Source organism: Caldithrix sp. (genome assembly GCF_056497305.1).
Genome location: NZ_JBSMDE010000078.1, coordinates 1 through 54,392, shown reverse-complemented (window position 1 = coordinate 54,392; position 54,392 = coordinate 1). Strand labels below are relative to the sequence as shown.

39 protein-coding genes are annotated in these 54,392 nt (G+C 45.2%); 24 read left to right on the top strand and 15 right to left on the bottom strand.

Annotated elements, in window-relative coordinates:
- Nucleotides 1-206 precede the first annotated feature (206 nt).
- A complete protein-coding gene (locus ACWB0I_RS06870) occupies nucleotides 207-1,187 on the top strand; it encodes an AgmX/PglI C-terminal domain-containing protein (protein ID WP_479387310.1) in 981 nt (326 codons plus the stop codon).
- On the opposite strand, the gene coaE is transcribed toward ACWB0I_RS06870, so the two are convergent.
- The 6 genes from coaE to ACWB0I_RS06840 form a co-directional block, all read right to left on the bottom strand.
- A complete protein-coding gene (coaE, locus tag ACWB0I_RS06865) occupies nucleotides 1,180-1,836 on the bottom strand; it encodes a dephospho-CoA kinase (RefSeq protein ID WP_479387309.1) in 657 nt (218 codons plus the stop codon). The genes ACWB0I_RS06870 and coaE overlap by 8 nt on opposite strands.
- Nucleotides 1,837-1,838: 2 nt before the next feature.
- The gene (locus ACWB0I_RS06860; RefSeq protein WP_479387308.1) at nucleotides 1,839-5,876 is read right to left on the bottom strand and encodes a S8 family serine peptidase; all 4,038 of its coding nucleotides are present in this window, start codon (nucleotides 5,874-5,876) and stop codon (nucleotides 1,839-1,841) included.
- Nucleotides 5,876-7,321 carry a tetratricopeptide repeat protein gene (locus ACWB0I_RS06855; RefSeq protein ID WP_479387307.1) on the bottom strand — a complete coding sequence of 482 codons (1,446 nt, stop codon included), beginning with the start codon at nucleotides 7,319-7,321 and terminating at the stop codon, nucleotides 5,876-5,878. Before ACWB0I_RS06855 ends, ACWB0I_RS06860 begins: the two co-directional genes overlap by 1 nt.
- 18 nt (nucleotides 7,322-7,339) lie before the next feature.
- A complete protein-coding gene (locus ACWB0I_RS06850; protein ID WP_479387306.1) occupies nucleotides 7,340-7,843 on the bottom strand; it encodes an LptE family protein in 504 nt (167 codons plus the stop codon).
- Nucleotides 7,844-7,845: 2 nt separating this feature from the next.
- The gene (locus tag ACWB0I_RS06845) at nucleotides 7,846-9,009 is read right to left on the bottom strand and encodes a sigma-54 interaction domain-containing protein (protein ID WP_479387305.1); all 1,164 of its coding nucleotides are present in this window, start codon (nucleotides 9,007-9,009) and stop codon (nucleotides 7,846-7,848) included.
- A 341-nt stretch (nucleotides 9,010-9,350) separates the two neighbouring features.
- Complete coding sequence (locus tag ACWB0I_RS06840; RefSeq protein ID WP_479387304.1) at nucleotides 9,351-10,499, bottom strand: acyltransferase family protein; 1,149 nt, start codon at nucleotides 10,497-10,499, stop codon at nucleotides 9,351-9,353.
- 571 nt (nucleotides 10,500-11,070) lie between these two features.
- Here ACWB0I_RS06840 and hslV point away from each other — a divergent pair.
- The 5 genes from hslV to ACWB0I_RS06815 all read left to right on the top strand — a co-directional run bounded on the left by hslV (nucleotide 11,071) and on the right by ACWB0I_RS06815 (nucleotide 16,578).
- Nucleotides 11,071-11,619, top strand: coding sequence for an ATP-dependent protease subunit HslV (gene hslV / locus ACWB0I_RS06835; protein ID WP_479387303.1), 549 nt, complete (start codon nucleotides 11,071-11,073; stop codon nucleotides 11,617-11,619).
- Entirely contained in the window at nucleotides 11,619-13,025 is a 1,407-nt protein-coding gene (gene hslU / locus ACWB0I_RS06830) for an ATP-dependent protease ATPase subunit HslU (protein ID WP_479387302.1), read from the top strand. The genes hslV and hslU overlap by 1 nt, the downstream gene beginning before the upstream one ends.
- A gap of 140 nt (nucleotides 13,026-13,165) precedes the next feature.
- Complete coding sequence (locus tag ACWB0I_RS06825; protein WP_479387301.1) at nucleotides 13,166-13,912, top strand: class I SAM-dependent methyltransferase; 747 nt, start codon at nucleotides 13,166-13,168, stop codon at nucleotides 13,910-13,912.
- An 89-nt stretch (nucleotides 13,913-14,001) separates the two neighbouring features.
- Nucleotides 14,002-14,643 (top strand): class I SAM-dependent methyltransferase, encoded by a 642-nt coding sequence (locus ACWB0I_RS06820; RefSeq protein WP_479387300.1) that lies wholly within the window; start codon nucleotides 14,002-14,004, stop codon nucleotides 14,641-14,643.
- A 90-nt stretch (nucleotides 14,644-14,733) separates the two neighbouring features.
- Nucleotides 14,734-16,578, top strand: a complete 1,845-nt coding sequence (locus ACWB0I_RS06815) for a YgiQ family radical SAM protein (RefSeq protein ID WP_479387299.1) — start codon at nucleotides 14,734-14,736, stop codon at nucleotides 16,576-16,578.
- A 643-nt stretch (nucleotides 16,579-17,221) separates the two neighbouring features.
- Here the strand turns inward: ACWB0I_RS06815 and ACWB0I_RS06810 are convergent.
- Nucleotides 17,222-17,827, bottom strand: coding sequence for a hypothetical protein (locus ACWB0I_RS06810; protein WP_479387298.1), 606 nt, complete (start codon nucleotides 17,825-17,827; stop codon nucleotides 17,222-17,224).
- A 344-nt stretch (nucleotides 17,828-18,171) separates the two neighbouring features.
- The gene (locus ACWB0I_RS06805) at nucleotides 18,172-18,708 is read right to left on the bottom strand and encodes a phosphodiester glycosidase family protein (RefSeq protein ID WP_479387297.1); all 537 of its coding nucleotides are present in this window, start codon (nucleotides 18,706-18,708) and stop codon (nucleotides 18,172-18,174) included.
- Between the two features lie 117 nt (nucleotides 18,709-18,825).
- On the opposite strand from ACWB0I_RS06805, the gene ACWB0I_RS06800 reads away from it, so the two are divergent.
- From ACWB0I_RS06800 to ACWB0I_RS06745, 12 genes are all read left to right on the top strand, one after another.
- On the top strand, nucleotides 18,826-20,514 hold the full coding sequence (locus tag ACWB0I_RS06800; RefSeq protein WP_479387296.1) for a beta-N-acetylhexosaminidase: 1,689 nt from the start codon (nucleotides 18,826-18,828) through the stop codon (nucleotides 20,512-20,514).
- Between the two features lie 332 nt (nucleotides 20,515-20,846).
- Nucleotides 20,847-22,007, top strand: coding sequence for a transglutaminase-like domain-containing protein (locus ACWB0I_RS06795; protein ID WP_479387295.1), 1,161 nt, complete (start codon nucleotides 20,847-20,849; stop codon nucleotides 22,005-22,007).
- A gap of 32 nt (nucleotides 22,008-22,039) precedes the next feature.
- Nucleotides 22,040-23,653 carry a glycoside hydrolase family 10-like protein gene (locus ACWB0I_RS06790; protein WP_479387294.1) on the top strand — a complete coding sequence of 538 codons (1,614 nt, stop codon included), beginning with the start codon at nucleotides 22,040-22,042 and terminating at the stop codon, nucleotides 23,651-23,653.
- Nucleotides 23,654-23,715: 62 nt separating this feature from the next.
- Entirely contained in the window at nucleotides 23,716-25,140 is a 1,425-nt protein-coding gene (locus ACWB0I_RS06785) for a pyridoxal phosphate-dependent decarboxylase family protein (protein ID WP_479387293.1), read from the top strand.
- Nucleotides 25,141-25,158: 18 nt separating this feature from the next.
- Nucleotides 25,159-26,484, top strand: a complete 1,326-nt coding sequence (locus ACWB0I_RS06780) for a 4Fe-4S dicluster domain-containing protein (protein ID WP_479387311.1) — start codon at nucleotides 25,159-25,161, stop codon at nucleotides 26,482-26,484.
- A gap of 98 nt (nucleotides 26,485-26,582) precedes the next feature.
- Entirely contained in the window at nucleotides 26,583-26,894 is a 312-nt protein-coding gene (locus tag ACWB0I_RS06775) for a EutN/CcmL family microcompartment protein (RefSeq protein WP_479387292.1), read from the top strand.
- A gap of 5 nt (nucleotides 26,895-26,899) precedes the next feature.
- Nucleotides 26,900-27,175: a EutN/CcmL family microcompartment protein gene (locus tag ACWB0I_RS06770; RefSeq protein WP_479387291.1), complete on the top strand. Its 276-nt coding sequence runs from the start codon at nucleotides 26,900-26,902 to the stop codon at nucleotides 27,173-27,175.
- On the top strand, nucleotides 27,172-27,450 hold the full coding sequence (locus tag ACWB0I_RS06765) for a EutN/CcmL family microcompartment protein (RefSeq protein ID WP_479387290.1): 279 nt from the start codon (nucleotides 27,172-27,174) through the stop codon (nucleotides 27,448-27,450). Before ACWB0I_RS06770 ends, ACWB0I_RS06765 begins: the two co-directional genes overlap by 4 nt.
- Before the next feature lie 32 nt (nucleotides 27,451-27,482).
- Nucleotides 27,483-28,271 carry a creatininase family protein gene (locus tag ACWB0I_RS06760; RefSeq protein WP_479387289.1) on the top strand — a complete coding sequence of 263 codons (789 nt, stop codon included), beginning with the start codon at nucleotides 27,483-27,485 and terminating at the stop codon, nucleotides 28,269-28,271.
- Nucleotides 28,272-28,307: 36 nt separating this feature from the next.
- Nucleotides 28,308-29,165, top strand: coding sequence for an endonuclease/exonuclease/phosphatase family protein (locus ACWB0I_RS06755; RefSeq protein WP_479387288.1), 858 nt, complete (start codon nucleotides 28,308-28,310; stop codon nucleotides 29,163-29,165).
- A 280-nt stretch (nucleotides 29,166-29,445) separates the two neighbouring features.
- Nucleotides 29,446-30,459 carry a uroporphyrinogen decarboxylase family protein gene (locus ACWB0I_RS06750; RefSeq protein ID WP_479387287.1) on the top strand — a complete coding sequence of 338 codons (1,014 nt, stop codon included), beginning with the start codon at nucleotides 29,446-29,448 and terminating at the stop codon, nucleotides 30,457-30,459.
- Nucleotides 30,460-30,590: 131 nt separating this feature from the next.
- Nucleotides 30,591-31,970 (top strand): uroporphyrinogen decarboxylase family protein, encoded by a 1,380-nt coding sequence (locus ACWB0I_RS06745; protein ID WP_479387286.1) that lies wholly within the window; start codon nucleotides 30,591-30,593, stop codon nucleotides 31,968-31,970.
- 5 nt (nucleotides 31,971-31,975) lie between these two features.
- Here the strand turns inward: ACWB0I_RS06745 and ACWB0I_RS06740 are convergent, their stop codons facing one another.
- Nucleotides 31,976-32,962, bottom strand: coding sequence for a radical SAM protein (locus tag ACWB0I_RS06740; protein ID WP_479387285.1), 987 nt, complete (start codon nucleotides 32,960-32,962; stop codon nucleotides 31,976-31,978).
- Between the two features lie 258 nt (nucleotides 32,963-33,220).
- Between ACWB0I_RS06740 and ACWB0I_RS06735 the strand changes: the two genes are divergently transcribed.
- From ACWB0I_RS06735 to aroF, 3 genes are all read left to right on the top strand, one after another.
- Nucleotides 33,221-35,110: a hypothetical protein gene (locus ACWB0I_RS06735; RefSeq protein ID WP_479387284.1), complete on the top strand. Its 1,890-nt coding sequence runs from the start codon at nucleotides 33,221-33,223 to the stop codon at nucleotides 35,108-35,110.
- Between the two features lie 428 nt (nucleotides 35,111-35,538).
- Complete coding sequence (locus ACWB0I_RS06730; protein WP_479387283.1) at nucleotides 35,539-36,831, top strand: KamA family radical SAM protein; 1,293 nt, start codon at nucleotides 35,539-35,541, stop codon at nucleotides 36,829-36,831.
- Nucleotides 36,832-36,980: 149 nt separating this feature from the next.
- Complete coding sequence (aroF, locus tag ACWB0I_RS06725; RefSeq protein ID WP_479387282.1) at nucleotides 36,981-38,669, top strand: 3-deoxy-7-phosphoheptulonate synthase; 1,689 nt, start codon at nucleotides 36,981-36,983, stop codon at nucleotides 38,667-38,669.
- A gap of 485 nt (nucleotides 38,670-39,154) precedes the next feature.
- Here the strand turns inward: aroF and ACWB0I_RS06720 are convergent, their stop codons facing one another.
- Together ACWB0I_RS06720 and ACWB0I_RS06715 are read right to left on the bottom strand one after the other, a co-directional pair.
- Nucleotides 39,155-40,537 (bottom strand): sigma-54-dependent transcriptional regulator, encoded by a 1,383-nt coding sequence (locus ACWB0I_RS06720; RefSeq protein WP_479387281.1) that lies wholly within the window; start codon nucleotides 40,535-40,537, stop codon nucleotides 39,155-39,157.
- Nucleotides 40,538-40,550: 13 nt separating this feature from the next.
- The gene (locus ACWB0I_RS06715) at nucleotides 40,551-41,732 is read right to left on the bottom strand and encodes a hypothetical protein (RefSeq protein ID WP_479387280.1); all 1,182 of its coding nucleotides are present in this window, start codon (nucleotides 41,730-41,732) and stop codon (nucleotides 40,551-40,553) included.
- A 233-nt stretch (nucleotides 41,733-41,965) separates the two neighbouring features.
- Here ACWB0I_RS06715 and ACWB0I_RS06710 point away from each other — a divergent pair, with 233 nt between their 5' ends.
- Nucleotides 41,966-43,468: a cytochrome c3 family protein gene (locus ACWB0I_RS06710; RefSeq protein WP_479387279.1), complete on the top strand. Its 1,503-nt coding sequence runs from the start codon at nucleotides 41,966-41,968 to the stop codon at nucleotides 43,466-43,468.
- Between the two features lie 450 nt (nucleotides 43,469-43,918).
- On the opposite strand, the gene ACWB0I_RS06705 is transcribed toward ACWB0I_RS06710, so the two are convergent.
- Entirely contained in the window at nucleotides 43,919-44,344 is a 426-nt protein-coding gene (locus ACWB0I_RS06705) for a response regulator (RefSeq protein ID WP_479387278.1), read from the bottom strand.
- A gap of 960 nt (nucleotides 44,345-45,304) precedes the next feature.
- Here ACWB0I_RS06705 and ACWB0I_RS06700 point away from each other — a divergent pair.
- Nucleotides 45,305-46,474 carry a response regulator gene (locus ACWB0I_RS06700; protein WP_479387277.1) on the top strand — a complete coding sequence of 390 codons (1,170 nt, stop codon included), beginning with the start codon at nucleotides 45,305-45,307 and terminating at the stop codon, nucleotides 46,472-46,474.
- A 38-nt stretch (nucleotides 46,475-46,512) separates the two neighbouring features.
- Here ACWB0I_RS06700 and ACWB0I_RS06695 read toward each other — a convergent pair whose 3' ends face one another.
- The 3 genes from ACWB0I_RS06695 to ACWB0I_RS06685 all read right to left on the bottom strand — a co-directional run bounded on the left by ACWB0I_RS06695 (nucleotide 46,513) and on the right by ACWB0I_RS06685 (nucleotide 51,088).
- A complete protein-coding gene (locus tag ACWB0I_RS06695; protein WP_479387276.1) occupies nucleotides 46,513-48,123 on the bottom strand; it encodes a DUF2249 domain-containing protein in 1,611 nt (536 codons plus the stop codon).
- A gap of 99 nt (nucleotides 48,124-48,222) precedes the next feature.
- Nucleotides 48,223-50,436 (bottom strand): nitric-oxide reductase large subunit, encoded by a 2,214-nt coding sequence (locus tag ACWB0I_RS06690; RefSeq protein ID WP_479387275.1) that lies wholly within the window; start codon nucleotides 50,434-50,436, stop codon nucleotides 48,223-48,225.
- A 175-nt stretch (nucleotides 50,437-50,611) separates the two neighbouring features.
- On the bottom strand, nucleotides 50,612-51,088 hold the full coding sequence (locus ACWB0I_RS06685) for a hemerythrin domain-containing protein (protein WP_479387274.1): 477 nt from the start codon (nucleotides 51,086-51,088) through the stop codon (nucleotides 50,612-50,614).
- 190 nt (nucleotides 51,089-51,278) lie between these two features.
- Here ACWB0I_RS06685 and ACWB0I_RS06680 point away from each other — a divergent pair, with 190 nt between their 5' ends.
- Entirely contained in the window at nucleotides 51,279-53,903 is a 2,625-nt protein-coding gene (locus tag ACWB0I_RS06680) for a M14 family metallopeptidase (protein WP_479387273.1), read from the top strand.
- Nucleotides 53,904-54,392: the final 489 nt, after the last annotated feature.

Below are 54,392 nucleotides of genomic sequence, written 5' to 3'. Positions count from 1 at the left end.
GAAGATATTTGATGTAATTTAAATAAAAACAATAGGCAAATTTAAATAAAATTCGATAATAATACCTTTTTAGAGTGGACTCTTATATTAAATTATATTAATATGAACAGTAAAAATTAATTCAGTTAATTCACCGGTGATACCAATCACAATAAATTTTGGGTTTTTCTCCAATATTAAAATAAAAAAAATGGACTGAGGTAAAAGTGGCAAAGAAATTCAAATTCAATAAGGTCTTTGGGCTCCATTATTATGAGCGCTGGGATGAAACCTTCTTTTTTATTTTAATCTTTACGCTTTTGCTATTTGGAACTTTGATCTTCGTAAATATGCAGATTGATTATTCCGATTTTAATGAAAAGGCGGAACAAATTATCCGTTATAGGTACAAGAACTTTGTGACTCAGCTATTAATGGAAGAGATTAAACAAATTGAGCCCGAAGCTAAGGATGTGAAGGCTGTGGTTATTACCTCTCCCATAGAAATCACCAGTAAACAAAGGGTAGCCAGGGTCCAGCTTGCTCCGGAGCAGGCCGCCGTGCAGCGAAAAGAAGAACGAAAAAGAGTGGCTCAAAAAATTGCCAGTCAACCGCAGGTTAAAGGCATCCTTAAGGCGCCGGTCAACGCCCAGGTTGCGGAAGATGAGCTGCCCGAAGTGGACGATTATTTTAATGACATTCCGATTATTGAAGAGCAGGAAATAGCGGAAAAGGTAGCGCAAAGTAAAAACAAAATACCGACAAGCGTAAAATCTCAGGTTACCAATTTTGATGCGGGCGACGTTGACGGTCCCCCGGATAACCTGTTTAACTATGTGGTGCGGCGGCAGGGAACAGCCTATTTAGACGTACCCGATCAATTGACCAGAGAGCCTGTGGCCGACATCGGTTATCGCGATCCGGAAGAGATTGAGCGCGTGGTGCATCAATATTCGCCCATGATTGAATATTGTTTTCGTAAGCACACTAAATTTTCTGCAAATAGTCGGGGATTTATTAAAGTGGCTTTTAAAGTTTCCTACGAAGGGTTTGTCATCCCGGAGAGTGTGCGCGTTATTCATTCGACCATCCGGAATCGTGCGCTTGAACAATGCATCAAAAACTACATTCGTCACTGGCGTAACTTTAAGCCTCTGGATGAATCCATGGGCATTGCCCAGGTTGTGCAAAAATTTGTTTTTAACTAACCTTTGCGAATTGTCTTTCTTTTTTTACCTGCATGCTGAGTAGTTTTTCAAAAACGATCCGGCTATGTTTTTCTAAATCCGGCAAAGAGCCGCGGTTATCGATCACAAAATCGGCCCACTGTCTTTTTTCTTCCAGCGGAATTTGCTTATCCACCCTGGCTAAAAATTCGGCGCGCGTCATGCCATCGCGTTGTTTGACGCGTTTAAAACGCACTTCCAGAGGTGCGTACACCACAACGACGGCATCAAACATCTGTTCAATGCTGATCTCGTAAACCAGAGCGGCATCCACGGCCACAATGGGGTAGCGCTGTGAAAATCGGGCGCGTTCCAGTTCTTCCACCAGATAGGCCACCATGCGGGGATGGACGATCTGATTGAGTTTTTGCGTGCTCAGTTCATCTTTAAAGGCCAGGGCCGCCAGTTTTGAAGTGATTAGCTTACCAGAACGATCAAATATCTGGGAACCAAAGGTCTGACGCAGGGCATTTTTTACGCTCCGATCTCTCTGAATGACCTCTTTCGCTTTCTGATCGGCATTGATGACCCAGGCGCCCCATTTGCGAAAAAAACCGGCTACAGTAGATTGTCCGCTGCCAATTCCGCCCGTGATGGCCACCACTAAAGGAACTTTAAATTGCTTTTTCATCTTCACCTCACAATAACCAGTTTTCCTGTCTTTTCTTGTTTTCCATTTGAAATGTGATACAGATAAATGCCGCTGGCTACGCGCTTTCCCCACTGATCTGTCAGGTCCCAACGCAGCCCGCCGTAATCATTGACCCGTTTCAATGTTCTTACAAACAAACCATTAATATTAAAAATGTGAATTTCTGCTTTTTGGGGCAATTTTGCAAATATTAATTCCTGATCCTGTGCCGTGAGCGGCTGAGGATAAATGATAACCTGCGACAGATCTTCTACCGGACGAAACAGGCTAAATTTTTGGGATTCCGCCATGGCAACCTGCCAGCGGTTTTTGAGACCGGACACCTGTAAATAGACCGGCTGGCCAAAGCCGCCTGCCGGAGCATCAAGAGAAAGAGAGAGTGTGGCGCGCATGAATAATGAATCTGAAAAGGCAATATGTTGCACCGAGCCCCAGGGCCAGAGCTGGTAGTGATCGACCTGTACGGCCTGCGCGGAATCCATGGGCTGAGAAAAGGTCAATTGCACCTGGTTTCGGTTTTTGACCTCGATTTCCACAATGCGGGGCGCTTCGATTTCGGCCTTTAAGTCAACGACCATTCTGTCAAATTGGGGATGGATGGGCATTTGACAGGCATTGACCACCTGAGCAACGATGAGCGTATCGGGCGTGATGACCTGTTCGGGCAGGTCGAAGATGGCCAGTAAGGCGTTGTTGGCAACCAGTGGCGTAACGGAGCGCGCAAACAGACGATTCTCTTTAAGAAACACCCGGGCAGCCGGCTGTTTTTGGATTTGAACGGGCTGGTCAAAACAGAGCATGAAAACATGGGAAGCGATTTTTTGGAGGGCCTGTAAGCGGGGGGCCGGGCAAATTTCAACAGAATCCACATTGGAGCGGGGGCTCTCCAGCGAATCATCCAGCGCTGTAACCGCGTAATAATACCTGCTCTGCTGTCCAGAAAGTTGATTGTCAATGTACGATTTTTCCGTGGTTTCCTGTAATGGGGTAAGATCATCCGGCCGAGGACCGCGGTAAATTCTGAAAGTGTTGTAAAGCACGCCCTGCCAGGAAAGCTGAATACGCGTACTGTCCAGAGGACGGGCTTTTAAATTGAAAGGCGCGCTTAAAATCGTTTCAGGATTTTGAGAGAACAAACTCAGCTGCTCTCCATTATTGAACAGCACATCCAGATTTCCATTCTGATCCAGATCCTGAGCAATAATCGCATTGGAACGGCATGAGCTAATTTGCCAGATCACCTGCCATTGCTGTTGGATTTTTTCCAGAATGTAAAAGTTTGGGTAAAGCGAAAGAAAGAGAAAGGAACGGCCATGGTCTGTTTTAAATGTCAGACCGGCGTCAAATTTCTTTTTTGAGTAATAGGGGAAAAAATGCAAACGCTGCGTCAAACGCAATTCGCGCCATTGTTCGTCATATTTAAAGATGTCCAGGGTCCAATAGAGATGCGCCAAATCCGATTCAAATTGTCTCGCTTCCGAAGTATGGCTGAGTACAAATAAGGATTGATCGCCAACCTCCAGGAGGTTAGTGGCATCGCTCTGGTACGATTTTAGGGTTTGCCACAGATGAAAGTGAAAGGCCTTGTCGCAGGAAAAGATCAGCACATCGCCGTCATAATCGCCAAAGGCCAGCTCATTCTGACCGTCTCCGTTAAAATCATGAACCACTACTCTTGGCGATCCCAGGCGATTTTCACCCGCGCTGTAATTTTGAAGAATAGCCACGGGCGAGAAATTGAAATTTCCCAGATTGTTTAAGACCAGATAATTTGCGTCGCGGTAACCTACAATTTCGAATTGCCCGTCAGCGTTGCAATCGGTCAGGTTGCCGGCCCACAAGTTGGAATCCTGCCAGACCGTTTGAAAGGTGTTTGTCTGCGGCAGATATTGCAGTAAGCGGGCATGGTTCCCATAAGTCACCAGCAGTTCTGCCCGGCCGTCGCCATTCACATCCTGCGCATCGCGGGCAAACCCGCGCGAGTCCAGGCTCGTCAAAGGCTGAAAAACATGGTCGGTAAATTCGAAGACATTTAAGGAGCCAATGCCCCCGCCTTCCATGTATTCGCTGACCACAATTTCTGGCCTGCCGTTTAAGTTAAGGTCGATGGACTTGCCCAGCAACCATCCGGAAAGCGGAGCCTGGTCCACAGACTGTTCCTGCCAGGGACGCCAGAGTTTAGCGCTAAAAAATAACTCCGGGATGTTAACGGTTGTGGAAGCAGCCAGCCCCGCTTGATTGGTGGCGATCAGTTTCAAGTAGCTGGCCTGGCCGATCTCCTGTTCATTCAGGGTGACAAAGTGTTCAGCAAATTCGTTTTCTCCCTTTAGGCTGTCGAGAGCCGGCCCATTCTTTGCCTGCAAAAACAGCAGTTTTAATTTTACCGGATCATCCGTCACGGTGTGCAGTAGGCCAACAAGCTGTTGCCCGTCAAAAGCAGGATCAAAAATCAATTTTTGAAAGCGGGGCGGTGTGCGGTCGATCAGCGCCTGGGCCTGATCATTAATGGTGGTCCGGTTCAGCAGCTCCATCTGCAATTGAAAGGTAAGCAGCGTGTCTGGCAGGTCGTTGACCGGCATCAAAAGCAGAGTATCATCGTAAAAGTAATGAAAGGACCATTGCTTTAGCGCTTTCCAGTTTTCGGGATGGGGCCCCAGGCCGTAACGTAACGTAAGCGATTGTAAATCGGGATGGTAGGCGCTGCCCGTAAGCAGGACAGAAAATGTATTGTTCCTGGTATGGATGGTGCGCGCTTGCAATTGCAGATTTCCCCCGTTCTGGATTTGTAAGGCCTTGCCGGCATTGAGACGACCGGCACCTACCTGCCAGGAGGGATTGCTCAAATTCTGGTCTGCTGTGTTGCGCAGAATAGCGCGTATGTTTTCATTGCTGAGCGCAGGATTGGCGGAAAGCAGCAGAGCGCAAACCGCGCCGACCATGGGGGCGCTAAAAGAGGTACCGCTAACCGTTCGGTAGCTATTGTTGGGCGCCGTACTGACAATTTCTGTCCCAGGAGCGATTAAATCGATCCCATAACCAAAATTGGAGAAAGAACTCAGACGGTCGGTGGAATCGCTGCTGCCCACGGCAATGGTCTCTTTGAGAGCAGCCGGAAAATAGACCTGTGGCAGGCCTTCATTACCGGCGGCAGCTACAAAGGTCAGGCCCTTTTGCCACAAAAAGTGCAGCACGTCTCGAAAAAGCGTGGAAATTTTGACATCCCCGAAACTCATGTTGATAATTCGGGCGCCCATGGCATAGGCGTAGAGCATGGCCTGAATGACATCGTCTTCTTCCAGGTAACCGGAAGCCGTGCCGGCCCTGATGTTCAAAATTTTAATGTGTGGAGCCAGACCGGCAATGCCGCGCAAATTGTTAGCAGTGGCTCCGATAATGCCGGCGATCTCCGTGCCGTGTCCTCCCAAAAATTCATCCATGGGATCGGGGTCGGGATCTAAGTAATCTCCTCCGTCGGCAAAGCGCGGCGCATCGGTAAAATCCCAGCCTCGTACATCGTCAATCAGACCGTTGTGGTCATCATCCAGACCGGGCGTGCCGTTGAGCTCCGCGCTGTTGATCCACAGGCTGGTTTGCAGGTCAGGATGGGTGTAATCGATGCCCGTGTCGATGATGGCCAGCAGCACATCGGGCGTTCCCTGGCTAATTTGCCAGGCGCGGGTAATGTCGATTATCTTTAGGTACCACTGTTCGCCGACCAGACTATCGTTGGTTAAGGGGAAAACTTTAAAGCGCCCGACCGGTTGAAACGATTCGATCCACTGTCGATTTTGAAATTCAGATAATTGCTGAGAATCGGCCGTTAGAACGATCCAGTTTTTTAATACCGGAATCTCTTGCTTAAAGGTCTGAAAGGTCTGAAGGCCTATTTGAGCGGTTTTCAGAAATTGCGGATTGTTCAATGGTTGCAGACCGGTGGGTGTGGTTTTAACAAAGAACGTTCCGCACCAGGCCAGAACATGCATTCCCAGAATGAGAAGGATTAAAAATGTTAATTTCATTATTTTTTAGCCACGACCAGCTTTTTCAAAAATTCAATTTTTTTTCGGATGCGTTCATTGTCCGGGTCCTTTTTGGCCAGGGCGCTAAAGACCTTCAGGGCGTCTTCAAATTTGTGCTGGGCAATCAAAATTTCGCCAAATGTAGGGGTAAGCAAACTGGGATTGGACAAAATATCTTCAATATTTACGTTTTCGTTTTCGGCCTGCGATTCCATCTGGTCGATCTGTACGCGACGCACGGAAGATTCGTCGCGGCGCTGTTCGCTCTCCTTGAGGCGTTTCAGCACTTCATCCACATCGGAAGAAGATTCGTCTTTCTCCTCTTCTGCGGAAGGAGGCTCTTCCGTGGGAATTGCCGATTCCTGCATATCTGATTCCGGTTCTACCATGTGTTTTTCGATTTCATTGTATTCTGTAGATCTGATGCGTTCCAGGTCTTCTTCCAGGTTGTTGAAATCGCCTAACGGACGTTCTTCTTCTTCCGATTCATCCGAAAGAGAATCCAGTTCATTTTTACGGTGATCGGAGAAAATCAAGATCGTGTCCAGATCGCTGACAATGGGTTCCTCTTCTGCTTCTTCCTCTGGTGCTGCATTTGGTTCTTCTTCTGCTTCTTCCGGTTTAAAAAGATCCGACATCCACTGCGTAAATTCTTCGCGCTCGTCAGTTTGTTGCTTGTCTTGAGGCTTTTCCTGTTCTTCAGGCGCTGGCGCTTCGGAAAGCGGAGCAGGTTCTTCTTCCTGTTCGGCGCCCAGCCCGGGTGAAACCGCAGAAAGTTCTTCCGGAAACGAATCTTCCTCTTCATCATTCAGGCCGGAGTCTACCTCGAAGAACGATTCATCGATTTTTTCAATTTCTTCCTGCGCGTTTTCCGGAACATCGAACAGTTCGTTCTCGTTAACGCTGGAATGTTCATCAATCTCTTCCAGAATCTGATTGCGTTCATCTTCATCGGTCGGTCTGGAATCATCCAGGATCTCTTCCAGGTCGAGCATGGCGCCATTGCTTTGTGTGGCTTCTTCTTCCTCCTCAAACACCGGCGGAGTGTAAAGTCTGGAGAGTAAACCTTCGCTTTCCAGGAACTCATGCAGCTCATCGTCGTAGGGATTGAACAGATAGGCATTGAGCAATGTTTTTTCGCCCAATTCCTTATTGCGGATTTTGTAATACAGATAGGCCAGACCTTTTAAGGCTTTTACATGACCGGGCAGCAAATTCAGAGCCTGTTGATAGGCTTTGATGGCCTCGTCATTCATATTTTTTAACTGATAACAGCGAGCCAATTGTACAAATCCTTCGGCATAGAAGGGAAAGCGTTTGACCCCTTCTTCGCATAGTTCCAGAGCGTCATCGAGTTCATCTTCTTCGAGTAAAAAATCGACTTTGTGGGCAAACAGAACCGATTCGCTACCGACGTTTAGAATGTAATCTTTTGGACTGATCATTACATCCCTCTCTTTCTCTTACCAGGCCCCCAGAGTGGCGTTTAAGATGTCTTCGGCGATTAATTCCAGAGCCTCATTGATGGCCTGTTCCCGTTCTTCCAGACCGGCCGAAGCATCCAGGGGGCTGTATTGTTGAAATGTTTTTTCAAACAAAACTTTAGACGTTTTTACGTCCTCGCATTTGACTTTTACGCTAACGACCAATTTGTCTTCGGCCACTTCTTCACCCTGACGCACTACGGCTGGTTGCAGGCGGATGGGTAAAATGGTGCCGCTTAAAAGCAAATCGGCCTTAGATTCATCTACGACTTTTAACGTGTTATCTTTAATAAATTCAGTTGTTAATAGCTGATTTAAGGTCTCCGGCACTCCAGGGTCCGGTGTCTGATTGTCAAATAAAGGTACGGCAATGGTTTTAATGTAAGAGGGTAAAGAGCCCTTAAATGAGTAGTAACCACAGGCCGTTAACAATAGCAGTCCGGCCAGTAGCATTCCTTTTGCTTTAAATGAATTACCAGACATGGTTACGACAATCCATATTCGTGCAACTTACGGTACAGTGTACGTTCGCTAATTTGCAGGGCTTTGGCTGTTTTGCGTCGGTTCCCGTTAAATCGCTTCAGGGTTTCCTTGATCAATTCCCTTTCCATGGCGCTGATCGAAGTGGGCTTGATTTCCTGAGAATTGTTCTGGCCGATCTCCTGTTCTTCCTGGGCCACAGGCATCTGATTTTTCATCCAGTTCATCTGGGTTTGAATGAATTGGCCCAGCATCTGTTTGAGTTCAGTAATATCGAGTTTTAAAGAAATTAAAGTGCGGTAAATGAGTTCGCGTTCCGCCTGATCCGGGGTTTTGTTTAGAGGAACGGGTAAATTTTCGGCAGCGGAGTAGCGGTTGTCCAGATTGAGCGCAGAACGCACGTAGGAAGAATGGATAATCTCGCCACGATTCAGCGTAATAGCGGTTTCCACAAAGTTTTTGAGTTCGCGCACGTTGCCCGGCCAATCGTATTCCTTTAACACTTCAATGGCTTCCGGGGCAAATCCTTTAAAGTAGATCTGATTTTTTCGCACATATTCATCGGCAAATTTTTTGACCAGCACTGGAATATCTTCTTTGCGCTTGCGTAGTGGCGGAATAACAATGGTGATGGCTTTTAAACGAAAGTACAGGTCCCGTCTGAATTCGTTGTTCTCCACAGCCTGTTCCAGATTTTTATTGGTGGCGGCAATGACGCGCACATCGATTTTAATGGGCGAGGTTCCTCCCACGCGAATGATTTCAGAAGTTTCCAGAACACGTAATAGTTTGACCTGAGTATTTAAGGGCATTTCACCGATTTCATCCAAAAAAATGGTGCCTCTGTTCGCTGCTTCAAAATAGCCTTTGCGCTGGGCTATTGCTCCGGTAAACGAGCCTTTTTCATGCCCAAATAATTCAGACTCCAATATGCCTTCGGGGATGGCTCCGCAGTTCACCGAGATGAGGGGGTTGTCCCTGCGCTTACTCAGGCGATGAATGGCATTGGCCACCACTTCTTTACCTGTCCCACTCTCGCCCTGGATGAGGACGGACAAATCGGTTGGCGCAATCATCTGAATGGTTTGTAAAATTTCCTGCACCGGCTGGCTAACGCCATAAAAACCCAATTTCTCTTTTAATTCTTCCAAAAACTGATTACTTTCCATGCTGATCTACCGTCCTTATTAACAAACTAAAACTCAGTCATTCATAATGGGCAAAGCTGCATTTGGACAATGAATTGAAGTTCATGATTACAATTCAACCCGTTTGCTGTATTTTCCCATTTTATGTCCTTCCGTTCGTACTCCTTTAGCAATCGGCTTAGAAGAAGGAGAACGGTTTTGTAATATCCTAAAACTCGAAAGCAAATCTTCACCATTAGCTCTATTTAAATTTAGAACGTGCCCAAATTGATTAAATTTATGAAATTAGATTATTCATAGCAATTCCCCGTCAACTGGCCAATTTTACCCATTTTTGTTTAAAAAGTTTCCGATGCCTGAACTCAAATTTTAATAAAGATTTTTTTAACATATAGGCCCCACATGGCGGCCAGCAAGATGAGCACCAGGGTTAGGGCAAATGCTAAGGATGCATTGAGCGGATTTAACCAGGAAGCAAAAAAGGTGTTGTAAATCCACTCGTGCAAAGTCACTATGCGCCCGTCAACAAACCAACGGATGACGTACAATAGGTCCGCAATGATGCCGGACAAGACATACACGGTAATGGCATTGCTGCCGTAAACCACAAAAGGCTTTGCCCAATGCTGATTGTTTTTGTAATCGATGAAATAATAGAAAAAGGCCAGGACAATTAAGGCCAGACCGGCCATGAACACGGCGTAGGAACTGGTCCACAAATTTTTATTGATCGGTAAAAACTGATTCCAGATTAAACTGATCCAGATCGCGAAATTACCCCACAAAAACATCTGCACAATTTTTTCCAGATGCGATTTTGAAGAACGAATCAGATGGCCGGTTAACACACCAAAAAGGGTAGTGGAAATGGCCGGCAGTGTACTGACCAACCCTTCAGGATCCCAGGTTCTGTTTTGGGACCACATGTGTCCTTTTAATAGCAGACTATCGATGTAAGCGGCAAAATTGTGGCCTTTAGCCAGGCTGCCGGCGCCGATTCCGGGTACGGGAATCCAGGACATCTTTGCCCAATAAACAAATAATAAACCGATGGCCCAGGCCCATTGACCTTTAGGCGAGGTGTGCAAAAAGATCATGGATGCGACAAAGTAACAGAGGGCAATCCGTTGTAAAACGCCCATGAAGCGCAGGGTGGAAAAATCAAAATGGGGAAAGGCATTTAGAAACAGGCCCAGGAAAAATAAAATCAATGTACGACGCGCTATTTTTTTGAGCAGCGCTTCCTTGGGTCCGTTTTGCTGTAGGCGCCGTGAAAGGGCCAGCACAATGGCCACACCGACAATGAACAGGAAAAATGGGAAGATCAGATCGGTAAAGGTCCAGCCGTGCCATTCGGCGTGCCTTAGCGGCCCATAAACGTGGCTCCAGCTGCCCGGATTATTGACCGTGATCATGGCTGCGATGGTAGCCCCGCGAAAGGTGTCTAAAGAGATGAGTCGTTGGCCTGGTTGCACGGCTAACTCCCTTTTGCTTAAAATAGCAATCTGCAAAATGTAAAATTCCTGCCCATTCCCAAGCTGATGCAATGGAATGGGCGCTTGTTGGCCGGCACAAAAAGAGCCAGTGTCTGGCTGTTAGTGCCGTTTTCAAAATAAATTAAACAATCCGCTAACAAATTAGCAAATGAATATTTTAGAATACTTCCTTCAGAAGATGTAATGCAATAGCGGGCGAAAATTTTTGTGCTGTATGAGGAAGTAAAGTCGTTGAATTGTTGATTTGTTGATTTGTTGAATGGTTTGATGTTCCGTCCCAGTGAATCGCAATTTCCACTGCTTTTCAACCGGCTTGAAAGCCGTCTAGACGTGCGCTTTTTGCGGTTTTTAAAGGTGGCGGCTTTGCTGCCTTAGAGAGTAAGCTCACATCTCACTTTTTGTTGGATATGAAGCAGAAGAGTAAATTTTCACCTTTCTGATTGACCAGATTCAGGCGTCTAACGCTCCACCAGCTGCCGGGCAAATTTCTGGCCTGCGATCGAACTTTATTTAACTTTTTAGAACAAATTCCGTAAATTTGAGTTACACGATTTTCACAGTACAGTAAAGTAGAAGGATTTAAAGAATGAATGAACATCACACTGAAAAGATTTACGCCACAACCATATTAGGTATTCGACACAAGGGTCAGGTGGCCCTTGCCGGCGACGGGCAGGTAACCATGGGGAGTACCGTAATGAAGCATTCGGCTACTAAAATTCGCCGTTTGTACAATGATAAGATTTTGGCGGGTTTTGCCGGGGCCGCAGCCGATGCCTTTACCCTGTTCGAACGGTTTGAACAAAAATTGGAGCAATATTCCGGCAATTTGCCTAAGGCAGCGGTCGAACTGGCCAAGGATTGGCGGTCGGACAAATATTTGCGTCGTCTGGAAGCTTTACTGGCCGTGCTGAATGCAAAGCACACCTTTATCATTTCCGGCACAGGCGATATTATTGAGCCCGATGACGGCATTGCGGCCATTGGTTCCGGCGGACCGTATGCTCTGGCCGCTGCCCGCAGTCTGGTCCGACATTCAGACCTGAATGCAGAGCAAATCGTTAAAGAGGCCCTGCAAATTGCCAGTGAAATTTGCATTTACACCAATGATCATATACGCGTGGAGGTGTTGTAATGGATGCCCACAAAAAACAGAAACTCTATGATGAAACGATTGCCCGAATGGCTGAATTGACCCCCAAAGCGATTGTCAAAGAATTAGATAAATACATTATTGGCCAGGACAAGGCCAAAAAAATGGTGGCTATTGCTTTACGTAATCGCTGGCGGCGTCAGCAGGTGCGTCCCGAATTACGCGAAGAGATCATGCCCAATAACATTATTCTCATCGGGCCTACGGGTGTGGGCAAAACCGAGATCAGTCGCAGGCTGGCCAAGCTGTCCAATGCGCCTTTCCTGAAAGTGGAAGCCTCCAAGTTTACCGAAGTGGGTTACGTAGGCCGGGATGTGGAATCGATGATTCGTGATCTGGTGGAAATTGGCGTGCAGATGGTGCGCGAAGAAAAGACCAAAGAGGTGGAAACCAAAGCCCGGCAAAACGCCATTGAACGCATTTTAGATTTGCTCCTTCCGCCAATCAGCCACCATCCAAAACCGGTTGGAGAAATTCAGGAAGGCGATGAGCTGGAATTGCGTCATCAACGGACGCGGGAAAAACTGCGTGAGCAGTTGCTGGCTGGTCAATTGAACGATCGGATCGTAGAAATTGATACACCCGCTGACAACATGCCCATGATGCAGATTTTTTCGCCCATGGGCATCGAGGAAATGGGTTTAAATATTCAGGAACTGTTTGGCGGATTAATGCCCAAAAAGATGAAAAAACGAAAAACATCCGTAGCCGAAGCGATGAAGATTTTAACACAGCAGGAAGCTCAAAAACTCATCGATATGGAAGAAGTCATACGTATTGCTCTACATCGTGTTGAAAATTCGGGCATCATCTTTCTGGATGAAATTGACAAAATCGCCGGCCCGTCCAGCGGCAAACACGGTCCGGATGTTTCGCGCGAAGGGGTTCAGCGCGATTTGCTGCCGGTGGTAGAAGGCACCTCCGTTCTCACCAAATACGGCATGGTTAAAACCGATCATATTCTGTTCATCGCAGCCGGCGCCTTTCATGTGAGCAAGCCATCGGATTTAATACCTGAACTGCAGGGCCGTTTTCCCATCCGCGTTGAGCTGAACAGCCTTACCGAAGATGATTTTGTGCGCATTTTAACCGAACCCAAAAACGCTCTTATCACCCAATATCAGGCCATGTTAGAAACCGAAGGCGTAAAGCTGACCTTTACGGATGAGGCCATTCGTGAGATAGCCCGCATCGCCACGGTAGTAAATTCACGCGCCGAAAACATCGGCGCCCGTCGTTTACACACCATCATGTCCACCTTGCTGGAAGAAATATTGTTCGAAGTTCCGGAGAAAAAACAGGAAGAGCTGGTCATTGACAAAGAGATGGTGAGCCAAACACTGGAATCCATTGTGGAAGACGAAGACCTGAGCCGGTACATTCTTTAAAGGTTAAATAATCCATGTAACTCAAGCTTCAGCTTAAGCTTGAGCATCAGCATTTCGAACTAAAGTTCGAGTTACGGTTGTGTAACTCAAGCTTCTACTCGGAAAATTGAGAAATTTAAAAAACCAGGTCCTTTTGTCCAATGTCCAAAGATTACGCAGATGTTGACTACGCTAAACTGACCACTGGCGACCGCAATCTCATTAAACGCTATTTGCAAAAACAGCGCTTACAGCACAGTTTGCTGGCCTTACAATCCATCGATCAAAATTTTAGCGGCGCCATCCTGGATTTTGGCGCGGGAAATGGAGAGCTTTCCAAACAGATCAGCCTCCGTTTTCCACAAAGTAAAATTGTGTGCTACGAACCCTCTGCTAAGCTGCGACGGCAGGCTATCCAGAATACGCAAGACATGCAGAACATCATGGTTATCGGTAGTCTTGAGCACAGTCCGCTCGATGCCTTTGATTTTATTTTTTGCCTGGAAGTATTTGAGCACTTACCGGAAGAGCCCATGTCAAGCGCTTTGACAACTCTGCGTTCGCTTTTAAAAAATGAGGGCCAGGTAGTAATCGGCGTTCCAAACGAACTCTATTTTCCGGCCCTGCTCAAGGGCAGTTTACGATTAATGCGCCGTTACGGAGAAGTGGACGCCAGGCCCGGCAATATTCGAAAGGCCTTTGTAGGCCAGCCGACCAAAACGCGGGAAATTGTCTCATTTGATGGGCTGCCTGATATTCTGCGCCACATGGGTTTTGATTACCGCGAATTCAGAAAGAAAATGCTAACCTATTTCCGCATTAAAAAGTCTTACGGAAGCCCTTGCCCCTTTTTACCCCTAAGCTTAAATTTTGAAGTTTATTTTATTGGTCAACATAAAACGGAGTAAAATTCAAGGTGGCCTTGAAATATCAGAATCATGTCGAGCACTACCAGACGGATGCCCAATATTTCGATTAGTTTTCATTAAACAAATTCATGGAAGACGAAATCAACCGGCGCTATCAGGAGATCATTCACCTGTTAAAACTGGCTGAGGGACAAAAAATTCTGGAAATAGGCAGTGGCGGCGGGCAACTGTTAAATTTGTTAAATCCTGAAAAAATCATTTACGTGCCATTAGACCTGGCCTGGAGCAATCTACAAAAGATCAAACAAAAATATGGGCCGGCCATTTTCCCTGTAACGGGCGATGTTTTTGCCCTTCCCTTTGCTGACGAGTCTTTTGACCACATTATTCTATCTGAAGTGCTGGAACATCTGGATCAGCCGCAGCAGGCTTTAGAGGAATGTTTTCGCGTGTTAAAACCTGCAGGCCAACTGATTGTCTCTGTGCCGTACAAGGAGGTCATTCCTTACTACATCTGCATCCATTGCAATCAACCGACGCCTAAAAATGGTCACCTTCATTCGTTCGATTTGCCCAAATTAGTGCAATGGGTAGAAAGCGCCGGATTTGTTGTTCTTAAATCGTCGAAATTTCTGAATAAGGCCTTTAATCGCTTGCACTTAAGTCTGGCTTTAAAACCTATTCCTTTTCCCTTCTGGAAACTGGTTGACCGATTTTTTAATTTTCTGATTGATAAACCCACATCGCTTATTGTTCTTTGCACTAAATGAACGAATTGCAAAAAAAAACATTAAAAACTGGAATAGAATTTATCCATAGTTTGTTGAAATTCATTAATAGCACGTACAAACGTAAAAGGAATGCGGCATATTCAAAAGAAATTCCAAATAACGGACTGGCTGCCGACCACCGTTAAAGAGGCCCGCCAGCGCGGCTGGGATGAACTGGACGTGATCCTTTTTTCGGGCGATGCCTATGTAGATCATCCTGCCTTTGGCACGGCAGTCATCGGGCGCATTATTGAAGCCGAAGGATTGCGCGTGGCCATTGTGCCCCAGCCCAATTGGCGCGACGACCTGCGCGATTTTAAAAAGTTCGGCCGCCCGCGCCTCTTTTTTGCCGTTACAGCCGGCGTAATGGATTCCATGGTCAACCATTACACGGCGCGCAAACGTCGCCGCTCAAACGATGCCTACACCCCCGGCGGCGCGCGCGGTTTTCGGCCCGATTACCCCACCATTGTGTACACCAACATTTTAAAAGACCTTTTCCCTGACGTTCCGGTGGTGATTGGCGGCGTGGAGGCCTCGCTCAGACGCCTGGCCCATTACGATTACTGGGCCGATCGTCTCAGGCCTTCCATTTTAATCGATTCCGGCGCCGATTTACTGATCTATGGCATGGGGGAAACGCCGCTCCGCGAATTGCTGCGTTTACTAAAAAAGGGCGTACCGTTCCACTCCCTAAAAACCATTTACCAAACGGCCATTTTGTTAGATGCAAACCAGCCACTGCCAAAGGTAAAAAAATGGACAACTCTGGAATTGGCTTCCTTCGAAACCTGTTTAAAGGACAAAAAGGCATTTGCACGCAATTTTAAATTCATTGAAAAAGAATCCAATATGCTTCAGCCGCAGACAGTTCTGGTGCAAAAAAGTGGTCCTAAAAAGGTGGTGGTTAACCCCTCCTTTCCGGTAATGAGTCAGAAAGAGATGGATGCGATTTACGATCTGCCGTACACGCGTTTGCCACATCCCAGATATAAAAAACGCGGCCCCATTCCCGCTTACGAAATGATTCGCCATTCCATTAACATGCATCGCGGTTGTTTTGGCGGCTGCAGTTTTTGCACTATTTCCGCCCATCAGGGCAAGTTCATTGCCAGTCGCTCTAAAGAATCCATTTTAAAAGAGGCCAGGGCCATTACTCAAATGCCCGATTTTAAGGGCTACATCAGCGACATAGGGGGGCCTTCTGCCAATATGTACAAAATGCAAGGCGTTGACCTGGAACTCTGCAAAAAATGCAAACGAGCTTCCTGCATTTACCCGACCATCTGCTTTAATCTAAATATTGATCATCGCCCGATGATTGACATCTACCAACAGGTTTCAAATCTACCGGGAGTAAAAAAAGCCTTTGTCAGTAGCGGCATTCGCTACGATCTTTTAGTTACGGAGCAGAAAGAGAAAGATAAAAAATTCGCCTTAACCGCCTACATTGAACAGGTAGTTAAACACCATGTCTCCGGCAGACTCAAAGTCGCCCCAGAACACACATCCGAACCCGTGCTGCGCATCATGCGTAAACCTTCGTTTAAATTGTTTTATCAATTCAAAAAGAAGTTTGACGAAATCAATCAAATAAACAGGTTAAAACAACAGCTCATTCCCTACTTTATTTCCAGTCATCCGGCCAGTACCCTGGAAGACATGGCGGAACTGGCCGCGATTACCAAAGAATTGGGATTCCATTTAGAACAGGTGCAGGATTTTACGCCCACACCGATGACGGTGGCTACCGTGATTTATTACAGTGGTTACCATCCTTACACCTTGCAAAAAGTTTACACAGCGCATACCATAGAAGAGAAAACAGCACAGAATCGCTTTTTTTTCTGGTACAAAAAAGAAAACAGAGGATGGATCAGAAAACAATTAGAACGTCTGCGACGGAAGGACCTTTTGGAGAAATTATTGGGCTAAGCCAGCGTAGCCGCAACCTTTTAAAAACTGCAAAGGGCGCAAAGAAATTATTTGCCCTCACCCCCTAAATCCCCTTCTCCCAGAATAAAAGTCTGGGAGAGGGGGAAGGCATGTGTGGGGAATTTTCTCACCTGTGTTGGAAACACCATTCACGATCAATGGGAATTGGGAATGTCAGCCTGATGTTAATTCGACCATTCAACAAATCAACAATTCAACGGTTTTACTTCCTCATACAGCACAAAAATTTTCGCACGCTAATGTGCAATTTCTTACGGAGGCAGCATTCTATTTACTGGTTTTAAGTCCATATTGATTGTCATTTTGACCGATGCGCCGACTGCATAGGTCCAGAGCAGAGAAAGTCTCGAGCTGAAGCTCGAGTTACGCTGCGCTGACGACTGACATGTGATCTGTGTAGAAGTGGAAGGGATTCCTCGTTTTAGCCCTCATCTGCTGGCCCTCTATCTCCGAAAATCTGGCCGCGGGGGACAGTGGTGCTAATGGTAAGTTATAGCCAATACCGGTAAGACCTGGTTCAATGTTTAACATTAAACTCGTACAATTTTTACTTAGAGAGTAAGGGATTCCTTACACCGAAAAATGGGGATTGGGTATGAAGGGCGCACCGAAACTTTTCGTTTTAATTGTTTGTATTGGGCTGCTTTAGTTTTAAGACACGGGTGTTGTTCATAATTAGTTTGGTCACGCGTTTGGTCAGAGGGATTTTTTGCGTACCAGATTCGCTGAGCAAGTCATTGCGAATTTCCAGGCAGAGGCGGGCCAGTTCGTCAGAAATTTTATTGATGTCCATTTCAGAAAAGTGCTCATCTTCGGAACTTTTAATAAAAACGTTCAAAAACTCACGATAGCGTTCTAAAAAGCTTTCACTGGATACCAGTGATAATTTGTGGGTCAAGGCGCGCAAACGCATGAAGTCTTTTTGTGTGATTGTTGGCTTGGCGAGCATTTCCTCAACATAATCCAGAAACTGGACGTAAAAATTGGTTTTAAGTTCAATGTATTTGATGTTTTCTTCTTTTTTAAGCTCCACTTCGGTTTGTTTGTTTAGCAACAAAGCGGTAATGACAATAGTCGCAATTGTACCCAGAAAAATCAGAATGATTTCCTGTGTAAAAGGGAATTCATTACTCACCAGGTAAGCGGTACGTAAAAACAGATAGCCGGCAACAAAGGTAAAGGCTACCAATAACAAATAGAGCCATTGGGTTTTTGAATGTTCGTTCATGGTTTACCTCAATTCATTGTTGTCAAAATTAATCTAAATCTTGAGAAAGCAGTCTGTCTTTTTAAGAGACCATTTATTTAAACGACCTGATGTTCGTTTCAGTTTGGTGTTTTAGAGCATCCCTGTCTCACGGATACCGCGCAGTTAGCTCATTTTGTCGATCTCGAAAATCCTATTTGGAACAAGTCTGTCTCAGATCTCAAGTTTAAAAATAAAAAGTAAGATTGAATAACATTCGAGGCAAACACAAATAAAAAGCTTAGGGGGTTTTTTAACACGACCGGCAGGATTCTTCCATTTTACCGCAAGGCCGGTCAATGCAAGTTTTAATTTGCCTGAACCTATTAGGGGAACGATGTTTTGTGGTAAGAATCTTTTAAAGGGCTCCTTTTGGCAATGCCCAGAACATTGGGCAGAGGCCAGAATTTATGGTTTTCGTCATTTTCATTAAATTGCGTTTCATAGCTGCCCATTAATCGTATTTCTCGGTTGCCTGATTTGATGAACAGCGACGCTTCCGGACCACCTTCCAGATGTTGGGCGCACTGCACAGCGATGGGCAGTTTTAGTAAGATTTGATTGAACTGATGCATTGAAAAAGGGGCACGGCAGAAGATCAGCAGGACATTTCCCTGCGCATCCTGGGCCAGGGCCATTTCGGACCAACGTCTGGTCTGAGGCGGCCAGCGATTTTCACCGGGTCTTTTAATCAAACGTAAATTCTGGATCAGGGAGTGATACTTCTTCAAAATGTAGTCAAAGTCAATACGATCCAGGTCAAAAATTATGAATGGGAATTGAGTTGAATCTGAGGGATTAAAGGCGGCCACAGACTGATAGTGATTGAGTCGCGTATTGTTGTAATGATCAAAATTTTTCATAAATCCTACATGAGTTTTAAAATTGGTGGCAAACATACCGCAAAAAAATTTTCACTTTTTTGAATTTTTAATTAGTTTGTTTTTAAATCGAAAGAACGTAAATCAAAGGAGATTTTCATGGCATTTCCATTTTCGATTCGGCGCTTATTTATTTACCTAAGTTTGTTATTTATTTTCATTCATTGTGGTGGGCCTTCGCATTTAAAAATTGAGTCGGCCAGATATTCCATTATTCCACGTCCCCAAAAATTGATTGAAAAGAGTGGAGTGTTTCAATTTCAGCCTGAAACAAAACTGGTAATTGACGGGCAGGGTAAACAACTGAGGCTTGTGGCAGATTATGTACATGAGCAATTTGGTGTGCCCACCGGTTTTGCATTTTCAGAGGAAACAGATGGTGATATTGATCATGCGCTGATTTTGCGTTTAGATGAACAGTTTTCAGGCGCTGATGGCAGTTACAAATTGAGCATTGAACCGGACAGAGTCGAGATTGTGTCGGGGAATGCCCGGGGACTCTTTTATGGATTACAAACGCTTCGACAATTATTACCTTATGCCATTGAGAGCCGTGATCTGGTTGAAGGTGTAGAATGGAAAGTGCCTTGTGTGGAGATAGAAGATGGTCCGCGTTTTCCATATCGGGGCATGCATCTGGATGTGGGGCGCCATTTCTTTCCTGTTTCGTTTATTAAAAAATACATCGATCTTATTGCCTTACAGAAGATGAACTATTTTCATTGGCATCTGACTGAGGATCAGGGTTGGCGGATCGAGATTAAAAAATATCCCAGATTAACCGAGGTGGGCGCGTTTCGCAAACAGACTCTAACCACGCATGGCGCAGAAAAGCCATACATTTATGATGGTCAGCCTTATGGTGGGTATTACACACAGGAGCAAATACGTGAAATAGTGGAATATGCTCAGAAACGATTTGTCACAATTGTGCCAGAGATTGAGATGCCCGGGCACTCTTCGGCGGCATTGGCGGCCTACCCGGAATTGGGTTGTACCGGAGGGCCCTACAAGGTCGAGGATCGTTGGGGGATTTTTAAAGATGTTTATTGCGCCGGTAATGAGAAGACTTTTCAATTTTTAGAAGATGTTTTAAGTGAAGTCGTGGAGCTGTTTCCAGGAAAGTACATCCATATTGGTGGGGATGAAGTTCCGAAAGATCGCTGGAAAGCCTGCCCTAAGTGTCAGGCGCGCATTAAAGCTGAGGGATTAAAAGATGAACATGAGTTGCAAAGCTATTTTGTCCAGCGGATTGAAAAATTTCTGTTGACAAAAAACCGTTACATCATTGGTTGGGATGAAATTTTAGAAGGAGGGCTGGCTCCGCAGGCCACTGTCATGAGCTGGCGAGGCATTAAAGGTGGCATTGCAGCGGCCAAGCAACATCATGATGTGATCATGACGCCGACCAGCCATTGCTATCTCAATTTTTATCAAGCTGATCCGGCGACGGAGCCTCTGGCCATTGGTGGCTTTGTGACCTTGCAGAAAGTTTACTTTTACGAGCCGGTTCCAGAAGAACTGAACGCCGACGAAGCCAAATTCATTTTAGGAGCTCAGGGCAACGTATGGACGGAGTACATTGAAACAGGAGACGAAGTTGAATACATGGCCTTTCCCAGAGCGTGCGCCCTGGCTGAAGTAGTCTGGACGGCTAAAAAGCAGAAAAATTGGTTTGATTTTTTAAGCCGTCTTCAAGGCTTTTACAAGCACCTTTATGCGCTTGGAGTGAATTATTTTCGTGGTAATGTAGGGGAGTTGATCAGGCTTGACAAAAAGTGGCAATGAGAGTTGATTATGTCCACTTATGTGATTGTGAAGGAGTTAAAGGGTTAACTTAATTTGAAACGAGAGTGGAAAGCGGGGAGGGCACAGACCGATAAATCGGTAACCTCTGGCAGGCAGTGCGTAGCAGCAAAACTATCTTCAATGATTCATCGGGCTCTTAAGTCAAAAGGCGTGCCATTCCTCGACCAATAAATTGGTCGAGGAATACGCAACGCGTTAGAGGCCAGTCATCCTCCAGCCCCGGCAGCGCCCCCAGATGCCCAGCCTTTAAGACCGATAAATCGGTCTCCTCCCCCTCCCCTTTCCCCTCACCTTAAACACAGGAGTCCAAAATGACCCATTCCTCACCATGGCTTCTCATCATTCTGTTCTTCTTTTTCCACGCCTGTTCCCAGGGGCCATTGCAGCGCGTTCCTGCGGCTTATCGGCCGGCTGTGCAGCGTGCTTTGCAAAAAGCGGGTTCAAATCAGCAAGCTTTGTTGCAATGTCTTAAAGCCTGCGATGATCAGGAAATCGAAGGAGCCACCTTTTTGCTGGCCTACATGCCGGAGCGCGATTTAAAATCACTCAGCCCTGAATTTTTAATCGAAAACATCAAATACGCTTATCAGGCACGCCGCGAGGTGCCCTGGGGCGATCAGATACCGGACAGCCTCTTTTTAAACTATGTTTTACCTTACGCCAATCTGCACGAGCAACGCGATGACTGGCGAAAACGTTTTTACGAGCAGTTCCTTTCGCTGGTAAAAGAAGCTTCATCGCCTGGCCAGGCCGTCCTTATTCTGAATGCAAAAATCTGGGATATGTTAGGCGTTCACTATTCCACCCGGCGACCCAAGGCCGATCAGAGCCCCTTTGAATCCATAGAAGCCGGCATGGCCAGTTGTACAGGCCTTTCCATTTTACTAATTGATGCCTGCCGTGCTGTGGGCATTCCGGCACGCTTCATCAGTGTGCCCATGTGGTACGACCAGAGTGGAAATCATTCCTGGGTCGAAATATGGGACAAGGGCTGGCATTTCATTGGCGCCGGCGAGCCAGGCCCTCTGGATGAAACCTGGTTTGAAGAAAAAGCCAGCCGGGCCAACAAAAGCAATTGGCAATATCGCATTTACGCCGTTTCCTACAAAAAGACGCCCTTAATATTTCCCGATTTATTTGATCCGTCGGTAGATTACCTGTATGCCGTCGACGTAACCGATCGCTATGCCAGGGCCATTCCGCAGGACGGCCTGGTTGAGCTGCGCGTCACCGTAATCAGCAAAAACAGCGGACAACGGGTGGCCTTTCCGGTTCAATTACAGAAGAATGGAAGATGGATTAAAAACGGCTATTCGCGTGGCGAGCAAAATGATGTCAATGATCGCCTGACGTTTAAAGTGCAACCCGGCCAGCAATACGAATTGAAAGTTTTGGCCCACAAGAACACCGTGGTCAGAAAAATAACCATCAACGAGCAGAAAATTCAATCCATAACCATCGCAGTAGATTAAAACAGGCCGAAAAGTCAAACGGGAGATGGTCGATGAAAACAGCGTTCCTGGGCTTAGTATTGATTTTTACACTTTGTGCCCAATCATCCTTTACCATAGAAATTGATAAGATCAATCCACAGGATACAACCTTTCCGGGGGGAAGGGGCGCCAATCAACTTGTCATTTACACACCAAAGTATGGCGACTCCACCGGTACCAATCAATATGGGCTGGAAGCTGTGGTACAAAATCATGTTGTACAAAAAGTTGGGGGCAATAATTCGGCCATACCGGAAAACGGATTCATCATATCGGGCCATGGTTCAAAATCGTCCTGGATCGCACAGCATCTGTTTCCGGGAGTGGAAGTCCACCTTGTACAAAATCGTCTGCAGTACTCTGTGCAAGCCCGATCTTATGTGTTTCTGGCCAATTACTACCTAAAGCGAGCCGAAGAAAACGTAAAACGCTACAAACAGGAAACGGCCCAACAGGCATATTATCAAAATCTGGAAAGGCAGCTGGAAGCGTTAGAACAACAACTGAGCAAAATCAAAAAGCCTGCATCGTTTTCTGCCCAAAGGCTGGATTCTTTAGTGGTTCAGAGTAAGCGTTTGTTCTACCAAACTTTTCCCGTGCGCCAGAATGAAAAGCGCGCCGTGTGGTACCACATCAGAGAAAGCAATGCCGGCCAGCTGGAAGAAGCTGTGCGCCAGATGAAAGAACTGGGTTTTAATGTGATCTGCCCGGAGACCATTGACCAGGGCTATGCCATTTATCCTCATGCCCATCCGGACCTACTTCAACATCCGCAATTTGTCGGTTGGGATCCATTGGGCGAATTGGTGCGTCTGTGTAAAAAATACGATATGAGGCTGGTGCCCTGGGTTTGGGTTTTTTTTGTCGGTCGGGAGCAGTCTCCACTGGTCCAAAATAAAGAGCCATGGTTGGCCGTCTCTTTTAGCGGGCAACATGCTTCGGAAGTGGAAAAAGGCTATCATTTTTTTTGCCCTGCCCGTGAGGAGGTGCAGCAGTTCTGGCTGGAAGTGTACGAAAATCTGTTAAGCCGTTATGCAATTGATGGCCTGCAGCTGGATTACATTCGTTATCCTGGCAGTTATTCCTATCAGGACGGTTTTTGTTATTGTACGCATTGTCGTAAAAAATTCACCTTAGATTATTTGCTTGATCCCAAATCCATTGATCCGAAAAGCGATCCTGAGGTCTGGAAAAACTGGCAATTGTTCAGGGAAAAACAGGTCAATCGTTTTGTGGGCAGAGTACACCGCTTAATCCAGCAGAAATTTCCTCAGGTTAAACTCTCGGCCGATGTGTTTCCTGATTTGAAGGAGAGCCGCTCCATAAAAATGCAAAACTGGGGGGCGTGGTTAAAAAAGGATTATCTGCAGGAAATTTTCACCATGTCCTACACGCCCGATGTTCGTACCGTAGAACAGGAGGCCCGCTATTTGAAAAGGATTGCACCGCCTGAAGTTTTTCCGTATGTTGGCCTGGGGCCCTATCAAAAATTTTCGGCCGAAATTTTACTGGACGAAATTCAAAAGGTGCGCGAAGCGGGTATCGGCGGCATTTGCCTGTTTGAGTTTGGCAATTTGACGCCTGAACAAAGAGAAGCGCTTCGCCTGGGCCCTTTCCGCAAGTAATGTTTGAAGCGGGCCGAGACTTTTGACCACCTGAAAAATTAAAAACAGAGGAAATGAGAGAAATGGACAGGGAAGCATTCCGTGGATGGGCGCATCACTTAGTGGATTGGATGGCCGATTATTACCAGCACATTGAACAATATCCGGTAAAATCACAGGTAAAACCGGGAGAGCTTCTGAACCGCTTACCTGACGAAGCGCCGGAAGAGGCCGAAGAATTTGAACGTATTTTTGAAGATTTCCAGAAGCTCATCCTGCCGGGCATGACTCACTGGCAAAGCCCGAATTTTTTTGCCTATTTTCCGGCCAATGCCAGTTTTCCTTCCATTCTGGCAGAGATGCTGACCGCAGCCATGGGCGCCCAATGCATGATCTGGGAAACCTCTCCGGCAGCCACGGAACTGGAAGAACGGGTCATGGATTGGTTAAAGCAGGCCATGGGCCTGCCTGCCAGCTGGCAGGGCGTAATTCAGGACACGGCCTCTACCTCCACGCTGGTTTCTTTGTTAACAGCCCGTGAAAAGTTTAGTGGTTTTACGATTAACGAGAGGGGCTTTGCCCGCTTTCCGGATTTGCGCGTCTATTGCTCCACGGAAACACACTCATCCATTGAAAAGGCCGTCATGCTGGCCGGTTATGGTAAGCAAAATCTGGTAAAAGTGGCTGTGGATGATCAGTTGCGTCTAAAGCCTCAGGCTCTGGAGCAGGCCATTCAGGCCGATTTGAAGGCCGGCAAAAAACCGGTTGCAGTGGTAGCCACCCTGGGCACTACCGGTACTACGGCCATTGATCCCTTAAAAGAGATCGCCGCCATTTGTAAAAGGTATGACCTGTGGCTGCACGTGGATGCGGCTTTTGCCGGAACGGCGCTATTGCTTCCGGAATTTCGCTGGATGATTGAGGGTATTGAACAGGTGGACACTTTTGTCTTTAATCCGCACAAGTGGATGTTTACCAATTTTGATTGTTCCGCCTATTTTGTCCGGGATGTGGAGGCACTACTACGCACCATGTCCATTTTGCCGGAATATCTGAAAACGGCCACCAGGGGGCAAGTGAAAGATTACCGAGACTGGGGAATTCAGCTGGGCAGGAGATTCCGCGCTTTAAAACTATGGTTTGTGATGCGCAGTTTTGGTTTGCAGGGCATTCGTCAAATCTTGCGCAATCATTTGCAATGGGCAAAAGAACTTGAGCAGAACATCCGAAATCATCCGGATTTTGAAATCATGGCCCCCCGAACTCTGAATCTGGTGTGTTTTCGTTACCATCCGTCAGGTATCGAGGAAGCGCAGACATTAGACCAACTGAATGAACGCCTGTTGCAGGCTGTCAATGCTTCAGGGAAGCTCTTTTTAAGTCATACGCGGGTTCATGGCCAATTCAACTTACGCATGGTCACCGGACAAACCTATTTAAAAAAGGCGCATGTAGAGCGGGCCTGGCAGGTGATTCAGGAAATGGCGCTGCGTTTAAACAAAGATTAAGGATCCATTTTGCGTTCTGTGTTCTTATTGACGGGCTTTACTCTTTTTTCCTTATTCCTGGTAGCTGCTTTCATTTCCAAGTTGGAAAAAGAGGATCGGGCGACAAAAGTATTTTTCTTAATGGCTGTCCTCTTTTCCTTACCCTATTTTCTGATTGCGTTCTCTTTCGCTACATTTCCCTTTTGGGTCGTGATTTTTTTACTGGTCGTGCCTGCCGTCGTGCTCATTCTCTTTCTTGTACCCATGGATGCGGCGCGTAAAAAAATCCGGATTTCGCCTGAGCCGCAGATGTGCCATGATGAACGAGACATCATGTTCAGCCGCCGGCGACTGCAACCTGGCACAAAGCGCTACCATGAATATTATCAGAACCACCCTGAGCAAAGGGCGCTGGACGATGAATGGCGGCAAAAGCCCGGTTTATTGAGTCCCAACGCTAAATTTTACCATCCCCTGTATTTTAATGCTGCAGAAGCCAGTTTCGAAACGGTGGAGCATTTTCATCCTAACGTGCAACCACCGGTTCGCCTGGAAGCGCTCAAGGTGGATAGTAAGGAGATTACGCGCTTCATTAAAGATTGGCTGATGCGTTCCGGAGCCCACTCGGTTGGGGTCACCCGTTTGCAGGATTACCATTTGTACAGCCATCGTGGGCGCCAGGAGCCGTATGGCGCAGAAATTAAAAAAGAACATCCATTTGCGATTGCCTTTACGGTGGAAATGAACAAAAACATGGTAAACCGTGGCCCGCTGAGCCCAACGGTTCTGGAGTCAGCCGATCAATATTTGCGGGCAGGCACTCTGGCCGTTAAACTGGCTACGTTCATCAGCCGCTTAGGGTACGGGGCCCGCGCCCACATTGACGGAAACTATCTGGTCGTTTGTCCCCTGGTGGCCCGGGATGCCGGCCTGGGTGAAATTGGGCGCATGGGCTTGCTGATGACGCCCAGGCTGGGGCCCCGTGTGCGGATTGGGGTGGTTACAACCAGCTTACCCGTGGAAGTCGATGCCTACCAGCCCGATGCCTCTGTCATCGATTTTTGTAATAGATGCAAAAAATGTGCGGAGAACTGTCCCAGTAAAGCCATTCCGTTTGAAGATCGTCAGTGGGAACATGGCGTTTTACGCTGGAAAATTAATCATGAAGCCTGTTTTAGTTATTGGTGCACGGTTGGTACGGATTGTTCCCGTTGCATGAAAGTCTGTCCCTACTCACACCCGGACAATGCGATGCATGGGCTGGTTCGCAAACTGATTAAACGCAATCAACTGGCCCGTTATCTGGCCATAAAAATGGATGATCTGCTGTACGGCAAGCATCCGGCAATTAACAAAGACTTTTGAGCGCGATGGACTCGTGCTTTCATGGAAAAAACAATATTTGCACTCAATTTAAGGACTGAGTATTTTCCATTTAATGGGAAAACAAAGGGACACAAAAGATGGAATTAGCACGCGTTGAAGGTCATGTGGTAGCCACGGCCAAATCCAATCGGCTGGAGGGGTACAAATTATTGCTGGTTCAATTGTTGGAGCCGGATTTGAGTGAAACGAGAAGATATTTTGTGGCTCTGGACACGGTTGGGGCCGGGGAGGGCGAAGTAGTGATCATTGTGCGCGGCAGTTCGGCGCGTCAGTCAGAAAAATTGAGTAATGTGCCAACCGATACCAGCATTGTGGCCATTGTCGATTCGCTGGAAATGGGGGGCAAGGTGTTATTCAAAAAACATCATAAAGAACAAAAAGAAAAGTAGAAAACATGCGGCTGGGCAGAGTCATCGGCAAGGTCTGGGCATCGGTAAAAGACGCCAAACTGGAAGGCACCACACTGTACATCATGCAACCGGTTAATGATCGCAATGAGCCTCTGGGAATGCCGGTCGTTGCGGTGGACACCGTCGGTGCCCGTGAAGGCGATCTGATTTACTGGGTTGGTGGAGGCGATGCCACCACGCCTTTTGCCGATCGTAACATTCCCAGTGATGTGACCATCGTTGGCATTGTTGATCATCTGGAACTGGAGGAAAAAACATGATCATCGGGCGCGTCATTGGCAATCTGGTTGCCACACAAAAGCACCCTTCTTATCAGAACAAAAAGCTGTTGCTGGTTAAACCCATTAATTTGCAGGGCAATGCGGAAAAAGAGACCATTATTGCGGTTGATACGGTGGATGCCGGGGTAGGCGACCGGGTGCTGGTCATGTCCGAGGGGAATTCTACCACGGAAGAATTGGGCTTTGAAAGACGCCAGCCCCTGCGTAGTCTGGTCATTGCCGTGATCGATGAAATTTACCATCAAACATCATAAATCCATTTGATTGGCAAATGCAGGAAAGTGCCATGCCCGATCTTTTTGACTTAACACAAATCAACCTGAACCATGCACAACAGAACACTTACGAAGTCGCCGTTTTGCCTGTTGGGGCTATTGAAGCTCACAATCGTCATCTGCCTTATGGTCAGGACTTTTTACACACGTCGATGATTGCCCGGCGCTGTGTGGCCACGGCCTGGGAGGCCACCAAAAAAGTACTGCTACTGCCGGGACTGCCCTATGGCGTCGATGCCAATCTGCTCGACTTTCCGCTGGTCATGCACGTCAAACAATCCACCTTAGATGCTATAATTACCGATGTTGTTCAAAGTTTGCGTCATCACGGTTTTAAAAAAGTGGTGCTGTTCAATGGCCACGGAGGCAACGATTTCAAACCATTGATCCGGCAATTGCAATACGAACTCGATGTGTTCCTGTTTTTGGTTAACTGGTGGCAGGTTGGTCAGGATCAATTTTCATCTATCTTTAACAAACCGGATGACCACGCCGGTGAAATGGAGACTTCAGTGGCCCTTCATCTGTTTCCTGAATTGGTAAACTTAAAACAAGCCGCTCCGGGCCTGGCCCGTCCTTTTCGATTTGAGGCCCTGAACAAAGGCTGGGTGTACACCAGCCGTCAATTTTCTCAATTGAATGACCATTGCGCGGTGGGAGATCCCTCGCTGGCCAGCGCGCAAAAAGGCGAACAATACGTCAACCTGGTCTGCGAACGAATCAGTCGATTCTTAATCGAACTGGCCAGTACGCCGCTTGACGAACATTTTCCTTACCAGTCCGAGAGGGAAAATCCTTGAGAACACACGCAACCAGCGCTCCAGGAGAGAGGTAATATGTTTCGAATAGTTTGGTTCTTTTGTTTAATCCTGGTTTTTCAGGTGGGAGCTCAGCCTGAACAGGCCCGGCTCAAGGTAATGAGTTTTAACATTCGCTATGATAATCCTGACGATGCTGAAAATGCCTGGCCTAACCGAACGCCCATTATTATGCAAACGCTTAAGCGGGAATTACCAGAGATCATCGGCTTTCAGGAGGTTTTGTTCCATCAGTTAACCTTTTTAGATTCTGCTTTGCAGGATTATTGTTTTTATGGAGTAGGGCGCAGGGATGGAAAAACAGGGGGTGAATTTTCGCCCATCTTTTTCAAAAAAGATCGCTTCCTTTTGAAAACCGCCAGAACATTCTGGTTGTCTGAACATCCTGAGCAAGAGGGCAGTATTGGGCCCGGAGCGCAATTACCCAGGATATTAACCCTCATCCAGCTTTACGATCGGCAGAGCGATCAAGATTTATGGGTGGGAAACACGCACTTTTCCCACGTAAGCGATACGGCCCGCTTGCTGGCCGCCAGAACGATATTGACCCTGGCAAAACAGCTTTGTCAGAATAAAGCGTTTGTTCTGCTCGGCGATTTTAATGCCCCCCAGTTTGGAAAAGTTTACCGGCTCATGGTCAGTGACAGGGTCTTGCATCTGGCAGACAGCTATTTTCTGAGTACCCAAAAACATTATGGCGGTCAACAAACTTACAATGCTTTTGGTAACAATTCGGACCAGACGATCATTGATCACATCTTTTGTACACCGCACTTTAAAGTTTTAAAACATTACTATCTGCCCGTGAAAAAGGGGCCGACGTTCATTTCTGACCATTATCCAGTGGTCGCCATTCTGCAATTCAAAACTAATTAAAAAGGAGCGGGAGCATTAAGGGAAAAATACATTGCTGCCATTGATTGCATCCTTTTATTTGTTTGCTTTTTATTAAAACAAACCAGGTTGGTTCGGGATTAAGAGGTCAACATCTTACTGAGTAACCGGGGCAGTTCAGGACGGATCCGTTCTGACAAATGTAGATTCAATCTGACGTAGGTCAGATCACTTGAGCAGGAAATGCGGCCTGGCAAATTTCTGCCATAAAGGCTTTCCAGATGGCATGATTTGTTAGAGGAGTAAAAAAGGATCGATAATCATGAAAAGCCGTGAGCGTGTAAAACGGGCCATCCATTTTAAGCGTCCAGATCGCGTACCCATTTCGCACGCCATATTGCCCGCTACGCAACTTAAATACGGGCAGGCTTTGAAAGAAGTCCTCGATCAGGTGCCTGAAGATTTTGGTTGGCCATATCTTGAGGACCTATCTCCTGAAAAATTACCTCCTTTGTATCGCAGGGGAAAACATTTAGATGAATTTGGAACATTATGGCAGGTGGAGACCGAAGGCCTTTGTGGATTGCCCGTCGAGTACCCTCTATTTGATTGGTCTTATTACAAAAACTACCGGTGGCCAGATTTAGATGCCGAATTTCCTCAAACCAGGCTTTACAGCGGACAGAAAGCGGGCTACAACGAAAACTATTATGCGCGGGGCGCCTGGATCACCTTTTTTGAAAGAATGGCGCAGTTACGGGGGCCTGAACAATTGTTGATGGACCTGGCTTTTCAGTGCAAAGAAATAAGGCGCTTGCGTGATGACCTGTTAGAATATACCATGCATTGGTTGGATAAATGGCTGGCCTTAGAATATGACGGAATACAGTTTGCTGATGACTGGGGCACACAACGGGCCCTGATGATTGAACCGTCCTTATGGCGCTCTTTTTTTAAACCTGTGTACAAAACCCTTTTCCAGAAGGTGAAACATCATGGGCTGGATGTACATTTTCATTCGGATGGGTATATTCTGGAAATCATACCAGATTTACTTGATTTAGGGGTAGATGTGCTGAACTGTCAGGCAAATGTTATGGGCCTGGAAAGAATTGGGCGTGAGTTCAGCGGCAAAATTTGTTTTTTAACACAGCTTGATAGTCAAAATATTTTACCGTTTGGCTGCCCAAATGATGTACGTCAGCACATCATTGAACTTTTTAACCACCTTGGGACACCAGATGGGGGGCTGATTGCCAGTGGGGAAATCGGCCCGGATGTTCCACTGGAAAATATTCGTGTTATGTATCAAACCTTCCTGGAATTTACCTATTAAGTGAAAAAAAGGGGGTTTCGTGAAAGAGGTGAAAAACTTGGACGATTGTTACAATTTTGGTCCTTCTACGTCCATTTTATTGGTGGGTGCATCCTTGAATATTCCTTAGAGGATTGATTATAGGGGAGTCAATGAAAGGATTACCATTACTTTTACAGGCATTTCGGCTTGAAAAAAGTGAACGCGTACCATGGGTACCATTTGTGGGTGTTCATGGCGCCCGACTTATTGGCCTTTCGGCTAAAGATTATTTGCAAAACGCCGGAGCTATTCTCTCAGGCTTACAAAAGGCATATGAACTTTATTTGCCTGATGGTTTACCAATTATGTTCGATTTACAACTCGAGGCAGAAGTGTTAGGTTGCCAGTTACATTGGGCTGACCAGATGCCTCCTTCAGTAACCAGCCATCCTTTGCTTGAAAAATCCATTGCTTCCTTGCCGCCATTTGATTTGAATAAAGGCAGATTCCCACTGGTTAAAAAGGTAGCCCAACAGTTAAAAAAACAATATGGACAGGATTTAGCCCTTTATGGCCTGGTTACGGGACCTTTTACCCTCGCCATGCACCTGATGGGTAATGATCTGTTTTTAAAATTGATGCTGGCTCCTTCTGAGGTCAAAGAAATAATGGACTTCACAACGCGGATTGCCACAGAAACCGCCTGTTTTTACATGGAAAACGGAGCAGATATCATTGCATTGGTCGATCCGATGAGCAGTCAAATCTCTTCTGAACACTTTCAGCAGTTTGTGTTTGAAGAGGTAAATACAATTTCCAATGCAATTCGACAACATCATCATTATTCTTCTTTTTTCGTTTGCGGCGATGCCAGCCGAAACCTGGAGCTGATGTTCCAGACAAATAGTGATTATGTTTCGATTGATGAGAATATTTCATTGGCCTGGTGCCGTGATCTTTCTCAAAAATACAAAAAAGCATTTGGCGGTAATCTCAAATTAACTTCTGTCCTTTTGTTCGGTTCTGTGGAAAATTGTAAATCCCACGCCCTCGAATGTTTAGAAACAGGAGGGCAACAGGGTTTTATCCTCTCGCCAGGCTGTGACATTCCCTTTAATTGTCCCCCGGAAAATTTAAAAGCTGTGGCCGAAATAGTCCATAATCCCTATCAGCGTGAAATTTTCAAACAATTACAACGTTCTAACCGGTTAAAAGAAATTCCTGTGGAGTTACCGGACTATCCGAATAATCCTTTTGTATTGATTGAAGTCATTACTCTGGATTCCGCTACCTGTGCTCCTTGCCAGTATATGGTGCAAGCTGCGACAAAAGCAGCCGCTGACTTTGGTGGAAAAGTTAAAGTAATCGAACATAAAATTTCTACCAGGGCAGGTTTAGCCTACATGAAAAAATTAGGCGTGCGTAGTATCCCATCGCTTTGCATCGAGGGCCGGGTTGAATTTAGTTCGATTATTCCTGACCAGGAACAACTAAAAAAACGAATTGCTCAGCTCCTTTTGCAAAAGCTAAGCGATCAGGAAAATCACTAAGTCTTTTATTCAAAGGGATGCCCATCTTTTTCAAAATCAGGCAAGTAATGTTCAGGTGCGTCCATCTGTTGCGCAAATCCTGAATGGAGCCCAAGGGACTGCATTTTGTTTAAAGCCTGTAAATATTCGTTGTAACGAATTGTTCTTGAGATCAGGGGGTAGTTTGCCGCCCTGTGTACAGGATAGTATTGAGCCATCAGACTGACCGCCACCCTGGGGGAGAGTTCTCGGGCAATCCATTCCAGCACCTGTTCGCTGTCCGCCTGTTCGTTCGGCAGAATCAGATGGCGGATGATCAGTCCCTTAACGGCGATACCGTTGGCATTGACTTCTAAATCTCCCACCTGTCGGTACATTTCCTTTAAGGCTTGTTTTGTCACCTCCACATAATCTTTACATCGGGAATACTTCCAGGCCAAATCATCAGAAAAATATTTAAAATCCGGTAAATAAATATCTACAATGCCTTCCAGTAATTTGAGTACTTCAAGCGCATCATAGCCATTGGAATTGTAAACAATGGGGATTTTTAGTCCTAAAGGAATGGCATTGAAAATGGCCTCCACCATCTGGGGAACCACATGGGAAGGCGAAACAAAATTAATGTTGTGCACGCCAATCCGGTTTTGTAAATCGATGAGCTGTTGCGCCAGGGCATCGCTTGACATCCGAAACTGTTTAAAATAGTGTGGCCGTTGACTGATCTGGTAATTCTGGCAGAAAACACAACGTAAATTGCAACCTCCAAAAAAGACAGTTCCTGATCCTCTGAATCCGGAAAGTACCGGCTCTTCGCCATGGTGATCACAAATGGAAATGACATAGGCATCGCGTCCTGTTAAACAAAAGCCCTGTTCATCCTGCAGGCGGTTGACAGCGCAATTTCTGGGGCAAACGGTACATCGCTCCAGAAGAGCCCTAAGCGCTTTAAGGCGTTCGGCCAATTCCCCTGAACGGTACAGGGCCAGATAAGATGGCTCTCTGCTTTTCATATTTAAAATTTAGCAAATCTGACAGGAGTTAGCAATTTATGTTACATTCATTGAGCATGCAATGGTTTGAATTTGTTTTATTTCTTTTTTATCTTAGAAAGACCTTTAACTGTAAAAGTCAATTGCATGCCTGATTCAGAACGAATAGCGAAATGCAGAGATATGGCCATTTTGGAGAGGTTTCGGAATTTTAACCAATGCAGAGTGCTCTGTGGGCATCCTGGATTATTTCTTAATACTTAAAAAAGTGGGTGTAATATGAAATTCAAGATTATGATTCTTGTGTTCGGTTTACTTCTTGTTGGTAACATAATAGCTCAGGATTTACCCGTTGTTTATGTCTATCCTTTCGAGATGCGGGGGAATCAGTCTCCTTCCTTAAACCAGAGATTGTATTCCTATTTCTGTTCCAGCTTGAGCGCTACGGATAGAATCCGGCTCTTTAGTCAGGAGGCCTGGAAGCGAATTATTCAAACAGAACGGCTTATTTTAACGATAAATGATGTGCGCAATACCGAACAGGCCATTAAGCTGGGGAAGTTGACCCCGGTAGATTACGTAGTAACAGGACGTATTGATCTCCAGAAGAGTGACGTCCATTTTTATGTGGAATGGATCAATTTACACAATGGTCTGATTGAGAAGACCACTTCTCACAAGATAAATATTACGCAGGATTTACAGAAGTTGGTAAATCTGGTAATGCGTGATTTAATGCCATTTGTTGTAAAAGAGGGAAAAGTGCTTAGCCAGAACCCGGATCATACGGTTCTGATCAAGGCTCCACCACTGGCCGGATGGCTGGTTGGGGATGAATTTGTTCTGGTAAACAACCTTAAATATGGCTACGGTCGTGTTCGATTGATGCGCTTTGATGGCCAGGAAGCTCAGGCTGAAATAATCTATCTCAACGACAGGATAACCCCTGGCGATAGAGTTGTGTTCAGCAAATATTTTGAGAACAAAAAAATTCAGTTGTTACCAGCCTATCTGGCCGACTTCACGGGCAATGCCGTTTCTTCATCTGTACGCGCCCTCCAATTAATCTGCAGACAAATTCTGCTGGAGAGCGGAAAATTTTATGTGATCGAAAGGCCTATTAGCGATCCTTATTTTGAATTCCGATTCTCGTTTAATCAACCCATGGAGGGGCAACTGCGATTACTCAATTTGTCCATCATTGAGTATCCGCAAAATAAGATTGTTTATGAAAAGAATTTAGAATGTGTTCCTGAGGATGTAAAGGATGGCGTAAAAGCACTATTGGCTCAGGCCTTGAATCGCTGGGAAAAGAAGGCGCTGGTTTCCCGCGTTTCTGAAACTGAAATTATGATTAACAAAGGCGGCAATGATCAAATCCGTAAAGGTCAGAAAATCTTGTTCAAATCCGAAGAAGACGGCGGAGTCATTGCGGAATCCGAAATTGCGGAAGTATTTACCACAGAAAGCAGAATTAGCTTACCCGAAAAACCTGTTAAAATACGCACCGGAATGATTGTTGCCTTTGTTGATGGGGACTTTTCTGAACGCGCTGTTTTGCAGCGTTTACAAAGTATCCACCAAAATGCACAACAGGCCAAACAATTGTACAGGCAGGAAGTGAAACAGCAAAAAGAGCAAAAACAACGTGAAAAGGAAAAAGCAAAAATACGTTCCATGCCCAAAAGCCGGATACGCGTAGGCTATAGCCGAAGTATCGAAAAAAATCCCTCGGAAAAAGGCTTTTATGATTTTAAAAAGAGTCCTAAAATGGACTTGGATATTTACCTGGGCAGTTACCCCTATTTTAATGTTGTTCTGAATTATGAATATCAGCATCTACAATTTATGCGATCAATGGACAAAGTATTTATTAATACGATTGGAATTGGAGTTAAATTACAAAGCCCGGTGATCGGACGCTTTTCACTTTACGGCATTGGTCTCTACCAATACAGTTTTTTTGATAAAAATGGTTCAGAAACATCCAATTATTTTGCCAGGGATCAGTGGAAAAATCAGTACATGACTATAAGAGCAGGTCTGGATTTTAAATTGGATGCCGGATTTGGCATCTATTTGGAAGCAGGCGAAAAGAGGATTTTAAAATATGAAGTTTTAAAGCTGCAATATTATGCGGCTACGGCCGGAATCAGTTTATGGTTTTAAGAGAGGGAATACAACCACAGAAAGTTTGTCCTAATATTTCGTAAGTTTTTTAGTCCCCTGGCCCTCCTTTTTTACCTGTATTTTTAATATTTCAGTTAGCCAAGTAATCGAAAAATAACGATAATTAAGGCCTATTGTAGAATTTACAATAAAAAAAAGTAAAAAAATAAATTAAAAAGAATAAAAATTTTAATTTTTGTCTTATTTTATTTAAACATATGGCTTAAAAACGCCGATAAATAAAGAAATAAGAATATGTTTTAAAAATTTGCGAGGATATAATTAATTTTGTATATTTTAATGCTCGAAATTGGGGCCTTAAATTTAAAATCTTTTTTGTGATCCCAACCGGATTCACAATCCCACAATACCAGGGCCCGTTACCTTTACTAAATTATTAACTTTTAATTTTGAAAGGAGGAACCCTCATGTTCTTTTCGATTTCGAAATTTTTAAATTCTGAATACGCCCGCCGCCTTTCCTCCCGTGAACTGGATGAATTACGATTACTGACCAAGGTCTTCCCCTTCAAGGTCAGTCGATATGTCTTAGATGAATTAATTGATTGGGCAAACAGGGAAGAAGATCCTATCTACCGCTTGACCTTTCCTCAAAAGGAGATGCTTTTACCGAAACATTGGGAAATGCTGCGGGCTGCCAGAACATTTACGGAAGAAAAGATGGCCGTACAGACCATCCGCGAAAAGTTGAATCCGCATCCGGATGGTCAGGTTCATAACATCCCCCGAATTGGTGATCGTTTACTTGGTGGATTACAGCACAAATATAAAGAGACGGTTCTGGTCTTTCCTGCCCAGGGACAAAGCTGCCACGCCTATTGTACTTACTGTTTTCGCTGGGCCCAGTTTGTGAATTCGGGAGAACATAAATTTAAAACCAAAGAGCAGCGCGATCTGTTTGACTATCTTGCTTTGCATAAAGAAGTTACTGATGTTCTGTTCACCGGTGGGGATCCTATGTGGATGTCAAACAGCACATTGTTCAGATATTTTGATGTATTGCTGGAACCGGAATTGGAACACGTGCAGAGTGTCCGAATTGGCACCAAAGCTCTGGCCTACTATCCGCAAAGGTTCTTAGGCAGCGAAGGCGATGAGTTATTAAGCTATTTTGAAAGAATGATCGGCCAGGGCAAAAATATTGCCTTAATGGCCCACTTTAGCCACTGGAAGGAGTTGCAGACAGAAAAGGTTCAAAATGCCGTACGTCGGCTTTTAAAGGCAGGCGTCCAGATCAGAACACAGGCGCCCTTAATTCGCGGTATTAACGATTCTGCGGAGGTCTGGCGTGATATGTGGAAAAAACAGGTGCAGATGGGCATGATTCCCTATTACATGTTTATTGAACGAGACACTGGCGCTCAGCACTATTTTTCCGTACCAATTGCCGGAGCTTATCAGCTGTTTACCGAAGCCTATTCTGAAGTTTCCGGATTGGCCAAAACGGTACGCGGTCCATCCATGTCTGCCTGGCCAGGGAAAATTCTGGTTGATGGTATTGTGGGGCAGGGCGAAACCAAACGCTTTGTTTTGAAATTTATTCAAAGTCGCAATCCGCAACTAATTAATAAACCCTTTTACGCCAAATTTGACGATCAGGCCATCTGGCTCGATGATTTAGAACTGGAGCCGGCCATGGAAGAAGCCATTGCTGAGATGAAAGCTGAGTTTGAAGAAAAGGAAATATCAGGCGTGGCTTAATAATTTTCCAAAAAATTAATATTTTTTACAAAACCCCGTTGGCAAAACGGGGTTTTTTTGTTATCTTCTTTGCTAAAAGTAAGTCGTTCTACAAAGCGTAAAAATTGGCGTTTTGCTGAACCATTCAAAAATGTAGCATCGGAGGTGTTTTGGAGAATACCAGCATTAAAATTGGTTATCAGGGAGAGAAGGGGGCCTATAGCGACCGGGCTCTGGACGTCCTTTACGAAGGGCAGGAAATAGAGAAGGTACCCTTTCGTACTTCGTACGAAGTGGTTGATGCGCTTAAAAAAAATAAAATAGATTATGGGTTGCTGCCCATTGAGAATTCGATTGTGGGCAATATCATCCATACCTATGATCTATTACTGGAAAATAAGCTGACCATTGTGCGCGAAATTGTAATTCCCATCCATCATGCCCTGATTGCCCATCCTCAGGCTACGCTGAAAAGCATCAAAAAAATCTATTCTCATCCGGCTGCCATTTCGCAATGCGAGGTCTTCTTGCGCAAATTCAGTAATTGTGATGTGCTACCCACTTACGACACTGCAGGTAGCGTAAAAATGATTGCGGAAAAAAAACTGCTCCATACGGCAGCCATTGCCAGTTCAGATGCTGCAAAAATATACGGCCTGAAGGTGTTACAGGATAACATTGAAGATTACCCGCACAATCAAACGCGGTTTGTACTGCTCTCTGCAGAGCCCATTCAGATGGAACAGGAGCAGTACATGCCCTGCAAAACGACGATCGTTTTCGATACTCTGGATCAGCCGGGCATGCTGTACCGCTGTCTGGGCGTTTTTGAGAAGTACAAGGTTAATATGACACAACTCTCTTCGCGACCTCATAAAACGGAACCCTGGAAATATCACTTTTTTGTGGATATTGATGGCCATTCCAATGATGAACATATTACGCTGGCCCTGGAAGAAATTCGCGATTTAACCGGATTCCTCTATGTGTGTGGCTCCTATCCCAAATTTGAAGCCAGTGAACTCGAACCCCGTAAGCGCAAAGCCGGCAAAAAGAAAGTCTCCGGACCGCTTTACAGTCGAGAGTACAAATCCGAACCAACGATAATTCAGGTTGGGGAACATGCGATCGGCGAAGGAAATTTCATCTTGATTGCCGGACCGTGTAGTGTGGAGGGACGGCATCAGATGATTGAAACGGCAAAGATAGTCCATGAACACGGTGCGCACCTTTTACGGGGAGGCGCCTTTAAACCGCGAACCAGCCCCTACAGTTTTCAAGGATTGGGTGAAGAAGGGCTCAAATTGCTCAAGGAAGCCAGTGAAATGTTTGGCATGCCCACGGTCAGCGAAGTCCTTTCGGTAGAGACTGTTGAGTTAATGGCCAGGTATGTGGATGTATTGCAAATTGGTGCGCGCAACATGCAAAATTTTGTGCTTTTGCGCGAAGTAGGAAAGTTGAACAAACCAGTCTTGTTAAAACGGGGCATGATGGCCACCATCAAGGAATTTTTATTCTCTGCAGAATATATCCTGGCTCAGGGCAATCCAAACGTAATTCTGTGCGAACGGGGCATCCGCACCTTTGAAACGGCGACCAGAAATACCCTGGACATCAGCGCCATTCCCCTTTTAAAGGAGCTAACCCATCTACCGGTGATTGTCGATCCCAGCCATGCCAGTGGCGTTAGCAAACTGGTGAAGCCGCTCTCACTGGCAGCAGCCGCGGCCGGGGCCGACGGTTTGATGGTCGAGGTTCACTTTAATCCTTCTACGGCTTTGAGCGACGGGCCTCAGGCTCTGGATGAACGACAATTTAAACATCTGGTTAACAGCCTGAAGCCCTATTTGAAAAAATGAGACTTACTGCTTTCAGTGTACAAAAATCTTAATGCTATGATTAGAGAGGTAATGTGTCGAAGATTAGGTTTTATTTTTTACTTGCTAAGTAATGGCCTCTACCCCCGATAAATTGACAATCGAAATGACACGTTGTGATTGTCATTTCAACCGATACGCGGAGAGAAAGCGACGTGTAGAGTGGAGAGATCTTTATCAGGTGTAAGGGCGAAGCATTTTAATAAAGGTGGTTTCAATTAGCGCAATCTCCTTGTGTACGAGTTAAAATTACTCTTGTGTTAACTTTACCAAAAATGCTTCACCCCTATCAAAATCTCGAGCTGAAGCTCGAATTACGCTGTGCTTATGTGTGGTTTAATGGAGACAGGACAGGCGGGCATGGACCTTTACCTCTCAGGCCAACTCGACGTTTCAATAAAGAATTCGTAATTGGATTAAGGAGCTTTTGCTGCCCTGGCTTTCTTTAAAAAAAGGCCGAATACCATTTAACTATTGCGCATGGTGTTAATGATATTTAAGCGCTGCATGCGTGAACGCAGATGTCGCTCCGAAATGCCCAACAATTTGGCCGCCCGACTCTGGTTTCCGTGCTTTAATTTTAATGCATGTTCGATCATCGTCCGTTCAAAAGCAGCCATCTTTTCTTCGTAAGGATGGGAAAAGTCCAATGGATTTAGGATGGAACGTTCGTGCTGCAGTTCCAGGCCTGGCGGTAAGTCATCCGTTGTGATCATTTCATCTCTGGCAAGAACCACCGCACGCTCAATGATGTTTTCCAGTTCCCGCACATTACCTGGAAAATGATAGCGCATCAGGTATTCCTGCGCCTCTTTGGAAATGCCTGTGATATTTTTCTGATTTTCGCGGGCGTACTTGTCGATAAAATGGCGAATTAAAACCGGAATGTCGCTCTTCCGTTCGCGCAGTGGGGGGATGTGAATGGTTACCACATTGAGACGGTAATACAAATCCTCTCTAAATTCACCTTTCTGAATAAGTTCCTCCAGATTGCGGTTGGTAGCCGCAATGACGCGCACATCGACTTTGATGGTTTTGTTGTCGCCTACGCGCTCGAATTCTCCAAATTGGAGAGCGCGCAACAACTTGACCTGAGTTTGCAGCGGCAAATCACCCACTTCATCAATGAAGAGGGTTCCGCCATCGGCCAGTTCAAAGCGTCCCAGACGTTGATGGATTGCCCCGGTAAAAGCGCCCTTTTCGTGGCCAAATAATTCGCTTTCTAAAAGGTTGGGGGAGAGGGCAGCGCAATTAACAATCACCAGAGGCTTGTCAGCGCGCTGGCTGGCAAAATGAATGGCCCGGGCAATCAATTCCTTACCAGTTCCGCTTTCCCCTCTGATTAAAACGGTGGCTTTGCTTTTGGCCACTCTTCCGGCAGTGTTTAACACATCTTCCATGGCGCCGCTTTGTGAGATAATGGTGTCAAAACGGTAGCGCTCTTTTAATTGTTCCCGTAAAATCTTGTTTTCAGAAATAAGATATTGCCGTTCCCGGGCTTTTTTGATCAAGACTTCCAGGGCATCCAGATCGATGGGTTTGGAGAGATAGTCGAAGGCGCCTTCCTTCATTACCTGTACTGCTTCTTCAATTTGACTGTAAGCGGTAATGACCACAACCGTAATTTCCGGATTGATCTCTCTGGTCTTCCGCACTACTTCCAGCCCGGAGATGTCGGGCATGCGATAATCGGTGAGCACTAAATCGATGGGCGTATTTTGCAGAATCTTTAAACCCTCTAAGCCGGAATTGGCTGTAAAAACCTGGTAATTTCTACGTTTCAGGAAGGTTTTAAGCGAAGTCAACTGTGCGGGTTCATCATCGATCAGCAAAATAGTAAAATCTGCCATGGCTATGTCCTCTTTAATAAACGATTTGTAAATTCAATCCGCCAATCAGATTCTGATATTCATACCAATAGCTGTTGGATTGGTTGCGGATGTAATAAAGTTCAGCCTCCATATTTAAGGTTAGGTTTTCCTTAATTTGAAGAACTTTGCTCAGGTTCAAAGTTAAATCCAATTTTTTATCTCGCCGTGCAGGGCCCAAAGGTGATGCCTCGATGGCCGTTAAATAGGCTTGTTCTTTTAAATACTGTTTTTGATTCATTCGTGTGTTCAGTTTTACCTGCCAATTTTGGGCGAAAATCCAGGTGATTTGAGACATCCATTCATTGCTCAAATAGCTCAAAGGATCGTCAAAGAGTTCGTCATCGGCCAGATAGGTCCCATAGTTTTGAAACGTTCCACTGGAAGAAAGATCAAAACTTTTTAGATACTGAATAAACAAGCCCAGCCCTGGAAAAACATTTTGAGCCAATCTAACAGACAGTGTGAGCTGATTAAAGGTCGTCGGATTACCTTTTACAGTGATTTGACGTGTAATGATTCGCGGAGGCCGATGATTATGGCCCCACCATCTTCCGCTAGTATTGCCAACCGTGTCCCGAACAACGATAATATTGTTCTGACTTTGATAAGTTCGGGAGGCAAAACCCACATTGGCGATCACCGAGGTACGCGTTTTAAAAGCGGTATTGTAGCGCCAGTTCAAATGGTGCGTGACATTGGAAAGAGCGCTGAAATGGTTGAAATGTTTTAGCTGATAGTGATAGGCTATTTGATTTAAAACCGATTGGCCCTCGTACTGCAAAGCGAATTTTAACTGATAATCCTGATAATCATAAAGATCGTATTGGCTTCGGTTAAAACGACCCAGCAGGTTTAATGCACTGTAAAACTGCCAGGATTGATCCTGTTTCAGAAAGGGAAAATATTCAAACCGCACAGAGCCAAGCCAGAAATTTTGATCAGGATGTTCAAAATATCGATCATATTCGGAGTAAAATCCAAAACTGAGTGGCCAGTTCGCGCTCTCATAGGTCAAATCAACATTTAGTGATGAAATAGCATCCTCTGTTTTTTGCGGTGAACGATAGAGATTGTCTGTGTAATAGAGTGAAAATTGCGAGACATAAGAAAGTTGAGCCAGGCTCTGATTAGAGATGACCAATAATGAAATAAAAAACAGACTAAATTTTTTCATTTTTTCCGTTCCGTTCAACCTTTCCAATTAGACGATTTGAGGAACACAAAATACATGCCAAATGGTAGAAATCCAAAAAAATGATGAAAAATTCGACCAGATGGTCTATTGTTCGTTTGAAAGGGCGAATAATTTGAGAAAATTTTATTTGAGAGTTTGCTTTATTTTTTTTAAACTAAGTAATAATAATCTATTAAAAAGTAATGCAGTTTACCTTTAGTAGAGAGGGAAACGTGAAATTAGAAGTTCCACAATCGGCCAAGAACTGGCTGTCGTTGATCGGCGCAATGATAGCCTTTACTTCCTTCTTTTTAATTGTATTTCTCTTTTTTATCTCTTCGATAACAGGTAGCGGGGGTACGTATTTAGGACTGATAACCTTCATTTTGCTTCCAGGGCTACTAATTTTAGGGTTAATTCTTATTCCTATTGGCATGTTCATCACGCATAAAAAGAAAGTCAAGCGTGAAAAGGCCTGGCCGGTTATCGATTTGAATGAAAGGGCTCATAGAAACGCATTAATGATCTTTATTTGGGGAACGGCCATTTTTATTCTTTTGTCCGGTATTGGCAGTTATGAGGCATTTACCTTAACAGAATCCGTTGAGTTTTGTGGTAAACTTTGCCATCAGGTAATGGAGCCCGAGTACACGGCCTATCAGCATTCTCCCCATGCCCGCGTGGCCTGTGTAGAATGTCATGTGGGAGAAGGCGCAGACTGGTATGTGCGTTCCAAGTTATCGGGATTGTATCAGGTGTATTCCGTGACGTTCAATCTTTATCCGCGACCTATTCCTACCCCTATCCACAATCTGCGTCCGGCCCGTGAAACCTGTGAAAGGTGCCATTGGCCACAAAAATTTTATGAGTACAAACTACGAACGGAATACCATTATTTGCCAGACGAAGAGAATACCAGATGGAAAATTGTTTTAACCATGCGCATTGGCGCGGAACATTCTGCCCTGGGACTTAGAGAGGGAATCCACTGGCACATTAATCCCAATGTTAGAGTGGAATACATCGCCATTGACAGTGCGCGCCAGGTTATTCCCTGGGTCAGGTACAGAAATTTAACCACTGGCAAAACCGTGGTGTTTCAGGACCCCGAAAATGAGATCGATCAGGGGCATTTAGATCAATACGAAATCAGAACCATGGATTGCATGGATTGCCATAATCGCCCTTCTCACCAGTACAATCCGCCCGCTCTCTTTATTAACGATGCTTTAGCGGCTGGCGATATTCCTGTCACTCTTCCGGAAATAAAGGCGCAGGCCGTTGATGTTTGCGACCAGGCCAAGGACTTACCGAATATGCAAACCGCATTTGCTTACATCGACAGTTCCATTAAAGCCTATTACGCAGAGAATTATCCGGAATTGTATGAAACCGATTCCAGTTTGGTTTTAAAGGCTGTAAATGGCATTCAAAAATATTTTTCACGGAATATCTTCCCGGAAATGAAAGTAAACTGGTCAGCCTATCCTAATAACATTGGTCATCTGGAATTTGATGGGTGTTTTCGCTGCCATAACGACCGCCATGTAAGCGCTGAAGGGAACGTAATTTCTAAAGACTGTCAACAATGTCATTTGATCAATGCACAGGGTACAGAGCAGGATTTTGAAGTAGCCACTCTTGGGAAATCATTACAATTCAGGCATCCCGAAGATATTGGCGAAGACTGGAAAGAATTACTTTGTACAGAGTGTCATACAGGTTTGGCCCCTTAGAATATTTCCATCAGAAGATGTAATGCAATAGCGTGCGAAAATTTTTGTGTTGTGTGAGGAAGTAAAACTGTTGAATTGTTGAATGGCCCATCCTTCGGCCGGATAAACCTGTCCGGTGGCCAGACCTGTCAAGCTGCGCCAGCCAGACGGGCCTGTCCCCGAGGATCGGGATTTGGAATGACGCTCGGCACGAAGCCTCACTGATTGTCATTTCGTCCTTATAAAAGTCGCGAACTGAAGCACGAGTTACGTTGCGCCTGCGAATTGGAGGGATTCTTCTCCCGCTGAAGCGGGATCAGAATGACATGCCGGCAAAGGCCTTCACCGCCGGAGAACAACTTGTCCCTATGCAAAATAATTCGTAATTCGTAATTTTTATTTAAATTTACTTATTTGCGCCTTTTACGGTTTTTTAAAGGTTGCGTCTCTGCTGCCTTAGGTCTTGGCCAATTAACCCGGCTGGTTTTTAGTTTCGACGCTCTTTTCCGTAAATCCGAGCTTTTTTAATTCTTTAACGATTTTTTCCTTACTGAATGGTTTGACAATATATCCATTGCAGCCCAGTTTAATGGCTCTTAATACGACGTCGGAATCATTAGTTGAACTGACCATGACAACCTTTGCCCGGTTTTTCAAAGGAATGCGGTTTAGTTTTTCTCCAGCCCTGATATTTTTCAAAACTTCAAGGCCATTAATCTCTGGTAGATTGATGTCAAGACAAATTAAGTCGTAATATTTTTTTGTATGAATAGATTCCTGAAATCTGGAAAAAGCTTCCCTTCCATTCTGTGCTATGGTAATTTCACCATAAGGTTCAAGTAAGCGGCTCAGTAGTTTTTGCATTAATTGGACATCTTCCGCTATCAGAATGCGCATATTTTTTCCCTAAAATCTATTTTAACATTTCATTTTTATTGGTCGGCTGTTACAGCAAAAGATTAATACAAAATCGCTGAAAAACTAAATCTTTTCCAGAAATACATTTTCCATTACGAATTTGAAACGCCAAGTTGTGTCCAAAAAGTTGACCACAAGTCATTTAGAATCCCGCTTCAAATGTAACTCGTGCTTTAACTCGAGATTTTGGTTAGGCGAAGCATTTTTCATAAAGTTAACACAAAAGTAATTTTAACTCGTACACAAAAAAGTTGTCTTAATTGAATGGAAAATAACTTTATGAAAATGCTTCGCCCTTATTTCTGATAAAGATTTCTCCATTCTGTCCTGACGTAGTTGGAACATCGGCTGAAATGACAAGCAGTGTGGGCTTTAGAGTATTTTCTTCAAAAGATCCATCCCGCTATGTCGGAATGCGAAAATTTTTGTGTTGTGTGAGGAAGTAAAACCGTTGAATTGTTGAATGGCCTGTCCGGCTGGCCAGACGGGCCTGTCAGGCTGATGCTGCCAGACGGGCCTGTCAGGCTGGTGCTGCCAGACAGGCCTGTCCCCGAAAACAGGATTTCCGCTGCGCTCCAACCGGCTGGAGCTGCCAGACAATTAAGAAAATTTCCCACACCTGCCTTCCCCCTCTCTCCAGATTTTTGTTCTGGGAGAGGGGGATCGAGGGGGGGGGAGGGCTAATTTGTGAAATGACTTTTGCTGTTGGAGGAGTATAGTTGAGAGTTTATGAGTTTAAGAGTTAAAGGGTTCTGAGGCACCGGCCTGTCATTTTATAAAGAAGTTTTTTGGTGGCGGCTTTGCTGTCTTAATCCCATATTGATTGTTCTTTCCAAGGAAGCCCAAAATAATAGTGAATTGCAGTGTTTAAAACGAGATTAAAAAAAACTCAATAATGGGCGGCTGTTTCCGATAATTAAAAGCAGTTCATTAAAATGCATGAAAGATATGGTAGAGAAGTACAAAATTTTAGCGGTCGATGACAATCCGATCAATCTAAAACTGCTTTCCAGCGCTTTAATCAATTCGGATTATGAAATTTACACGGCTTCTTCCGGTAAAGAAGCCCTGGAATTAACGCACTCTGTGTTACCAGACCTGATTTTGCTGGATGTTATGATGCCGGACATGGATGGCTATGAGGTGTGTAAAAAACTGCAGGAAGATGAACAAACGCGGTTCATCCCGGTCATTTTCCTTTCGGCCCGAAACGAGGTTGGAGATAAGGCAAAAGGTCTGGCTTTGGGGGCGGTGGACTATCTGACCAAACCTTTTAATCCGCTGGAAATCAGCGCCCGGGTCAGGACACATTTAAGTTCGCGCAAAGCCATTATTAGTTTAAAACGTAAAAATCAGCAATTGCAGGAGGAAATCGAAAAACTTAAGTCCAGAGTTTCACCGCTGGAAGAAAATCTCACCACCTATCTGCAGAAAATTGATGGGCAATTCTGGCACTTAAAAGAATCTATCTATGAATTTTTCTCGCTGGTCAGGAGCGCTATCCAGCCCATTACGCGAAATGCTGTGCCAGTTTTTAGTTCAAAAGATAGGTTGGCAGTACTGCATTTTAATGGTTTTAATAAAGATTATCCGACTCTAATTGTTAAACAGTTGATCTCAAAATTTTTAGAAGGCTTTTTTCTGTCATCTTCTTTTGAGCATTCTTTAGATGAACCTACATTAAGTCGTTTATTTTTGAAATTGCTTGAGAAATTTTCTCCGGATATCTATCAGGCGCACTTTACCTTTGCCATCTCGGTTCTTAATCTTGCTGAAAGCCAGCTCTTTTTTTACGGATTACATCAACGCGCACCGCTGGTCATTTTGGACAATGGCTCAAGCAAGCCTCTTACCGGCCAATTAATTGAGATAGAATCTGAACTAAAGAACTTCATTACTGCCATCCAGGCTCCTGTGGAAAGCGGACAGTGGATCGCCTGGTACCAGAACAGTTCCAAACCAGCAGAGATCAATCAGGTGCAGGAGATATTTCTACCGGTTCTGGAAAAAAGCGGATTTGACTTTCAACAATTCGTTTTACTTTTAGATCAACAAATTAAGCCGGGCAAAAAAGATGTAAGCTTTGCACTGCTAAAAATTAAAGAGTGAAAAGCCTTCCTTTTTCCGTAGTAACTTAATGTAAAATTTTACAGGTCAAAATACGCATCCTCTACAAACAATTCATCTGCTTTTTGCATTATTTTGTCTGCTCCGTTTTGCCCCAGAATCTGCAAATAATCTTTGATCTCTTCTTTTACCCGAATAGCTGGAAGGTTTTCGAAGTGAACCCTTTGTAGAAAGAGCTGAACCTCGGACAGCGTCCGGCCCATGGCTTGATACGACATTTGAGCCGCAGAGTCAGGGTTTTGCACAACCCATTGAACAGAAAGCTCCAGTTCCTTTAAAAATAATTGAACCAATTGGGGATGTGTCCTTAAAAACGCGCCTTTAAACACCAGTCCGGCGTTGGGCAGGCCGTGTCCCCGACCCTTTAATTGTTTCCACAATTGCGAATAAGAAAATGAAACAGTGATTTCCGGGGATGCTTGCAGGGCATAGCTGACTTCGGGTTCACGGATAAGAGCGGTGTCGATCTCACCTTCAATTAATTTCTGGGCGATCTCTTCTGGCCTACCAAAAGGTTGACCAAAAACGAAATTGTATAGGGCCGGATTTTCTCCAAACTGACGCATTAAATAGTTGGTTACCTGAGCCGGAGGCGCCTTGCGAAACAGAGGCATGTAGATGGCCTTGTCTTTTAAATCTGAAAATGTTTGCGCTTTAAAACCTCGGGTAACCAGATAAAAGTTATCCCATACATTGACCGTGGCTAACTTTACGTCGTTCTCTTTGCCCAGCAAATTGGCAGAAGCGATGATGGCTGAGAAAGAGATATCGGCTTTACCGTTTACGATCCAGCCCAGATGCTTTTCTGTTTCGCGCCAAACTTTCACTTCCTGTACGTCAAAATGTTTTTTGATTTGTTTGGATTGTAAGAGGCGTAAAAGCAGGGGGTAAACAACCGGTGTCGCAGATTGGATTACAACGGGAATGCGCTGCGTCTTGTTTATCATGGGAACCGAAGGTTGCTCCGGCGCCGAACCTTCCAGGCTCTCTGGTTGATGCTTCCTGGTAAAATAGACGTGAAATTCGTGGTCGCTGACCTGGAAGGTAAAATGCTCCAGCCCCTGATTTTCAAGCACACCATAAAGGGGCACTGGTTCAAAACTCTGAATGATCTTTAAACCCATCTCCTGGGGTAACGTTTGAACCTGGCGTAAAATGGCTTGCAAAGCCGTGTTCTGCGCCTGACGTACATCTATGGTTTTAAAATGCATGTAGAGCAGATCAGGAGAGAGTTGATGCCTCATGGCCAGCGTTTCGATTTCTTTTTTGCGGACAAAATAAACCACAAATAAGTCGTTGCTAATTTTTTTGGTACTATGCACAAAGCCCATTTTGCTCAATAAGGCGTAAAGAGGGAGCGGTTCAAAACGTTGTTTGATAATCAATACCTTGTTTTTAGTCAGGGCCTTAGCGCTGGCCATTATGGTCGGTAAAAAGAAGCCTGTCAAGCGACGGGCATCAATCTCATGCCGGGGGAATGGACGAATCAATTCCATGAATAAATCATGATCTCCGATGCCGGTTGTTTCTGTTTTTTCAGAAGACTGGATTAACTTTTCCAGCCCCTTTATCCGTTTACCTTTGGAACTGAAGCTCGCTGCAGCCTGTTGCCAATTTAGCAGAACATTCATAATTAACTCCTTGTTAAGCAAATTTAACAATAATTAATATAATAAAATAAAAGGCTTAAAAAAAGGGTGGGGGAACGATTCCCCCAGCCTTTTTGCTGGTCAGGACACCTTTTTGTTAAAGTAAATTTTTTGAATCAGATCGATTAACACCAGGGCACCGCCCAGGATCATCATCAAATCAGGGATCAAGCGTAACCACATCCAGGGTTTGAGCGGCTCAACCGCCTCACGCAGGCGAGTGTAATAATAACCCAGGTTTTGTGCGATTTCTGCCTGATGAAATCCGATGATCAATGTGGGGATAGAGAAAAGGATAACCCCAATGGTTAAGAGCCAGAATCCCCATTTACTGAGCTTATCTCTCCATTCCAGATGGTTGGCCAGAGCATTGGTTCTGGCAGTCATGTAAATAAAGGCAATGGAAAGGTAACCAAATGCGCCTAATAAAGCCACATGACCGTGTGGCATAATCAGATAGGTTCCATGTGCGTAGTAATCGATGGTCGGTGTATTAATAACCATGCCAAAGAACCCGGCGCCCAGCCAGTTTAAAAAGGCCGAACCGGCCAGCCACATAAAGACTGTATTAAAGGCAAAGCCGACTTCGGAATGTTGCAATTCTTTTTGTTGCTTCCAGGCTTCGATCATCAGCAGGCCTAAAGGCAAAGGTTCCAGTGCCGAAAAGATACCCCCGATGGCAATCCAGTATTGATCCAGCCCCTGCCACCAGTAATGGTGACCGACGCCCAGGGTGCCGCTCATGGCAATCAGGAGCATTTCGAAAAACATGGTGCGCACGGCCATTTTGTGCGAAACCAATCCGAGACTCACTGTAAAGAAGGCCAGAACACCGGCTGCAAACAATTCAAAGGTCATCTCTACCCAAAGATGAATGACCCACCAGCGGTAATAATCATCGACCGTAAAGTTGGGCATGATTTTGTGCAAAGGCATCATACCAGCGATGTACAGCGTGGCAATGGCAAAGGCCGACCAGATGATGGTGCTCACCAGAGGGTTGCTGGTGGCCGCTTTCTTAATCAACGAGATGATTAGCAAGAACCAGAAAACCAATCCGACTACCAGGCCAATATCCCAGACTCTACCCAGGTTTATCAGTTCTCGCCCTTCATTACCGAACCAGAACCAGAGATCGCGCATCTGGCCGGTGGCTCCCATGTAAAGGCCAACAATACCGCCCACAGCCACGACGACCAGTGCGATCCACAGCACATCTACCAGCCAGGGGAATTTGTGATCCTTGTTAGCCACCCAGGGCGCGATGAGTAAGCCGCCAACCAACCAGCCCACAGCTACCCACAAAATAGCCAGCTGGGTATGAATCGAACGCAACACATTGAATGGCAGAATATGTTGCGAAATAATAAAATCTTTGCCTGGTTCTGTGTACAAATGGGCCAGATAACCGCCAATAATCAACTGAACAAGAAAGAGTCCGGCAACAATGGGAACGTATTTGAGCAGCTTTTTTTGTGAAGGGAAAATGCTGGTAATTTTGAGAGGTTCGCCTAACTCCCCTTCTTCTTTTTTGAACAGATACTCATAACTTAAAAAGATGACCAGAATGGTTAAGGCCCAGAGCAACAGGAATTCCCACAAAGAATAGAAATTGTTCACCCAGGTGTTGCCCTGGTCAACCAGTGGTTCAGGTGGCCAGTTATTCGACCAGGTGCGATCCGTGCCGGGTCTTAAAGAGGAAGCCACCAGCTGCGACCAGTCGACAAAAGCAGCGATCTTGCGCGCTTCTTCGGGTTTAATGACACCTCCGGGGAAGGCCCGTTGTTTGTCGCCATTCACCAGCAGATTGACCAGGTACTGCACATTTTTTTTATAGGCCTCTGTCGATGCGCTGCTGTAAACAACCGTTTCACTGTTTAAGGTGGTCTCTTTATGAAAATCCTGCTTAACCCGTTCTTTGACGGCACCGCGCTCAATGTCCGTTAAATCTTTGGCCGCTTTACCGTACATTTGATAAGCGTAATAATCGTACAGATGTTCGGCGCGTTTATGCAGAAAATCGGTGGAAAAATCAGGCCCCATGTAAGCGCCCATGCCCAGTAAGGTGCCCCAGTCCATTAGATCAAATTGCTGAAAATAACCCTTGCCTTCAACGACATCCTGGTAAGTGTACAAAACTTCCCCGGAATCGGATGCAACGACTTTAGGGATGGGAGGCACTTCTTTTTGTAAAGTGGCAGTGTAGTAAATGAGGGCCGTGACCATGATGATGGCCAGAAACCAGAAAGAGACATACAATCCCTTACGACTCATAAAGCGATCAAGTAGTGACATAAATCCTCCTGTGTTAGTAGATTAAGTAAACATGAAATAGAACTCTTAAAAATTGTTTTTACCTGCCTGCTCTGAGTTTTCAATGCACTAAAGTATTGTAATTCCTGTACAGCTCCTTTTGGAAACTTTGTAAAATGGTGGTACTGTTTAACTCCAAATGCCATTGGAATCATCTCTAATCCTTCCAGAATTCTTCGGGCCAGCCTTTGTCAATAGGTTGATGTTCCTGATGCAAATATTCTTCGATCTTATGCAATTGCCCCCGAGATAGATGCTTTTCTGCCAGTGGAAAGAGAGTTCGCTCTTCAAAACGAATATGAGTTTCTAATAATTGAGCAAATTCCTTCAATAGAGCTTTTAAATCTCCTGTACGCTTTTCTAATTGATCGATCGTTATGGCAAACTGTTGATGCTCTTCCAGCATTTGTTGCAAAGCCGGTTGGGTTTCAGGAAGCGCTTTTAAGGGCTCGACCAGACTCTCTTCTTCCTGTTTAAAGTGGTGGCGCAAATGTTTTTTGTAAATCGAAAGGCAATATTCAAGGATTGTGTTTAGTTCAGCATTTTTCATGAGTCCCTTTTTAATACGCAAGGCAACAACCAGCGCATCATGGTGTTCAAAAGAGAGCGTTTCTAACGCGTTATGACGTTTCATTTTACACCTCGTTTTAAGATTACTCCTAAAATACTACCAAAAGGTAGTATTTAAATATTGAGGTTAGATGTAACTTTTTTTTAAGAGGGACATTTTTTTGAAAAAAAATTGCCCTTAAAAAGAAAATACCTTAAATAAGTATTTTTAATAACTGAAATTAGCATTAGGAAAAGCTGAGCAAGGAGGAGCTATGAGCGTTTTACAAAAATGGAATGGTCTGGTAACTGTAGTTGTGGTGCTGTTTTTTCAAATTGCCAACCTGCTATCGCAGCCCGCATCCATTCCCGATCCGGACGCCTTTTTTGGCTTTCATCCCGGGGCCGATCGTCAGTTGTTCGACTACGAACAGTTGATTCAATATCTGAAAAGGGTCGATGCCCATTCGGATCGGGTTAAAATGGTTGAAGTGGGGCGTACACCTTTTAATAAACCAATCATGGTTGTCTTTATTTCCGCTCCTGACAATCTGGCCCACCTGGGCGCTTTAAAAAAGATCAATCAACAGCTGGCCTTGAACTGGAAGTTACAGGAAACGGAGCAGCAGCAATTAATCGAACAGGGAAGAGTATTTGTGTTGGGTACGCTTTCCATGCATTCCGGAGAAGTGGGGCCTTCTCAATCTGCGCCATTAATCGTTTATCGGTTTGCCACAACAAAGGATCCTCAGGATTTGAAAATTTTAAAAGAGGTGGTTTACATGATGGTGCCCAGTCAGAATCCGGATGGGATGGATATGGTTGTGCACCATTACTGGCGTTTTAAAGGCACAAAATACGAAGGTTCTTCCTTGCCTGGTGTTTACCACAAATATGTGGGGCATGATAACAATCGTGATTATGTTATTCTATCTCAAAAGGACACCAGGGCTATTGCGCGCCTGTACAATAAAACCTGGTTGCCGCAGGTTGTGGTAGAAAAACACCAGATGGGGGCCAGCGGGCCGCGCTATTTTGTGCCGCCCATGCACGATCCCATTGCAGAAAATGTGGATGCTGCGATCTGGAACTGGAGCTGGATTTTTGGCTCCAACATGGTAAAGGACATGACCGCAGCCGGACTGGCCGGAGTGACGCAACACTATCTGTTTGATGATTACTGGCCAGGTTCTACAGAAACCAGCGATTGGAAAAACTGCATCAGCCTGCTAACCGAATGCGCCAGCTGTCAATATGCTACTCCGGTTTATGTGGAACCGACCGAATTGAGCGTTTATGGCAAAGGCCTTTCGGAATACAAGAAGAGCATTAACATGAGTCTGCCCTGGGAAGGCGGATGGTGGCGCCTGAGTGATATTGTGCGCTACGAAATAGAATCAACGCGATCCATTTTAAAAACCGCCGCGCTGCATCGCGCCGAAATTCTTAAAATGCGCAATACGCTTTGTAAAAAAGAGGTACAGCGGGGCAGAAGCGAAGCGCCGTACTATTTTCTCTTTCCCCAAAAGCAACACGACCTTTCTGAACTGGTGGGATTGGTACGTTTGTTACACGAACACAATATTCAGGTTTTTCAGTTAAAAAGAGATGTGGAATTTGGAGACGTTCGGGGCCGTGCAGGCGATATCATCGTGCCTTTGAGCCAACCGTTCAGACCGTTCATTAAAGAAGTACTGGAAGTGCAAGTCTATCCCTTGCGCCATTACACTCCGGAAGGCCAGATTATTAAACCCTACGACATTACCAGTTGGTCCCTGCCCTTACATCGCGGGCTGAAATACACGCCCATCGATCGCTTTGTTCAACTGGATGAACACTCCCTGAGTTTACTGGACTCCTCTTTCTCATTCTTTGCCCCAAAGGCGGAATCCTTTAAGTACGCTGTATTTAATGTGAACAATAACGAAAGTTTTAAAGCCGCCTTTTGGGCGCTAAAAAAGGGACATCGCGTATGGCGATTGAAACAACGCCTGACAGTGGCTGGCCATTCTATTCCGACAGGCAGTTTTGTGCTGACGGCCGGGGCCGAACAGAGCATTGCAGATATGCTAACCGTTTCTCCATTTTTTACTAAAGAAAAGATCGATCCCGGCATGCTGTCAGAAATAACATTACCGCGCATCGCTTTGATGGAGACCTATTTTCACGACATGGATGCGGGCTGGACGCGTTTCATTTTTGACCAGTATGGCATTCCCTTTAAGGTTATTCATCCCAATCAAGTGGAAAAAACTCAATTTATCGGGAAATATGATGTGCTGATTTTTCCGGATGCCAGTAAGGATATTTTGTTGGAGGGTAAGTACAAGTCAGGTAAAACCTATTACATGAGCAGCCTGCCACCTCAATATGCAAAAGGTATGGGCAAAAAGGGTTTTCAAAAAATTCTGAAATTTCTAAACAGTGGCGGCAAGATCATTTCCTGGGGACGCTCGACCGATCTCTTTATGGGATTGTTGACCATCGAGAAGAGCAAGAAAGAAAAGGAATCGTTTCAATTGCCCATTCGCAATATCAGCGACCAATTGCAAAAAAAGGGATTGTACGTTCCCGGATCGCTGTTGCGCATGAACGTATTGCCGGATCATCCGTTAACCTATGGGTTGCCTCCTGAAATTGGCGTTTTTTCCCGTGGACGCCCGGTTTTTAAAACCAGCATTCCCCGTTTTGATATAGATCGGCGTGTGATTGCCTATTTCCCGGAAAGGGATATATTACTCAGCGGATATGCGGAAAAAGCAGAACTTCTGGACAAAAAGGCCGCTGCCTTGTGGATTAAAAAGAACAAGGGGCAGTTAGTTCTGATGAGCTTTCAACCTCAGTTTCGGGCGTCAACCCAGGCCAGTTTTAAATTGTTGTTTAATGCATTATTGTTTTAAGAAGGCATTCAGTTAAAGAGCCACTGATTTGGCCGGTGAAAAGAGTGATTCGTTGGTTGAATTGTTGAATGGGGAATGGTCAGAAGCGACGTGCAGAGTGGGGAAATCATGGTCTGGCGTAAGGGGGAAGCACTTTCTTAAGGCAGCTAAACCGCAACCAAAAGACATTTACACAGGAATTTAAGTAACCACATAGCGCACAGATAAGCATTTTTAAATTAAAAATTACGAATGACGAATTACGAATTAATTTGCGAAGGGGCAACTTATGCCCAGGCGGTGAGGAACCGTGCCGACATGTCATTCTGAGAATCCCTTACATTGGCAGACCATTCGAAAGAGCAATGTAACTCGTGCTTCAATCCGCGACTTTGTGAGGGCGAAGCATTTATGGCGAGCTTTTGTTTTAAAACCCATCCCCCGCCCCCCTTCCCTTTAAAAAAAGGGAAGGGGAAGTTTAAATCTTTGCTTTGTAAAATTTGATTTCTA

Coding starts and splice junctions, on each gene's coding strand:
- coaE (WP_479387309.1), bottom strand. CDS start 1,836: ATGAAAAAGCAATTTAAAGTTCCTTTAGTGGTGGCCATCACGGGCGGA.
- ACWB0I_RS06860 (WP_479387308.1), bottom strand. CDS start 5,876: ATGAAATTAACATTTTTAATCCTTCTCATTCTGGGAATGCATGTTCTG.
- ACWB0I_RS06855 (WP_479387307.1), bottom strand. CDS start 7,321: ATGATCAGTCCAAAAGATTACATTCTAAACGTCGGTAGCGAATCGGTT.
- ACWB0I_RS06850 (WP_479387306.1), bottom strand. CDS start 7,843: ATGTCTGGTAATTCATTTAAAGCAAAAGGAATGCTACTGGCCGGACTG.
- ACWB0I_RS06845 (WP_479387305.1), bottom strand. CDS start 9,009: ATGGAAAGTAATCAGTTTTTGGAAGAATTAAAAGAGAAATTGGGTTTT.
- hslV (WP_479387303.1), top strand. CDS start 11,071: ATGAATGAACATCACACTGAAAAGATTTACGCCACAACCATATTAGGT.
- hslU (WP_479387302.1), top strand. CDS start 11,619: ATGGATGCCCACAAAAAACAGAAACTCTATGATGAAACGATTGCCCGA.
- ACWB0I_RS06825 (WP_479387301.1), top strand. CDS start 13,166: ATGTCCAAAGATTACGCAGATGTTGACTACGCTAAACTGACCACTGGC.
- ACWB0I_RS06820 (WP_479387300.1), top strand. CDS start 14,002: ATGGAAGACGAAATCAACCGGCGCTATCAGGAGATCATTCACCTGTTA.
- ACWB0I_RS06815 (WP_479387299.1), top strand. CDS start 14,734: ATGCGGCATATTCAAAAGAAATTCCAAATAACGGACTGGCTGCCGACC.
- ACWB0I_RS06810 (WP_479387298.1), bottom strand. CDS start 17,827: ATGAACGAACATTCAAAAACCCAATGGCTCTATTTGTTATTGGTAGCC.
- ACWB0I_RS06805 (WP_479387297.1), bottom strand. CDS start 18,708: ATGAAAAATTTTGATCATTACAACAATACGCGACTCAATCACTATCAG.
- ACWB0I_RS06800 (WP_479387296.1), top strand. CDS start 18,826: ATGGCATTTCCATTTTCGATTCGGCGCTTATTTATTTACCTAAGTTTG.
- ACWB0I_RS06795 (WP_479387295.1), top strand. CDS start 20,847: ATGACCCATTCCTCACCATGGCTTCTCATCATTCTGTTCTTCTTTTTC.
- ACWB0I_RS06790 (WP_479387294.1), top strand. CDS start 22,040: ATGAAAACAGCGTTCCTGGGCTTAGTATTGATTTTTACACTTTGTGCC.
- ACWB0I_RS06785 (WP_479387293.1), top strand. CDS start 23,716: ATGGACAGGGAAGCATTCCGTGGATGGGCGCATCACTTAGTGGATTGG.
- ACWB0I_RS06775 (WP_479387292.1), top strand. CDS start 26,583: ATGGAATTAGCACGCGTTGAAGGTCATGTGGTAGCCACGGCCAAATCC.
- ACWB0I_RS06770 (WP_479387291.1), top strand. CDS start 26,900: ATGCGGCTGGGCAGAGTCATCGGCAAGGTCTGGGCATCGGTAAAAGAC.
- ACWB0I_RS06765 (WP_479387290.1), top strand. CDS start 27,172: ATGATCATCGGGCGCGTCATTGGCAATCTGGTTGCCACACAAAAGCAC.
- ACWB0I_RS06760 (WP_479387289.1), top strand. CDS start 27,483: ATGCCCGATCTTTTTGACTTAACACAAATCAACCTGAACCATGCACAA.
- ACWB0I_RS06755 (WP_479387288.1), top strand. CDS start 28,308: ATGTTTCGAATAGTTTGGTTCTTTTGTTTAATCCTGGTTTTTCAGGTG.
- ACWB0I_RS06750 (WP_479387287.1), top strand. CDS start 29,446: ATGAAAAGCCGTGAGCGTGTAAAACGGGCCATCCATTTTAAGCGTCCA.
- ACWB0I_RS06745 (WP_479387286.1), top strand. CDS start 30,591: ATGAAAGGATTACCATTACTTTTACAGGCATTTCGGCTTGAAAAAAGT.
- ACWB0I_RS06740 (WP_479387285.1), bottom strand. CDS start 32,962: ATGAAAAGCAGAGAGCCATCTTATCTGGCCCTGTACCGTTCAGGGGAA.
- ACWB0I_RS06735 (WP_479387284.1), top strand. CDS start 33,221: ATGAAATTCAAGATTATGATTCTTGTGTTCGGTTTACTTCTTGTTGGT.
- ACWB0I_RS06730 (WP_479387283.1), top strand. CDS start 35,539: ATGTTCTTTTCGATTTCGAAATTTTTAAATTCTGAATACGCCCGCCGC.
- ACWB0I_RS06720 (WP_479387281.1), bottom strand. CDS start 40,537: ATGGCAGATTTTACTATTTTGCTGATCGATGATGAACCCGCACAGTTG.
- ACWB0I_RS06715 (WP_479387280.1), bottom strand. CDS start 41,732: ATGAAAAAATTTAGTCTGTTTTTTATTTCATTATTGGTCATCTCTAAT.
- ACWB0I_RS06705 (WP_479387278.1), bottom strand. CDS start 44,344: ATGCGCATTCTGATAGCGGAAGATGTCCAATTAATGCAAAAACTACTG.
- ACWB0I_RS06700 (WP_479387277.1), top strand. CDS start 45,305: ATGAAAGATATGGTAGAGAAGTACAAAATTTTAGCGGTCGATGACAAT.
- ACWB0I_RS06695 (WP_479387276.1), bottom strand. CDS start 48,123: ATGAATGTTCTGCTAAATTGGCAACAGGCTGCAGCGAGCTTCAGTTCC.
- ACWB0I_RS06690 (WP_479387275.1), bottom strand. CDS start 50,436: ATGTCACTACTTGATCGCTTTATGAGTCGTAAGGGATTGTATGTCTCT.
- ACWB0I_RS06685 (WP_479387274.1), bottom strand. CDS start 51,088: ATGAAACGTCATAACGCGTTAGAAACGCTCTCTTTTGAACACCATGAT.
- ACWB0I_RS06680 (WP_479387273.1), top strand. CDS start 51,279: ATGAGCGTTTTACAAAAATGGAATGGTCTGGTAACTGTAGTTGTGGTG.